This is a genomic window from Pseudoxanthobacter sp. M-2, from assembly GCF_046156265.1.
Taxonomy (GTDB): Bacteria; Pseudomonadota; Alphaproteobacteria; order Rhizobiales; family Segnochrobactraceae; genus CAMDHY01.
Genome location: NZ_JAWDIR010000012.1, coordinates 1 through 43,096 on the forward strand (window position 1 = coordinate 1; position 43,096 = coordinate 43,096).

Below are 43,096 nucleotides of genomic sequence, written 5' to 3' on the forward strand. Positions count from 1 at the left end.
GCCGCGACAGACGTTGGCATTCTGGATGGATCGCCCGGTCAAGCCGGGCGATGACGGAGTGAGGTTTGGCACGGGACCATACTGTCTTGCGATCGTCCGTGACGGAATCCACCACGAACGTCGTCCTTCATAGCGATCTTTAGCCGAATCCGCGACGACCGCAGTGCTATCCTCCCGCCGCACCGGCCGCGACGGGCCGGGCGGGGGAGGAGACCATCCGTGACCGATGCCGACCGCGCCTGCCTCGCCGACCTCACGCGAAAAGTGCTGTGGCTCTCCACCTGGACGATCCACCACGCCAACCACGTCCGTGCCAACGAGGACGGGCTGAAGGTCGGCGGCCACCAGGCCTCGTCAGCCTCGCTCGCCACCATCCTGTCGGCGCTCTATTTCGCCGTGCTGCGGCCGGAGGACCGCGTCGCGGTGAAGCCGCACGCGAGCCCGGCCTTCCACGCCATCCAGTACCTCCTCGGCAACCAGACCAAGGACAAGCTCGAGCGCTTCCGCGCCTACAAGGGCGCGCAGTCCTATCCGTCGCGGACGAAGGACGTCGACGACGTCGACTTCTCCACCGGCTCGGTCGGGCTCGGCGTGGCGCAGACGCTGTTTGCGAGCCTCGTGCAGGACTATGTGCACGCCCACGGCTGGGCCAAGGGCCGCCGCGAGGGCCGCATGGTGGCGCTGATCGGCGACGCCGAGCTCGACGAGGGCAACATCTTCGAGGCGCTCCTGGAGGGCTGGAAGCAGGGCCTGCGCAACACCTGGTGGATCATCGACTACAACCGCCAGAGCCTCGACGCCGTCGTCCGCGAAGGCCTCTACGAGCGCTTCGAGGCGATCTTCACCGCCTTCGGCTGGCAGGTGGTGACGCTGAAATACGGCTCGCTGCAGCAGGCGGCGTTCCGCGAGCCTGGCGGCGAGCGGCTGAAGGCGTGGATCGATGCCTGCCCGAACCCGCTCTATTCGGTGCTGGTCTTCCAGGGCGGTGCCGCCTGGCGCAAGCGCCTCACCGACGAACTCGGCGACCAGGGGCCGGTGTCGGCGCTGCTCGACAGGCGCTCGGACGCCGAGCTCGCCGCGCTGATGGGTAACCTCGCCGGCCACGACCTGCCGTCGCTGGTGGACGCCTTCCAGGCGATCGACCACGACCGGCCGGTGGTGTTCATCACCTACACCATCAAGGGCCACGGCCTGCCGCTCGCCGGCCACAAGGACAACCACGCCGGGCTGATGACGCCCGACCAGCTGGAGACCTTCCGCACCGCCATGGGCGTGCGCCCCGGCCACGAGTGGGACCGCTTCGAGGGCCTGAAAACGCCCGCCAAGGAGCTCGAGCGCTTCCTCGCCCACGTGCCGTTCAATGCGCAGGGCCGGCGGCGGCTCGAGGCCGCCACCGTGCCCGTGCCGGACGCGCTGGAGGCCCCGAAGCAGGCGGAGCTCTCCACCCAGCAGGGCTTCGGGCTGATCCTCAACGAGATCGCCCGCACGGACTCCCCGCTCGCCGCCCGCATCGTCACGACGGCGCCGGACGTAACGGTGTCGACCAACCTTGGCGCCTGGGTGAACCGGCGCGGCCTGTTCGCCCGCGAGGAGATGGCCGACACCTTCCGCCAGGAGCGCATTCCGTCCACCTTCACCTGGGCGTTCTCGCCGAAGGGCCAGCACATGGAGCTCGGCATCGCCGAGATGAACCTGTTCATCCTGCTCTCGGCGCTCGGCCTGTCGCACTCGCTGTTCGGCGAGCGGCTGATCCCGATCGGCACGCTCTACGACCCCTTCATCATGCGCGGCCTCGATGCCCTCAACTACGCCTGCTACCAGGACGCCCGCTTCGTGCTGGTCGCGACCCCCTCGGGGCTTACGCTCGCGCCCGAGGGTGGCGCCCACCAGTCGATCGCGACGCCGCTGATCGGCATGGCGCAGGACGGGCTCGCCGCCTTCGAGCCGGCCTTCGTCGACGAACTCGCCGTGATGCTGCGCTTCGCCTTCGACTATCTGCAGCGCGACGGCGGCGCCGGTGGCGCCGAGCCGAACGAGCGCACCTGGTTGCGCGACGAGACCGGCGGCTCGGTCTACCTCCGCCTTTCCACCCGCGCGCTGGAGCAGCCGCAGCGGCCGATGACGCCGGAATTGGCCGAGGGCATCGTCGACGGCGCCTACTGGCTGCGCGAGCCCGGCCCGAACGCCGAGATCGTCGTCGCCTTCATGGGCGCCATCGCGCCGGAGGCGATCGCGGCCGTCGGGCTGATGGCCGAAGACCGCCGCGATGTCGGGCTGCTCGCCGTGACCTCGGCCGATCGCCTCAACGCCGGCTGGACGGCGGCGAGCCGGGCCCGCGAGCGCGGCCTCGTCCACGCCAAGAGCCACGTCGAGCGCCTGTTCGAGCGGCTGCCGCGCCACTGCGGCGTCGTCACCGTGCTCGACGGCCACCCGGCGACGCTCGCCTGGCTCGGCTCGGTCGCCGGCCACCGGGTCCGCTCGCTCGGCGTCGAGCACTTCGGCCAGACCGGCAACCTCCCCGACCTCTACCGCGCCTACGGCCTCGACGCGGCTGCGATCGTCGCCGCCGCGCAAGCCCTCGCTCCGGGAAGGCCGATCCGCCACCTGAAGGCGCTCTGACGGGCGCATTCAGGCTGACATGGCGTGGGTGCCCCCTTTCTCGTGGGGAAGAAGTGTCTCCACCGCCCGTGTGGCAGACCCTCCGATCGAAATGCGACGCGAACCCTCCCCCCTCGCGGGGGAGGGCAGGGAGGGGGGGCCGCGGGCACCGCCTTCAATCAGGCCGCCACGCAGCCGCAACACCCTGTAGACAACCCGCGCCCCGGGCTGGCAGCCTCCGGCCCGACCACCATCGGAGAGCGGGCATGGCGTCGAAGAGCATCGTCGGGATCAGTGGCAACCTCGCGCGGCCGTCACGCACCCGCGTGCTGGTGGAGGCGGTGCTCAACGAGGCCGCCGCCCGCGGCCTCGGCACCACCACTCTCTACGACCTCGCCGACGCCGGCCCCGAGCTCGGCCGTGCGATGGGTCGCAAGGACGCGCCGGCCGATCTCGACCGGGTGTGGTCGGCGATCGAGGGCTGCGATGCCCTCGTCGTCGGCTCGCCGGTCTACAAGGGCTCGTACGCGGGGCTGCTGAAGCACCTGTTCGACTTCGTCGACATGAAGGCGCTTTCGGGCAAGCCGGTGATCCTGACGGCGACGGCGAAGGCCGACGGTCACGCGCTGATGATCGACCACCAGTTCCGGCCGCTGTTCGCCTTCTTCGGCGCCTTCACGATCCCGCAGGGGATTTACGCCACTGACGCCGACTTCGCCGCGCCGGACAGGCTCGCCGACGGCGCGCAGGCGAAGGTCGCAACCGCCGTCGACCAGCTGCAGCGCCTCATCGGCTGAGCAGTCGCCCGACCGGCGTCTCCTGTCGGAGCTAGCGCTCGTGCAGTTCTTTAATCTTCGCCAGAATCTCCGCCGCGCGGTGATCGAAGCTGTGGTGCTCGACCACGAGCGCCCTGAGCGCTTTGGCGCGGGCGGCGCGGCGGCGGTCGGCCTTGAGCCGGCGGATGGCGGCGTCGGCCTCCTCCGGCGTCGCCGCGGTCGCGACGAGATCGCCGAAGACCTCTTCTAGGCTGAGGGCGGGGTCGGAGAGGATGGTGGCACCGGCGGCGGCAGCGTCGAACAGGCGGTTCGACAGGAAGCCCTCCGCCGCCATGTCCGGCCAGTGATCATTGATCACGATCGCGGCGGAGGCGTAGTGGGCCGACAGCGCGTCGTTCTCGATGTGGGTGCCGGCGATGCGGTCGTCCGGCACGATCCCGGTCCAGCCCTGACCGGTGACGCGGACGGGGTGCCCGGCCGCCTCGACGCGGTCGACCATCGCCCGGCGCTGGCCGCGGGTGTTGCCGACGAAGACGACCGCCCCGGCCGCCGGCCCATTGGGGCGCCGAGCGGCAGGGAGCGGCTGGAACAGCTCGGGGTCCGTCGCCTGCAGCAGCGGGCTGACGTGGTCGCCGAGGCGGGGCTTCAGCTTCTCGGCATAGGGTTTCGAGGCGACGAAGACGTGGTCGTAGCCCTGCAGCTCGGCGAGGCTCACCTCGTCCGGATGGCTGATCAGCCACAGGAGGTTGAGCGCGCCGGCTGACGGCCGGTAGCGCGACAGGCCGCGCAGCACGATCACCACGTCGTCGCCACTGGTCTGCCCGCCGTACCAGTCGGGCAGGTCGTCGATGCGGACGATGGCGCCGGTGCGCTCCAGTGCCCGCTTCAGGGCCAGCGCGAAGTGGTGGTCGCCCCAGGCCGCCCGCTCGGCGGCGCTCGGCACCGGGCTCTTGATGGCGATGCGCAGCGTCGACCGAACCGCCGCCAGCGCCTCCACCAGCGTCGCGGCGCGGTGGCGGTAGTCGTGGCGGGCGAGCACCTCGGCGCGCATCTCGGTGGCGAGCGCCTCGCGGGCCGCGTCGTCGCCGAGATAGCGGTCGACCAGCGCGCGCAGCTCCTCCGGCGTCGAGAAGCTCGGCAGCCGACCGCCGAACTGCTCGGCGACGCCGCCGGTGCAGTTGGTCAGCACCAGCGCGCCGGCGGCCGTGGCGTCGAAGACGCGGGAATTGAGCGAGTCCCAGACGCGCGTCACAGGGTGGGAATCGTCGATGACGAGCTTCGCCGAGCCGTAGACGCGCGGCAGCTCCTGATAGGGCACCGGCCCGCGCCAGTAGGGCGCGAAGGCGGGGTCCTCGTCCCAGCCGTGGCCGTAGATGGCGAAGCGGGCCTTGAGCGTCGCAGGGTCGAGCTGATGCACCGCCTCGCGCGCGTCGCCCCAGAAGTGGCCGGTGAAGGCGATGTCGGCCTCGTGCTCGGCGGCGGGGCCGGTGGGCGCGAAGCGCCGGGTGTTGGCGGCGATCGGCAGCAGCGACACCGGCCGGCCGGTGGCGGCGCGGATCGCGTCGGCGGCCTTGGTGGCGCTGGCGAAGATCACCGCGCAGCGGTCGAGGGCGCCGTTCGCCAGCCACTCGTCGGTGCGGTTGCGCACCCAGGCGACGGTGACGAGGCCCGCCGCGCCGCCGGTCATCGCACCGGCGGGGAAGTCGTGCCGCATGACAACGAACACGTTGGCGCCGGCGAGGTCGCGGCAATTGAGATCGGCGAAGACGACCTCGCAGCCGTGTGCCTCCTTCAGTGCGAGCCCGAGCTCCATCGCGGTGAAATAGTCGCCCGCCGGCGTGCGCGGATCGGCCGAGGTGACGCCGAAGGCGACGCGGAGGCGGCGTGGCGGCGTGGCGGCTGACGGCTCGGCCGCGGAGCCCGCCTCGCCCTCCGCCAGCCAGACGACCGGGAAGGGCACCGGTCCCTCGCTGCCGGGCAGCACCAGCCCGTCGCCGACCACCATCACCGCGACCGTCCGTCCGCGGCCGTTCAGAAGCTGCGGCGGGAAGGCGACGTGGAAGCCGCAATCGGCGCGGCTGCCAGCGGGCGGCGTTGCTTCGATGCCGAGATCGGCGAGCAGCCGGCCGGCGGTGACTGTCGCGACCAGTTCGCCGTCGACGGTGACGGCGACCGTCACCGGCCGGTCGGTGGCGCGGTCGACGGCGAAGCCGGTGACGCCACGGTAGCTCACCGTGGTGACGGCGCCGGCGAAGCGGTGGCCGCCGGTCGGCTGGTCGGCGGGGCTGATCTCCACCGCCACCTCCGGCCGGTCGGCCGGTGTCAGCGTCTCGCCGTCGGCGGTGACGGTGAGAAGGCGCGGGGCGTCGAACAGGTCGATCGGCACGGGCAGGGCGAAGCTGCCGTCGCGGCCGGCGTGGCCCGCTGCCACGCGGCGGGTGCCGTCGAAGACCTCGATCGCGACCGGGCTTTCAGGGCCGGCGGCGTTGCGCGCGACGCCGGTCAGCACGCCGCCGGAGACACCGTCGACGTGGCCATCGATGGGGCGGCGGACCGTCAGCGTGTCATGGCCGCCGGCGCTGCCGATGCGGTAGCCGGCCTCGCCGAAGCGCACCGCGACGTGGTGCCCGGCGCCGTCGCACAGCGACGGCGGCAGCCGCCAGCGGAAGGCGAGCCGGCCGCCCGCAGCCGGCGCGAGCGGCGTTGCAGCGACGACGGCGCCGTCCACCTCGATCAGCACCGCCTCCGGCGCCTCGACACCGGCGGCAGGCCCGACCATGCCGGCGATCCAGCCGGCGCGCTGGCGCAGCACCTCGGTGGCGAGCGGGCGGAAGGCGACGACGCGGCGGCTGCCGGGCAGCTCCGTGCCGGCGACGCGGATGGCGATCTCGCGGGGCACGCCGTCGAGCAGCACCGCTGGCGGCACCAGCGTGAAGCCGGATGACCGGCGGCCGAGGGGGCCAAGCTCCGGGCGGTCGCCGTCGGCCACGGCGGTCGCGACCACCGTCTCACCGGCGACGAGCTCGACCGTCACCGGGTCCCGGCGCAGCAGCGAGTAGGCGAAGCCGGTGACCGTGGCGCCGTCGCTAGCGGGGTCGACACCGCCGCGCAGGAACGGCGCATCGAGGCCGAGGGTGGCAACGAAGGCGGGGTCGAAGCCCAGCGCCAGGTCGAGGTCGACACCGTCGTCGACAGGCAGCGTCGTGCCGTCCTCGGCGACGAAGGCGAGGCCGGCGCCACTGGCGCCGTCGAGCTCCGGCGGCACGACGAAGACGAAGCCGTGGGCGGCGAGCGCCTCCTCGAGGTCCGGGCGCGGGCGGTCAGCGGTGACCGTGTCGATCGGCCGGCCGTCGTGGAGCACGGTGACGGTGACCGGCGCGGTGCCGCGGCGGCGGCGCGCCCACCCGGCGACGGCACCGGCGACGACCGCGTCGACCCTCCCCACGATCCGCTGCCGCATGCGTGCCCGTCCCTGCCGGCGCCAGAGGCCGCGCCGCGCCTCGATCTTCCTTAAGGTCGCGGCCCCGGACGGTCGAGTCCGACCGGGAAACGTCGTGAACGCAAAGCGGTGGTGGCGCGACGGGGCGGGTTGCTGCTAGCAGGGGACGCCGTTCCTTCGCCGGGGCGGGCGAGCGACGAGGTGAAGTCGGGAATGACGGGGGAAACGCCGCACGGCCGCGCCATCGCGGTGATCGGGCTCGGCTATGTCGGGCTGCCGGTCGCCGTCGCGTTCGCCAGGGCCGGCGCCCCCGTCGTCGGCTTCGACGTCGATGCCGGCCGCATCGCCGAGCTCTCCGCCGGCCGCGACCGTACCCGCGAGATCGACCCGGCCGACCTCGCCACGGCACCCGTGCACTACACCGCCGATCCGGCTGCGCTGGCCGCGGCGGACTTCTTCATCGTCACCGTGCCGACGCCAATCGACGACGCCAACCGGCCGGACCTGTCGATGGTGGTCGCCGCCTCGCGCACCGTCGGCGCGGCGCTCAGGCCGGGCGCAATCGTCGTCTACGAATCGACCGTCTACCCAGGCGTCACCGAGGAGATCTGCGTGCCGGTGCTGGAGGCCGCCTCGGGCCTTTCCTGCGGGCGCGAGTTTACCGTCGGCTACTCGCCCGAGCGCATCAATCCGGGCGACCGCACCCGCCGCTTCGAGACGCTCACCAAGGTGGTCGCCGGCCAGGACGAGGCGACCCTCGACGTGGTCGCTGCGGTCTACGGCTCGGTGGTGACGGCGGGCGTCCACCGGGCACCGTCGATCAAGGTGGCGGAGGCGGCGAAGGCGATCGAAAACGCCCAGCGCGACCTCAACATCGCCTTCATGAACGAGCTGTCGCTGATCTGCGCGGCGATCGGCATCGACACCCACGACGTGCTGACGGCAGCGGCGACGAAGTGGAACTTCCTGCGCTTCGAGCCGGGCCTCGTCGGCGGCCACTGCATCGGCGTCGATCCCTACTACCTCACCTACCGGGCCGAGCAGGCGGGCATCCACCCGCAGGTGATCCTCGCCGGCCGCCGCATCAACGACGCCGTTGGCAGCCGCGTCGCCACCGAGTGCGTGCGCCTGCTCCTGAAGCGCGGCGCTAGCGCCCGCCGTGTCGCCGTGCTCGGCCTCACCTTCAAGGAAGACGTCCCGGACATCCGCAATTCGCGCGTCGTCGACGTGGTCAGGACGCTCGAGGGCTTCGGCATGGAAGTCGGCGTGCACGACCCGATCGCTGACGCCGCCGAGGCCGCCCGCGAGACCGGGCTGACACTGTCGCCGCTCGAGGACCTCGCCGGTGCCGACGCGGTGATCGTCGCGGTGGCGCACGGGGCCTACCGCCGCGGCGGCTGGGACCTGGTGCGCGGCCTGCTCGGCCCGGCCGGCGGCCCGGTGCTCGACGTCAAGGCGATCCTGCCGCGCGATGGCCGCCCAGCCGACGTCGATCTGTGGCGGCTCTGAGGGTGCCGTCTCGGCCGGCGCCGGGCCGGTGGACCGAACTGAAAGCGAAAGGCGCCAGCCAGAAGGCGCCAGCCAGATGAAGGAGTTGGAGACATGAAGGTGCTGGTCACCGGCCACGCCGGCTTCATCGGCTTCCATCTCTGCCGCCGGCTGATCGCCGACGGACACCTCGTCTCCGGCATCGACGCGATGGTGCCCTATTACGACGTGCGCCTGAAACAGCGGCGGGTGGAGATCCTCGCCCGCTCGAACGCCTTCCGCGGCCACGAGGTCAACCTCGTCGACATGGAGCGGACGCGCGCGGTGATCCTCGACGAGGAGCCGGACGTGATCATCCACCTCGCCGCCCAGGCCGGCGTGCGCTACGCGCTCGAGAACCCGCGCTCCTACATCGAGTCGAACGTCGTCGGCACCTACAACATCATCGAGATCTGCCGCGAGCGGGCGGTGAAGCACCTGATGCTCGCCTCGACGAGCTCGGTCTACGGCGCCAACCCGGACGTGCCGTTCCGCGAGACGGACATGACCGACCACCCGCTGACGATCTATTCGGCGAGCAAGAAGGCGACCGAACTCGTCGCCCACTCCTACGCGCACCTTTGGAACATCCCGACGACGGCCTTCCGCTTCTTCACGGTCTACGGGCCGTGGGGCCGGCCGGACATGGCGCTGTTCAAGTTCGTCGACGCGATGCTGAAGGGCGAGCCGATCGACGTCTACAACCACGGCAAGATGGAGCGCGACTTCACCTACATCGACGATCTCGTCGAGGGCATCGTGCGGCTGATCCCGGCGGTGCCGGTGCGCGGCGAGCCGGTGGCGGAATTCGACTCCCTGAGCCCGGTCGCACCCTTCCGCGTGGTCAACATCGGCAATGGCCAGCCGGTGACGCTCACGGCCTTCATCGAGGCGATCGAGCGCTCGCTCGGGCGGGAGGCGGTCCGCAACTACATGGACATGCAGCCGGGCGACGTGCCGCGCACCTTCGCCAGCGCCGATCTTCTGGCGGCGCTCACCGGCTTCCGGCCGAACACGCCGGTGGAAGAAGGCGTCGAGGCCTTCGTCGCCTGGTTCCGCGAGTACTACGGGGTCTGACGACGCGAGCCTGCGGCTTGCCCGCGCGGCCGCCGCCGTGGACAGTCGCCGGGGCGGAGGAGCAATGCGGCGCACACGGCAGAGCGGGGCGGTGGGGGCGGCCGCCATCGAGGCGGTGGCGGCCCTTGCGGACGCCGACTACGTGTCGCGCCGCTGGCCGGGCTTCGAGGCGGGCTTCGACGCGCCCCATCTCGCCGAACGGCTCCGGGGCCTCACCGTCGCCGAGGCACCGCCGATCAACCCGCTCCTCGACTGGGGGCACCTCGCACGGCTCGCGGGGGCGGACGGCGCCGAGACGGCGCTCGCCGTTCTCGCCGACTATGCCGGGCGGGGCCTGCCGGCCGGGCTGTCGCCGCATCCGCTTCTCCGCGAGAGGATCGTCCGCCGACGCGCGGCCGGGACGCTCGCGGGCGACGGCGCCTGGGTGCGGGCGGCGTTCGCCGCCGCCGACGAAGAGGGCCGCACCTTTCTGCCGGTGCTCGATCCGGCCTTCGTGCTGACGACGCTGGGCGTCGCACCGGACGCGCTCGCCGGCTGGGGCTTCCGTTCCGTGGGCCGCTTCTATCTGGCAGAGGCCGTCCGCCGCGGCGTGCCGCCCTGCGCCGTCTTCGACCCCGTGTTCGTGCTGGCGGCGACCGGCCGGTCCGTCGAAACTGGCGCCGCACCGCCCGTGGTGCTGGCGGCGGCGCTCGCGGCCTATCTCGATGCGATCGAGCGCGGCGAGGCGCCGTCGCCGTCCGCCGTCTTCGACGAGGCCTTCGTGTGGACGACGCAGCCGGCCGTCGCGGCGGCCCTCGCCAACGGTGCCGGCTCGGCGCTGGAGGCTTGGCTTGCCCTCGGGTCGCCGCCCGTCGCGCGCACGGCGAGCGGCCTCGAGGCCTTCCCCGAGGCGATGCCTCAGCCGTGGTGGGAGCGGGAGCGCCGTGCCGCCACCCTGCGCGGCCGCAAGCGCCTCACGCCTGCGCGGCTGATCGCCGAGGCGGTCGAGCGGGTGCGGACGGCCGATCCGCCGACGCTCGCCGTCCGCGTCACGCCGCAAATGCCCGAGGCGGTGTTCGCCGGGGAAGCCGTCACGCTTTTCGCCGACGGCTTTGCCTGCAGCCCGGGCGGCGTGGTCGCCACCGTCGCGCTCTGCCTCGGCGACGACGAAGTGGCCCGCGAAGTCTTCCAGGCCTTGCCGCGGGCCGAGGCGTTCGCCCGCTCGACCGATGTCGTCGACGCCACGGCGCAGCTCTTCGGTGGCTTCGCCCTCGCCTGGACGGGGCCGGCGCCGACGATTGGGCGCCATGCGGTGACGCTGCGGGTCGGGGTGGCGGGGCCGGGCGGGGGAGAAGCGCTGACGCGGACGGTGGCGCTCGGCACATTCGAGGTGAGGCGGCGACCGGTCGCGAGGCGGGCGCCAGCGACGAAGCCCGCGCCCATCATCGCAATCGCGATGGCGACCTTCGAGCCCAACGGCGAGCTGTTCGCGGCGCAGCTGGAGTCGATCCGCGCCCAGACGATGCGGGACTGGCGCCTCGTCGTCAGCGACGAATCCGAGACTGTGGCTGCGCGGGACCTCGTCGAGCGGCTGACGCGCACGGATCCACGGATCTCCGTCCGGCATGGCCCGCGGCTCGGCGTCGTCGGCAACTTCGAGCGGGCACTCCGGGCAGGCGACCAGCGGGCGTCGTTCGTGGCGCTGGCCGACCAGGACGATCGCTGGCACCCCGACAAGCTCGAACGGATGCTCGCGCGCATGACGGAGGGCGTCGCGCTGGTGCACGGAGCGATGCGCCTCGTCGATGCCGGGGGACGCGCGCTGCCCGGGGTCGCCGAGACCCGCCGTCTGCCGGGCCCGTCGCTGGCCGATCTCCTCGCCGAGAACGAGGTCACCGGCGCCTCGACTCTGATGCGGATGTCCGTGGTGGATGCTGCGCTGCCGCTGCCGCGCCTGCCGGGGCTCTTCCATGACCACTGGCTGGCGCTGGTGGCGCGCGTGCAGGGCCGCGTCGTCTTCGAGCCGTCGGTCGTGCAGGACTACGTGCAGCATGGCGGCAACGTCGTCGGCGAGGACCCGCGCCGCGACCGCACCGCAGCCGCCCGCCTGGGGCGCGAGCGGGAGGCCTTCCGTCGGCTGATGGAGCAGCGGCTGGCCGGGGAGGGCGGCGTGCCGGCTGGGGTAGCGGAGCGGGCGCTGCTGCCGGCGGCCTTTGCGGTCGTTCCAGCCGCGGTGATGCGGCTTGCCGCGTGGGACGCCCTCATGCCGCGCCTGCCGGCCGAGTGGCCGATGGGCCTCGCGCACGGTTTCGGGCTGCCGGGGTTGCGGGCGCCGGCGGCCGGCCGGTCGGCCGAGGTCTCGCCCTCACGCGAAGCCGGCCGCCTGACGAAGACGCGCCTCGCCGCCTTCGCGAAGGCGCTCGCTGCGGCCGCCGACGAAGAGGGTGGCGGCAATGGGAACGTGGGCGCGCCCGCCCGCCTCGGCGTCGCATCGTGGCTCGCTGACGGCCTCGCGGCCCTCGAGGCGATGGCCGGGCGGCCGGCGCTGGTCACCGCGATCGCGGCGATCCATCACCGCCGCGCCGCCGCGAAGACGCGCTGACGGCGATCAGTCCGCCGCGGCTTCCGCGTGCGCGTGTGCTGCGGCGACGGTCGCGAGCGATGGCGGCTTGCGGCTGATCGGGCGCCCCTCGGCGATCGCCCGCACCACTTCGGCATAGCGCGGCAGGGTGACGTCGTGGACGTCGTAGTGGCGGCGGGCGTGGTGGCGGGCGCTCGCGCCGAGGCGTGCCCGCTGCTCGTCGTCGGCGAGCAGCTCCGCCACGGTGGCACGCAGCGCCTCGCGGTCGAAGAAGGGAACCAGCCGGCCGTTGACGCCGTCCTCGATCACCTCTTCCACCGGCCCCGTCTGCGAGCCGACGATGGTGCACCCGCACGCCATCGCCTCGATGAACGACCACGACAGCACGAACGGGAAGGTGAGGTAGGTGTGCACGGCCGAGAGCTGCAGCACCCGCTGGTAGTCAGCATAGGGCAGCTTGCCGGCGAACCAGATGCGGTCGTGGTCGAGGCGGTCGCCGACCTCCGCCAGCATCGCCTCGCGCCAGTTGGCGCCGTTTGGTGGCCGCCGCCCGTAGGAGACGCCGTCGCCTCCGACGATGATGGTGAAGAGGTCGGGGTTGTCGCGCTGCATGTCGGGCAGCGTGCGCATGAAGACGTGGAAGCCGCGATAGGGCTCGAGGTTGCGGGCGCTGTAGGTGAGCACCGGCGTCGCGCGCGTCAGGAGCCGCCCGTCGGGCAGCCGCATCCTGACCGTGTGCTTCGGCTTCAGGGCCCGCGTGTCGACACCCTCGTGCACGACGTGGATCGACCGGCGAACGGCAGGGGGGAAGAGGCCGCGCTGCCAGCGTGTCGGCGAGATGCAGAGGTCGGAGAGGTGATGGGCGTGGATCTGGGCGAGGTTGCGCAGCGTCAGCAGCTGTCGGTCCTGGCCATCCACGGGAAATTCCGGATCGAAACCGTAGTCGGCGCCGACGTCGCGATAGTAGAACTCGAGGTAGGAGATCAGGCGTGCGGCCGGCCAGATCTGCTGCGCGAACATCAGATCCCCCCAGCCGGGGTGGCCGATGATGACGTCGGGCGCGTAGCCCTCTTCCCCGAGGCGGGTCATCAGGGCCGCGGCGGCGCGCCCCTGGCGGATCTGGTTGGCGAAGGCGTCGAGCGGCGGGAAGCGGGGATCGACCCGCATCGGGCTGCCCTTGTAGCGATGCACCGTCACGCCCGGCAGGCTGCTCACCGCGATCGGATGGCGGCCGATGGCGGTGACGTCGAAGCCCGCGGCGGCGAGGCCGGGCGCGATCAGCTTGTACTGGCCGGGCAGGTTCGGGTGAACGAAGAGCAGCTTCAAGGCGCACGCCGTTTCGAGCGGGGCGGGAGCATGGGGGCCGCCCTGGCTGTCGGTGGTTGAGCGGGAACGGGCGGCGGCGCCGCCGACCGCCCGGCGATGGAGCGGCAGGAGATCAGCCGGCAGACGACGCGGCCCGTCTCCGGACCGCGTCCACCACCATCGGCTGCTCGAGAGGACCGGTCGTCAGGCCTTCTTGGGCGCGCGTGCCTTCGGGGTCGGCTCGGCGGGCGCCCGCTTGCCCTGTACCGCGGCGAGGCACTCGGCGTAGGTGTCGAGAAGCCAGTCCTTCTCGAAGACGTGGGGCTCCTGGCGGGACTGCTCGACCTGCACGATGCTCTTCAGCAGCACGAAGGCGATGAGCTCGGGGCTGTCGCCGCTGATGTCGACGCCGCCGCCGCGCGCGGTCGTGTTCGTCGTGGTCGATGCGGCAGCCGAGCTCCCCAACGGAAAATTGGCAGGTTTCTTCAAGTCGTCCTCTCCCCTAACGCTCGTGGATGATCGTCGGTCGAATGGTGGAAGCCGCGTCGTCGCCGATCCGGCAGACCGTCCTAACGACGGATGCTGCGCTCACGCAATATCCGATGTTTCCGATAGGCGGTCGTCGCGGCGCGCGCCAGCCTCTGTCCGTTCCAGAATGGATCAATCTTCCTTCATCGCGAAGTCGTAGACGCGCAGGATCGGGTCGAGGAAGAACTGCAGCACGGTGCGCTCGCCGGTCTTGATCAGCGACGTCGCCGCCATCCCCGGCACTAGGTCCACATTGGCCCGCTTGAGGTCCTCGGGGTTCAGTGTGACGACCGCGTCGAACCAGGCGGCCTCACCGTTCGGCGTCTCGATACGGTCGGGGGAGACGCTGCGGACGGTGCCGTTGAGGATGCCCTGGTAGCGCTGCTTGTAGGCGAGGATATGCACGTCGACCAACTGGCCGGGGTGGACCTGATCGACGTCGTTGGGGTCGAGCTTCGCCTTGACGACGAGGGGCGCGGTGTCGGGCACGATCTCGAGCACCACCTGGCCGGGAAGGATGGTGGCACCTGGCCCGTACACGGCGAGCCCGAGGACGCGCCCGCCCACGGGTGCCGGGAGATCGATCCGCGTCAGGGCATCCTGCGCGGCAACGAGCCGGGGCTCGATCTCGGCGAGCTGCGCGCCGGCCTGCGAAAGGCCGGCTGAGATTTCCTGCCGGCGGTCCTTCTGGATCTGGTCGATCTCGAGTTCGGCGCTGTGGATCTCGTTGCCGGAGGCCGCGATCTGGGCGTGCAGGCCCTCGAGGGTGCTGCTGAGGCTCGCCGACTCGCGCTGCAGGGCGAGCACGCGCGACTTCGGCGTCAGCCCCTTGGCGAGCAACTGGTTGAGGCCGACGAGTTCCTCGGCGATCAGGTCCACCTGTCGCTCGGTCTCGCGCACCTGGCCAGTGAGCCCGCCGATCTGCCGCTGGTAGCCTTCGATCTGCTGGCGCAGCAGGCCGACCCGGCCGGCCACGGCGGCCCGCCCGGCCTGGAAGATGCGCTCTTCCTGATCGAGCACGTTGGCGACGTCGGGGTCGGAGCGGCGCGCCTCCAGATCGGCGGGGAAGCTGATCGTCTCGGCGTCGGCCGCCTCGGCGGCGAAACGGGCGAGCTGCGCCATTACCTGGACGCGCCGCGTCGTCAGCACCTGCACCTCGGCGCGCACGTCGGAGAGGTCGAGCCGGACGAGGACGTCACCGGCCTTGACGAGTTGCCCCTCCTTGACGAGGACCTCGCCCACCGGACCGCCGTCGCGATGCTGGACCGGCCGCCGGCTGCCCTCGACGACGACGACGCCCTCGGCTCGCGAGGCACGGGCGACCGGCGCCAGTGCCGCCCAGGTGCAGATGCCGCCGAGGAAGAACACGGCGATGGCGACACCCGCCAGCACGACCTTGCGGGGGTTGTCGGTCGGACGCTCGAACGTCGGGCCGTGATACTCGATCAACGACATCTCAGGCCTCGTCCTTCACCATCCGCAGCGAGAGTGGCCGCCCGGACCGCTTCATGAACTCTTCCGCGGTGACGACGATCTGCAGCTCGCCGTCGCGCAGCAGCGCGACCCGGTCGAGGTGCTGCACCAGCGTCGGCCGATGCGAAACCATCACCACCGTCGTCTCCAGTTCCTTCAGCGCAGCGAGACAGCTCACCAGCGCCGCTTCGCCCGGCCCGTCGAGGGCGGCGTTCGGCTCGTCGAGCACCACGAAGGCCGGCCGCCCGATCACCGCCCGTGCGAGCCCGATCAGCTGCCGCTGCCCGCCGGACAGCGGATGGCCGCCTTCACCCACCGGCGTGTCGTAGCCTTGCGGGAACTTCAGGATCATTTCATGGCAGCCGGCGCGCACTGCCGCCTCGACGATCTCGCGCTCGCCGAAGGTGCCGAACCGGCCGATGTTCTCCGCCACCGAGCCGGTGAGCAGGCCGATGTCCTGCGGCAGGTAGCCGATGTGGCGGCCGAGATCGGCCCGGTCCCACGACCACAGCTCGACGCCGTCGAGGCGGATCTCGCCGGCCGACGGCCGGATCACGCCCATGATCAGGCGCACGAGCGTCGACTTGCCGGAGCCGATAGGGCCGACGATCGCGAGCGAGGTGCCCGCGAGGGCCCCGAAGGTGATGCCGCGCAGGATCGGCTTCGGGGCGCCCCGCGGCATGTAGCTGACGTTGCGGATGGCGAGTTCGCCCTTCGGACGTGGCAGCGGCATCGCCACCGGGGGCGCCGGGTACTGCTCGTAGAGGGAGGCGAGCCGCTCACCGGCCTCTTTCGCTCCGAGATAGCTCTCCCAGGAATGCACGACCTGCATGACCGGGCCCATCATCATGTTGAAGATGATGATGGCGCTGAACGCCACGCCGACGTTGAGCTGACCGTTCATCGTCCCGATCGCCACCACGGTGATGATGGCGACCTTCTGGAAGAGACTGAAGCTCTCCTCGAAGCTCGAGAACTTGGCTCCGGTAATGCCGCCCTGGGCCTCCGCAGAGACGGCCACGTCGTTGCTGCGCAGCCACCGCTGCACGAGACCGGGCAACAGGCCCATTCCGACCGCCGCATCGGCGCTGCGGATGTTCGCCTCGGCGACCCGCATCGACGCCTGCATCGCCGCCGACGCCGCCTCGATGGTGCCGCGCGTCACCGCCATCTGCACGATCGCCATGATGACGTTGAGGACCAGGAACACCGTCGCGAGCACGCCGACCCAGACGTACATCAGATACAGCAGGCCCAGGAAGACTCCGACCCACGGCACGCTCATCGCCGTAATGGCGCCGCCACCACAGAAGAACTGCCGGAACATCATGAGATCGCGCAGCGGCTGGGCGCCGGTCTCGTCGCGCTGCGACGCGCTCTTCTCCATCAGGGCACGGAAGGTCCGGCCTGCGAGGACCTTGTCGAGGCGCAACGTCGCCTTGATCAGCAGATTGGTGCGGACGTAGCTGAACAGGCCCTTGAAGATCAGGGCGATGAACACCCCGATGAACAACGCGATCAATGTATCGTAGCTTCGGCTCGGAACCGCGCGATCGAAGACGTTGATCAGATACAGGATGTAGGAGAATCCGAGCGCCGTGGCGATCGTGTGGAACCACGTGGCGAAGACGAAGTTGGTGCGGCAGGTGCGCAGGACTTCGCGCAGCTCGCGTGAATCGGTGACGATCGCCATCAGGCGGTTCCTCGGTGCGCGGCGGCTGGCCGCAAATCTGTAACAAGGGCCCGGTCCACCAGGGCGTCGAACGTCGCCTGCCGGAGTGCGTCGGGCTCGACAGCGAATTCGTCCGGGCGGACGACGTCTCCTCCCCCCTCGGCCGCGACGCGCGCGATGTCGGCGAGGGCGGCCGGCAGGGTGGCGAGCCGGTGATCGGTTGCCCCGAGCGAGCGCTGCAGGACCTCCCGCGACACGACCGCTCCCGAGGGCGGGTCTCCACCGGAGGCGAGGAGCAGGGTGTCGTCGTCGGCGGACCCGGCGCGCTCGAAAACTGGATGACGGTCTGACGCGTCCGGCAGGCGCGCTCCCGCGTCGAGCAGCACGAACGCCGCGGCCTGCAGGCGGGTGACCGCCAGCGACAGCGCTGCCGCCGGGCCGCAGGGGCCCGCCAGCACGAGGGTAGCGATCGCGAGGTCCGGAGTGCTGGCGGTCGTGGCGAGGTGCTCCAGGGTGCGGTCGTAGTCGGGATCGGATGATCTTAGCACGATCACGATCGGAATGCTGCGCCGCACGGCCACCGGGACCGACTGCAGGGTCCGCTCGATCGCTGCCGCGTCGGCGTCGAATGCGAACAGGAGGATCACCGTCTCGGCCGTTCCGGCACGGTCCGGGATCTCGTCGCCGACGACCACGACCGGGACGCGCGACGCGCTGGCGCGGACGGAGGCTGCGACGATGCGGACATAGGTCGCGTCGGCGGGCTCGGGGGGCAGCCAGGCGCGCAGGATCGCCTCGGTGCGCGTGGCGCCGGCGTCCATCGTGCGCACCCAGCCGCCGCCGTCGGTCTTGCCGGCGAGCGACAGGTGCAAGGCCCCCGCCCCGAGACGCCTTGGCAGCAGCAGGACCAGGTGCAGGCGACCGGGGTGACGCTCGGCGTCGGGGTGGAACGCCGCGATCGGCCGCGCGGCGTCGAACAGTCGCTCGCCGGCGTTGGACACGTCCCGGACCACGAGAGTGCCGAGCTCGTGCTCCCGGTCGTCGCTCGCGAGAAACAGCACGGTGCCGGCCTCGACCGCGACGGCGCCGACGAGGGCGATGCTGCCGCCGTCGGTCCCGCGCCAGCCGAGGGCGTGGGCTATCGGAAGCCAGTCCGGCACGCGCGGCCCGATTTCGAGGCCGAGCTCGGCGACGAGATCCAGGAGTACTTCCGCCTCGCTGGCGCGCAGCGCCATCGCCGCGGGGGCGCGTGCGATGGCCGAGCGTGTCGCTCCGGGCGGACAGGAGACGTCGACCAGCCCGTCGTCGAGCATGACGAAGTACCGCGCCCCTTGGACAGGCAGGAGGATGATCGACCGGCCCGTCTCGGGATCGAGCGCGAGCCGGGCCTTCGTCGCCGTCAGCTGCCCGCCATCGAGGGCGAACGCCAGCGGCTGCTCCTCCGTCGCCCCGAGGTCCCCGTCGAGGACCAGCGCCAGGCCGGGCCCGACCGGCAGCGACAGGTCGGCGCGCACGCCGAGCTCGCTGGTGGTCGCCAGATGGCGCAGCAGCGGCTGCCAGTTCCGGCGCGTCTCCGTCTGCTCGAGGCGGGCCATCGCCTGCCCGAGCAGGGTCGCGAGCGTCCGGTCGAAGGGGGCCGGTGTCGGGCGAAGCGGACGGTGGCTCGTGCCCCCGTCGCCGGACACCGAGAGGATCAACGCTTCGCCGCCGGCGGCGGGCGTTGTCCCGGCGACGACGACCAGCGTCTTGCTGCCGTCGGTGCGCAAGAGCCGGGTCTGGGCGAGGACCGCGAGGGCGACGCGGCCACGGCTGACGGTGATCGTTCCGGACGGGATCTCCGGCACCAGCAGGGCGAAGGCACCGCCGTGCCAGGGCACCAGGCCGCAAATGATCTCCGGATCGAGATCGATATCCGCAAAGGCGGTGGCTCCGTCCACAAACGGTCCGGAGTTCGGCGCGAAGGCATCGTCGTCACCGCCGAAGAGGGGTGCCGCGCCACCGAATTCCATCGAGCCGAAGAGGGGATCACTCATGACGGGCAGGGTTCGCACCAATCCATGGTGACAGCATGGCCGCGCCTCCGGGAGGCGCCTCGCCGCCAAGTGTCGATGATGCCGCCGCGCTGCGATCCGGCCGGCTGAAAGCCGCCGGCGGCGTTCGGCGCGGCCGCTGGTCCCGAAGCCCGATCCTGCGCGCGACGGGGGGCGTCTTCACGCTGCCGCCCCGGCTTATCCACGGGGGCCGACGCTGCGCCGGAGGGAGGACGGCACGGGCGTGCCCGAATGAACGCATCCTCGAAGTGGACGCATCCTCGACGTCGAATGCAGCAGCGAAAATGCAGCAGCGCAAATGAAGACGGCCGGGGCATGGCTCGCCATACCCCGACCGCCGATCTTGCCGTCGCGCCGACGTGGCGCGGGACCCCGTTCGATCAGAAGTCGAACCAGTCCTTCTTGACGTCGTTCTTGTCGAAGCCCTCGATGAGGATCTTCACCTTGCTGCCCTTGACCTGCACGAGAACGCCGTCGCCGTCGTTCTTCAGCTTGAGGTCGCCGAACTTGGTGTTGAAGTCCTTGAGGTCGATGACGTCCTTGTTCGGCTCAAAGTCAGTGATCGTCTGCTTCGTGCCCTTGCCGGTGTCGTCGATGTCGAAGGTGTCCTTGCCGCCACCGCCGGTGAGCTCGTTCTTGCCCGAACCGCCGTTCAGCGTGTCGTTCTGGCTGCCGCCGAACAAGTCGTCGTTGCCGCCGTCGCCGAACAGCTTGTCGTTGCCGCCGGTGCCGAAGAGCGTGTCGTTATCCGCGCCGCCCTCGATGCTGTCCTTGCCGTCGCCGCCGTTGAGCGAGTCGTCGCCGGAGCCACCCTTGATGGTGTCGTTGCCGTTGCCGCCCTCGATCGTGTCGTCGCCGTTACCACCGTCGAGCGAATCCTTGCCGCTGTCGCCGGAGATGCTGTCGTCGCCGCCGCCGCCCTTGATGGTGTCGTCGCCGGTCTCGCCGCGCAGAAGATCGTCGCCGTTGCCACCGTCGATCGAGTCGCTGCCGTCGCCGCCGAAGATCGAATCGCGACCGCCGCCACCGCTCAGGTTGTCGCTGCCGTCCAGGCCGAAGAGCAGATCGTTGCCCTTGCCGCCGTCGACGGTGTTGTTGCCTTCGTTGCCGAGAACCAGGTTGTCGAGGTCGTTGCCAACGATGTTGGCATTGCCCTTCTCGCCCAGCGTCAGACCAGCGAGATTGTCCCCCATCTCGTAGGTCTTGCCGAAGTTCACCGTGAACATGCCGTAGTTGTAGAGATCCTTGTCGAACTCCGGCGGATCACGAGGATCGAACTTTACGACATTGATGTCCTTGTTCTTCTCCGGCAGGAAGTCAGCGATGATCTGCTTCTGCTCTTTCGTGAATTGTACGTTTTCGCTGCCCGGTACCGTCGCCATAATAATAACCCCATATCAACAAGCGGTCGGAACCCCACCGGTCCCGGAAGCGCGATGAACTTTGAATGCCGCCGACGTCAACCCCGTGACACACCACGCCGTGGCCGGCGTGGGAGGTAGCACGCGGAAAACACCGACACATCTGAACTGATCGTGAGGTTGGGTCGAGGAACCGCCTCACTACGCACATTGCCATAGCATGGCGTTTTGCAGAGCACAAAGAGCCGGTCGATCACGTCCGCTTGATAGAATTCGTGAGCGACCGCAGTGCAGCATCTGCCGGCCCCCGGGGTCAGGACAGACCGACAATCTCGCCGTGTGCATCGAGCCCGATTCGTTCGGCGGCGGGCGTGCGCGGCAGGCCTGGCATCGTCAGGATGTCCCCGCAGATCGCCACCACGAACCCGGCCCCGGCGGACAATCGCACGTCGCGCACCGGCACCACGTGACCAGTGGGCGCGCCGCGGCGACCCGGGTCGGTCGAGAACGAATACTGCGTCTTCGCGACGCAGACCGGCAGACGGCCGAAGCCGTCGGCCTCCCAGCGCGCGAGCTTGTCGGCCACAGCGTCCGGCACGACGATGTCGTCGGCGCGGTAGATTTCGCGGGCGACCGTGCGCAGCTTCTCGGCGAGCGGCAGGTCGTCGGGATAGAGCGGCCGGAATCCGGCCGTCGTGGCCGGACCGTCGAGGGTCTCGGCGACCCGGCGGGCGAGGGCCTCCGCCCCGGCCGAGCCGTCGGCGAAGTGGCTGCAGACGATGGCGGTGACCCCCAGCCGATCACGGCAAAGTGCGACGACGCGATCGAGCTCGGCTCCGGTGTCGCTCGCGAAGCGGTTGAGGGCGACCACCACCGGCACGCCGAACTTGCCGACGTTCTCGACATGGCGGGCGAGGTTGGCGAAGCCGCCCTCGACGGCGGCGACGTCCTCGCGGTCGAGCGCCGACTTCGGCAGGCCGCCGTGCATCTTCAGCGCCCGCACGGTCGCGACGACGACGGCGCAGTCCGGCGCCAGCCCGGCGCTGCGGCACTTGATGTCGAAGAACTTCTCGGCGCCGAGGTCGGCGCCGAAGCCGGCCTCGGTCACGACGATGTCGCCGAGGCGCAGGCCGGCTCGCGTCGCCGCCACCGAGTTGCACCCGTGCGCGATGTTGGCGAACGGGCCGCCGTGCACCAGGGCGGGCGAGCCCTCCAGCGTCTGCACGAGGTTCGGCATCGCCGCCTCGCGGAGCAGTGCGGCCATGGCGCCGGCGCCCTTCAGTTCGCCGGCGGCGACGAGACGGCGCTCGCGCGTCTCGCCGATCACCATGCGCGACAGCCGCGCCTCGAGGTCGGCGAGGCCCTCCGACAGGCAGAGCACCGCCATCACTTCCGAGGCGACGGTGATGTCGAAGCCGTCCTCGCGCGGGAAGCCGTTCGAGGCGCCGCCGAGCGAGGAGACGACCTGGCGCAGCGCCCGATCGTTCATGTCGACCACCCGTCGCCAGCTGATGCGGCGGGTGTCGAGCCCGAGGGCGTTGCCCCAGTAGACGTGGTTGTCGACCAGCGCCGACAGCAGGTTGTGGGCGGAGGAGATGGCGTGGAAGTCGCCGGTGAAGTGCAGGTTGATGCGGTCCATCGGCACGACCTGGGCATAGCCGCCGCCGGCCGCCCCCCCCTTCACGCCGAAACAGGGGCCGAGCGAGGGTTCGCGCAGGCAGATGACGGCGCGCCGGCCGATCCGGTTCAGCGCATCGCCGAGGCCGACGGTGGTCGTCGTCTTGCCCTCGCCGGCGGGGGTCGGGCTGATCGCCGTGACGAGCACCAGCTTGCCCATCGGTCGCTCGGCCAGCGAGGCGAGATAGCCGAGATCGAGCTTGGCGATGGTGTGGCCGTAGAGGTGCAGCGCGTCCTCCGGCACCCCGAGCTTTTCGGCGATCTCGACGATCGGACGAAGCTGTGCCGCGCGGGCGATCTCGCCATCGGATTTCATGTTGTTCTCGTTGGGCGGTGGCCGGACGGCCGGGTCGGTCGGGGCGCGATGGTGATGGTCGTGATACGCCCGTGTCAATCGCCCCCGACGGCGACGATCGCAGGCGATTCTGGCCGGGCCGTGCGGGCCGGTGCGTCAGTCCCAGAAGGGCGGGCTGACCGGCGACAGCGCGCCGCCGAGGCGCAGGGGGGCGATCGCCGTCGCCCGCCCGGTGCGGTCGTCGATCTCGACCGCGACGCCAGACAGCGTCGCCTCGCCGAGGGCCGGCGAGAAGCGCGCGCCGGGGATCTTGCGCAGGAAGCGCGAGATCGGCTCGTCGCGCTCCATGCCGATGATCGATTCATAGTCGCCGCACATGCCGACGTCGCTCATGAAGGCGGTGCCTTCCGGCAGCACGCGGTGGTCGGCGGTGGGCACGTGGGTGTGGGTGCCGACGACGAGGCTCGCCCGCCCGTCGCAGAAATAGGCGATCGCCTGCTTCTCGCTGGTCGCCTCGGCATGGACGTCGACGACCACGGCGTCGACGGCCAGGCCCAGCGGGGCGCCGTCGAGGATGCGGTCGAGCGCCGCGAAGGGGTCGTCCATGGCGTCCATGAAGACGCGCCCCATGACGTTGGCGACGAGTACGCGGGCGCCGTTACGCGCCGTGAAGACGTTCGCCCCTCGCCCCGGTGCGCCGTTTGGGAAGTTCGCCGGGCGCAGCAGCCGCGGCTGGCGCTCGATGAAGACGAGGGCCTCGCGCTGGTCCCAGACATGGTTGCCGGTGGTGATCGCGTCGGCGCCGGCGTCGAGGAGCTCCTGGGCGATCTCCTCGGTGATGCCGAAGCCGCCGGCGGCGTTCTCGCCGTTGACGATGACGAAGTCGATCGCCGCCGCCTCGACGAGCCGCGGCAGATGCTCGGACACGACCTGCCGGCCGGAACGGCCGACGACGTCTCCGAGGAACAACAGGCGCATTGCGGTCCTTTCGACTCCGGGCGAGGGACGCCCGGCCATGGCGACGCCCGGTGGCGCCCGTCTCGTGAAAGTCTAGCCGGACGGCGCGGCCGTTGTCGCGTCCCGAGCGACGCCGATCACGACGTCGGGCGAAGGCCATCGTCGGTCAGGAGGGCGTCGAGGCGGCGGTCGTGCGGCTCGTCCGGCACCGCCGGCACCTCCTGCACGGCGAAGGCGACGCCGATGGCGCGCCGGGGGCCGGCCGCGTCGAGGCGGGCGAGCGCCCGGTCGTAATAGCCGCGGCCGTAGCCGATGCGGTGGCCTCGCCGGTCGAAGGCGGCGAGCGGCACCAGCAGCACGTCGGGATCGATCGGGCCGGCCTCGGCGGGTGGATGAAACAGCCCGAAACCGGCCGCCTGCAGCGCCTCGCCGGGACGCCAGCGCCGGAAGACGAGCTCCGTCGGTCCCATCACCACGGGCAGCGCCAATGGGTGGCCGCGGGCGGAGAGTGCCGCGAGCAGCGGCATCGGGTCGATCTCGCCGCGCACCGGCACGAAGCCGGAGACGACGGCGCCGGGGGCGATCGCCAGGGCATCGATGCTGTTGGCGAGCCGTTCGGCCGCCTGCGTCCGGGCGGGGTCGTCGAGGGCCGCGCGGCGGGCGAGGGCCTCGGTGCGCAGGGCCGCCTTCCGGGAGGCGACGTCGCTCAAGGCTGCCTCGACCACGCGGGCGCCGGGAGCCGGGAAAATCGTGGCGAGCCGCCTCGGCCGTCAGAGGAGATCGATCCCGGGAGACCTACGGAGTAGGTGGGAGCCGTGTGTCCGGGTCCACGGACCCGGCCAGGTACAGCCCCCGTTTGGATCGATAAGGCCCCGGGGATAGTGAGTCTCCGTCGAACCGCGCAGCGTCGCCGTCCCGACATATAGAAGCCTCCGGGGCGCTGCGCCAGAGGCTGGCCCCGGGCTTGCGGCCGTTAGCCATCGCGGGAAATCCCCCTCGCCTCCGAGACGGCAGCGGTGCTACGGCTTCGCTGAAACGGAATACGCGAGAGCGGGGGCTCCGGCGTGCACATCGGACAGGGAATGCGAAACGCACTCACGGGCCTCGCCGCGCCGCGCGGCCGGGCCGTCATCGGCCGCCTCGCCGCCGCCGCCGTGCTGGTCACGCTGGTCGCCGGCTGCGCCGGACGGCCCGGGCTCGACGCCTTGATGCCCGTCGCCGAGGCGGCCGGGGTGGGCGAGCGCGAACACGTCATCCTGGTGGCCTCGACGCGCCAGCGCGACAAGCGGCCGGGCGTCTTCTACAACGGCGAGCGGGAGAGCAGGCTGTCGTTCGCGCGCTTCGACATGACCGTGCCGCCGACCCATCAGCCGGGCCAGATCGAGTATCCGAAGCAGGCCCCGGGCAATCCCGCCACCGACATGGTGGTACGCGAGGCGGTGTTCCGCGAGAGCGAGGCCGAGTTCCTCGCCGACCTGAAGGCGCAGCTGGCGCTCCGCCCCCCCGGCCAGCGCAAGGTCGCGATCTTCGTGCACGGCTACAACACGCAGTTCAACGAGGCGATGTACCGGATCCTGCAGCTCGCGGACGATTCGCACGCCCCGATGGTGCCGGTGCTGTTCACCTGGGCGTCGCGCGGCAAGACCGAGGGCTATCTCTACGACAACAACAGCGCCACGGCGGCGCGCGACGGGCTCGAGGAGACCATCCGCCTCGCCTTCGCCAGCGACGCCGAGGAGGTGTCGATCATCGCCCACTCGATGGGCAACTGGGTGACGGTGGAGGCGCTGCGCCAGATCAAGATCTCCGGCAACCTGCCGCCGATCGAGCGGCTCGGGGCCGTCGTGCTCGCCGCCCCCGACATCGACGTCGACGTCTTCAAGACGCAGCTGAAGCGCTTCGGCAAGCCGGCCAAGCCCTTCATCATCATCGTCTCGCGCGACGACAAGGCGCTCGGCATCTCCGACTTTCTCGCCGGCGACAAGCTCCGGGTCGGCGCCTACACCGACGACGAGGAGCTCGTCGAGCTCGGGGCCGTCGTCATCGACATGACGAAGGTGAAGTCGATCGACGGCCTCAACCACGGCAAGTTCGCCCAGCTCGCCGAGATCGCGCCGCAGATGCGCGCCCTCGTCGCCGGTGCCGCCGGCCGGGCCGGCGCCGCCAAGGTACTGGCGCCGGAGGGTATCGAGATCGTCGGCCTCGACCGCGCCCCGCCGGCTCCTCCGGGCTTTGCAGCCGGGACGAACGTGCCTGGCGCGGCGACCCCGGCGACCCCCGCCGCGGCGACCGTCGCGACCCCGCCGCCGGTAGCGGCCGCGCCCACGCCTCCGCCCGTCCAGTAGACACGCCCACCGCGGGCGCGTCGGCCCCGCGATGGCGGAGGGCCGGCGCGCGAAGGTGCGCCGCCCGACATCGCGTCGGGAGCGGCGACGATCTGCGGCGTTGACGCCGCCCCCTCGCGCATGGTCTGACGGGCGCTCCGGTTTCTCGCGTACGGAGGCTTCGCGACGTGGCGCGCGGCACCGCTCTCAGCCTGCCGAACATCCTCACCTACGCGCGCATTGCCGCCGTACCGGCGGTGGCGGCCTGTCACTTTGTGCCGGGCGACGAGGCGCGGTGGACCGCGGTCGCGATCTTCGTCGCCGCCGCCGTGACGGACTTCTTCGACGGCTACCTCGCCCGCGCCTGGCAGCAGCAATCGGCCCTCGGCCGCATGCTCGACCCGATCGCGGACAAGCTTCTCGTCGCCACCTGCCTCTTGCTGCTCGCCGGCTCCGGCACGATCGGAGGCTGGTCGCTGATCGCCGCCATCATCATCCTCTGCCGCGAGATGCTGGTCTCGGGCCTGCGCGAATACCTCGCCGAGCTGCGCGTCGGCGTACCGGTGACGAAGCTCGCCAAGTACAAGACGACGGCGCAGCTCGTCGCCGTCGGCGTGCTGCTCGCCCATCCCGCCGGCGACCGCGTCATCCCCTATCTCTCCACGATCGGCCTCGGGCTGTTGTGGATCTCGGCGATCCTGACCCTCTACACCGGCTGGGACTATTTCCGCGCCGGCATCGGCCACCTCGTGGAGAGCGAGCCGTGAGGGTGCTCTATTTCGCCTGGGTGCGCGAACGCATCGGCCTCGCCGAGGAAGACCTCGCGCCGCCGGCCGAGGTCGGCACGGCGGGCGAGCTCGTCGCCTGGCTCGCCCGCCGCGGCGAGAACTACGCCCACGCCTTCGAGCGCCCCGAGACGATCCGCGTCGCCGTCGACCGCGTTCATGTCGCCGCTTCGGCGCCGATCGCCGGGGCGCGCGAGATCGCCCTGTTCCCGCCGATGACCGGCGGCTGAGGCCGCCGCCCCGGAGCGATCGGGCTCCCCTGGCCGAGGTATGCGAATGGCGGAGGTTTCCATCGTCGGCACCGCCTTCGACCCCGCCGCCGAGGCCGCTCGGCTGGTGGTGGACGGCGCTGTCGGGGCGACCGTCAGCTTCGTCGGCTACTGCCGCGACGAGGGCGGACGGCTCGCCGCCCTCGAGCTCGAGCACTATCCCGGCATGGCCGAGGAGGAGATCGGCCGCATCGCCGCGGAGGCGAAGCGGCGCTGGCCGATCACCGGCCTGCGCGTCGTCCACCGCCACGGCCTCGTCCGCCCGGGAGAGCCGATCGTGCTGGTGGCGACGGCATCGGCGCACCGTGCGGCGGCCTTCGACGCCGCGGCGTTCCTGATGGATTTCCTAAAGACCAGGGCGCCGTTCTGGAAGCGCGAGCACGGCGCCGACGGCAACATCAGCGGCTGGGTGTCGGCGACGGACGCGGATGACAGCGCCGCGGCTCGGTGGGCGGAGGCGGAGCGGCCTGGTTGAGGGCGGCTTGCCGGGCGGCCCAGGGGCTTTCCGGCGATCGACGGAGGCCGTTGGCAGCGTCTGTGCTCGCGGCCCCCCTCCCTGCCCTCCCCCGCGAGGGGGGAGGGTTTACGACGGCTGTTTCACGTCCCTGACGAGAACAACGACCAACGCTGCCGTCAGCGCAGACATCCCCAAAATCTCGACGCGAACCCTCCCCCCTCGCGGGGGAGGGCAGGGAGGGGGCGGCCGCGGGTTCGGCGATGCAGGGAGCGCCGCCCCCGACAGCGAGCGGCCTCAGCCCGCCGACGCCGCCACGACCTGGTCCCGCCCCGCCGCCTTGGCGCGGTAGAGGGCGGCGTCCGCCGCACGGATCAGCTGGTCGACGCCCGCCGTCTCGGGTCCGGCGGTGGCGATGCCGAGGCTCGCCGTCACCGGGATCGTCAGATCGCCGACGCGGACCGGCGCCCGCGCCAGCGCCGCGCGGATGCGCTCGGCCGCGTCGCGGGCGTCGCCCGGGTGGGCCTCCTGCAGGAGCAGCACGAACTCCTCGCCGCCATAGCGCGCCACCACGTCGCTGTCGCGGCATTCGGCCCGGCAGACCGCCGCCACCGTCTTCAGCACCTCGTCGCCGACCTGATGGCCGTGGCGGTCGTTGATCGCCTTGAAGTGATCGATGTCGAGCATCACCACGGCGAGCCCGCGGACATAGCGCCGGGCCGCCGAGAGCTCCCGCTCGGCCGTCGCATAGAACGAGCGGCGGTTGAGGACGCCGGTGAGGAAGTCGGTCTCCGCCATCTGCTTCAGCTGGCCGATGAGGCCCTCGCGCTCGGCCTCGATGCGGCGCCGCTCGGCGACTTCCTCGGCGAGCGCCTGGTTCGACCGCGTCAGCTCGGCGGTGCGCTCTTCGACGCGGGTCTCCAGCGTGGCGTTCGCCTGCTCGAGCTCGACCTGCTTCTGGCCGAGCCGGGCGAGCATGGCGCGCAGCGCGGCGGCGAGCGCGCGCACCTCGGCGAAGCCGCCGACGGGCGGCACGTCCTGCACCCGGCTGTCGGCCCCGATGGCGGCAGCCGCCGCGCCGAGGCGGGCGAGCGGAGACGCCACCCGGCGGGCGATCAGCAACCCCATGACGCAGAACAGCAGGGCGGTGCCGAGGCCGCCGGCGAGGATCAGGCGCTCGACCGTCTCGACGGGGCGGAGGGCGAGCTCGACCGGCTGGCGGGCCAGCACGATCCAGCCGAGCCCCGGATAGTCGCGGAAGCCGCGGGAGCGGCTGTAGCCGGTGAGATAGTCGATACCGTCCGGCCAGACCTCCTCGGCGACGCCGGTCTCGCCCCGCTGCGCGGCGGCGACGCTCGCAAGCGAGAGCCGCTGGCCCTCGAGCCGTGGGTCGCCGAGCAGCACGTCGCCGTCGGCCGACAGCACCAGGATCTCGACGCCGTCGGCGATGTGGTCGGCCGCCAGCAGCGAGGTCTTGATCTCCGCCGCCCACGACCAGCTGAGGTGGGCGCCGACGGTGCCGGTGACGGTGCCGGCGGCGTCCTTCAGCGGCATCGCCACGTCGACGAAGCGCAGCGGGGCGGTGGGGTCGGGGTTCGACAGCAGCTTCTCGAGCAGAACCGCCTTGTGGACATCGCCGACGAAGGGGCCGGCGACGGCGCCCTTGAACCACGGCCGCTCGGAAACGTCGGCGCCCTCGAGCAGGCCGCCGGTGGCGGCGAGCACCTTGCCGGCGCGGTCGGTGTAGCCGATCCAGGCATAGTCGGGGTAGGTGCGCTGCAGGTTGGCGAGGTGGGCGCGGCGGTTCTTGTCGCGCAGCTCCGGAGCGATCAGCGGATCGAGGGCTGCGACGATCGACAGGTCGCGGTAGCGCTCGAACATCGAGCGGTCGAGCTTGTCGCGCATCTGGGCGGCGAGCTCGCGCATCTCGCGGCCGATCGACAGCGTCAGTTCGCGCGTCGACACGCGGTCGACGACGAGGCCGATCGCGGCGATGGCGCCGAGCGTCAGCAGCGTGAGGATGACGGCGAGCTGTGTCTGCAGGGACCAGGTGCGCATGCGATCGGGCTGAGCGGCAGAGGTGAGAGGGAGCGGCGTCGGCCTTCGCCGTCACCACGAAAACGAGGGTTCCCGAGAGCGGAACCCACCCCGAGCCCAGGACTCGGGACCGGGGTACTCGCGCGCCACCGCTCCGGATGCAGGGGGCGGCAAATTTTTTTCCGCAGGTGTTCAATGGCACGCGGCGCCCGTCGTCAACCTTGCACCGCGGTGCACGGCCCCCGGTGGACGGAGCGGGCGAAGTCGTGAGACTGTCCGGCCGCCGCCGGGCGAGCGCCGGCGCGATCGACGGTGCGAGAACGGGAAGGACCTCATGATCGGGTATCGGCAACACCAGCGCGACGGCGGCCATGCGGGTCCGAGCCCGCGCCTGCGGACGCTGCAGCTGGCGCTCGGCGCCGCAACGGCGGCCTGGCTGTCGCTGGCGCCGCTCGCCGCCATTGCGCAGGACACGACCGCGCAGGACGCGGCCACCTTGGCGAAGGCGAAGGTGGAGGCGCTCCTCCCCGAGTTCGAGGCGATGCTCGAAAAGGGCATGGCCGACTTCGCCGTCCCCGGCGCGTCCGTCGGCATCGTCGTCGGCGACGAGGTCGTCTATGCCAAGGGCTTCGGCGTCCGCGCCGCGGGCGGGGCGGCGGTCGACACCGGCACGCTCTTCCAGATCGGCTCCACCACCAAGGCCTTCCTGGCGACGACGCTCGCCATCCTCGTCGAGGAGAAGAAGCTCGACTGGGCGCAGCGGGTGCTGGCCGTCGACCCGACCTTCACCCTGCACGACCCGTGGGTGACGCGCGAATTCCGGGTCTACGACATGCTCGCCCAGCGCTCCGGCATGCGGCCCTACGTCAACGACGTGATGACCGGCCTCGGCTACGACGCCGACGCCCTCGTCTACTCGCTGCGCTTCGCCGAGCCGATCACGAGCTTCCGCTCGACCTTCGGCTACGTGAACATCCTGCACCTGATCGCCGGCCGCATCGTCGCGCGCCTGGACGACAAGGCGGACTGGTTCGAGGTGGCCGAGGAGCGCATCCTCGGTCCGCTCGGCATGACGCGCACCTCCTCCACCGCCGAGGCGATCGAGGCCGACGGCAACCATGCAGAGGGCCACCGGTTCGACGGCAACGGGGCGGTGGCGATCCCGTTCGATCCGTCCTTCCCCTACATTCTGGGCCCGGCCGGCAACATCAACTCCTCCGTCGACGACATGACGAAGTGGGTGCGCACCCTCGTCGGCCGCGGCACCTTCGAGGGCAAGGCGATCGTCTCGGAAGCCGGGCTTCGCTACACCTGGACGCCGAAGGTGGCGCTCAACGACCAGCAGTCCTACGCGCTCGGCTGGGTGATCCAGGAACTGCCCGAGGGGCGGGTCGTCTGGCACAATGGCGGCACGTCCGGCTTTGGCGCCCACGTTGGCCTCATTCCTGAGGAGAACGTCGGCATCGTCATCCTGTCGAACAGCGAGAACCGCGGCTTCCCGGACGTGTCCGCGATGTGGTTCTACCGGCGCATTCTCGGCGAACCGGACTTCGACCACTTCGCCCAGGCCGCCGCCGCGGCGAAGGCGAAGTTCGACGCCGAGGCGGCGACCTACGTGAAGCCGGCGGATGCCCGCCCGCCGCGCCCGCTCGCCGATCTCGCCGGCGCTTACGGCACCCAGGAATTCGGCCCGGCGGCGATCACCGTCGATGGCGAGCGGCTCGTCATGGCGCTGGAGAAGACCGGCGCCAAGCTGGCGCTCGAGCCCTTCGACGGCGACGTCTTCACCGTGCGCTTGCTGCCGGAGGGCCGGTTCGCGCCGATCGTCGCCACGTCCGGCGAGCAGCCGGCCGGCTTCGCGCAGTTCCAGATGGACGCGAAGGGCCGGCTCGACTCGCTGCGCCTGATCCTCGACGAGCAGCCCTACCTGTTCGACAGAACCGAGGACTGACCTCCCGCTCGCCCGCCGCGGGCGCCCAGCGTCTAGGTGTACACGGCCCCATGGCCGTGTACACTCGCATCCGTGCGTCGACCGAGAGCGCACCGGTGACGGCGCGCCGTGGCGGGTTTTCCGCTCCCGCGCCCGTCGGTGGAACGGGGCAGGGAAGGGAAGCCGGTGGCCGGACGGTCGGGCGGCGCTGACGCAAGCGGCACCGAGGTCTCGGTGCTGGCGCCGCTGCGCCACCGCGCCTTCGCGCTGCTCTGGCTCGCGGCCACCGCCGGCAACATCGGCATGTGGGTGCGCGACGCCACCTCCGGCTGGGTGATGACCGGCCTCGCGCCGGGTCCGGTCTATGTGGCGCTGGTGCAGGCGGCGGCGATGCTGCCGGTGTTCCTGCTGTCGCTGCCGGCCGGCGCCATCGGCGACATCGTCGACCGCCGCAAGATGATGATCGCGGTGCAACTGTGGCTCGCGGCCGTCGGCCTCGCCTTCTCCGGCCTGACGGCGGCCGGGCTGATGACGGCGCCGCTCCTCCTGGCGCTGACCTTCTGCGCCGGAATCGGCACGGCGATGACCTTCCCGGTCTGGCAGGCGGTGATCTCCGAGCTGGTGCCGCGCTCGGAACTGCGGCTCGCCATCGCGCTGAACGGCGTCGGCATCAACGTCTCGCGCGCCGTCGGCCCGGCGATCGCCGGCGCGGTGGTGGCGACGGCGGGGGCGGCATCGGCCTATCTGATCGACGTCTCCGCCTATGTGTTCGGCCTCGCGGTGCTGTTCTGGTGGCCGCGGCAGCCGACGGTGCGCAAGCATCCCGAGCGCTTCGGCAGCGCCATCCGCGCGGGGCTGCGCTATGCGCGCCGCCATCCGCCGCTGCAGCGCACGATCGTGCGCTCGATGCTGTTCCTGGCGTTTGCGAGCGTGCTGTGGGCGCTGCTGCCGGCCGTCGCGCGGGACCAGCTCGGCACCGGGCCGGCCGGCTACGGCATCCTGCTCGGTGCGCTCGGGGCGGGGGCGGTGTGCGGGGCGATGGTGATGCAGCGCGTTCGCCGCCGCTTCGGCACCGAGCCGATGGTGCTCGCCGGCTCGCTCGTCTACGCCGCCGGCGTCGGCGTGCTGGCGCTGACCGACGTGTTCGCGGTCGCGTTCGCCTCCGTCGCGGTCGCCGGCGCCGCCTGGGTCGCGGTGCTGACGGCGATGATGTCCGGCGCCCAGGCCGTGCTGCCCGACTGGGTGCGCGCCCGCGGCCTCGCCGTCTACCGCACCGCCTATTTCGGCGCGATGACCGGCGGCAGCATCCTGTGGGGCGTCATCGCCCAGCACTGGTCGCTTCAGATCGCGCTCCTCGTCGTCGCCGGCGCCGGCACGGTGGCGGCGCTGATCGGCTGGCTGATGCCGCTGCCGGCCGGCGACCAGCACCTCGACGCCGCCCCCGCCTGGGAGCCACCGCCGGAGTTGCCGCCCGGCCTTCCGGCAGGCCGGCGCCGGGCGCTGGTGACGGTCGAGTACCGCGTGCCGGTCGAGCGTCACGCTGAGTTCCTCGCCCTTCTGGAGAAGCTCGCGGTGGTGCGCCGGCGCGACGGCGCTGTGCGCTGGGGCGCCTATGTCGACGTCGCCGAACCGGAGTGGATCGTCGAGTGGTTCGAGACGCCGACCTGGGAGGAGCACCTCCGCCAGCACCAGCGCGGCACCGTGGCGGATGCCCGCCTGCAGGCGGAGGTACAGGCCTTCCACATCGGCGGCCGGCCACTGGTGTCGCATCTCGTCAAGGTGGCGTGAGAGGTCGTTCTAGACGTCACCCAAAAGAGCGAACCGAAACCCTCCCCCCTCGCGGGGGAGGTCGGCGCGCCAAAGGCGCGACGGGAGGGGGGGCCGCGCCGCGGCAGCGGCGAGGGAAGACTCTCTCCGCTTGCCGCGAAGGGTCCATTGCTGCAGCGACCCGTGCTTCCTTCGGACGCCTCATTTGCGGCCGCCCCCCCTCCCTACCCTCCCCCGCGAGGGGGGAGGGTTTGCCCCGAGGACGGGGTCACCGGATCAAACCGATACGAAGACCCGGGGTGACCGTCCATTTCCGCGGTCCATCCCGTCCATCGGCGCGGCGGATCGCATCCATCTGCTCTTTTGATTGGCACTGGCGCGCCGGATCGGCTTCAAGGGTCGGCTCGCCCGCCGCCATTCCGCGACGGCGCCTGCCACCACCGGTCGTCCGATGTCTCCGCCGCCCTCCGCCTTCGCCCGCCGTCTGCCCCGTCTCGCCACCGAGGCGCGGGCGACGCTGATGCTGGCGCTGCCGCTGGCGGCGACGCAGCTCGCCCAGATCGCCATCAACACGACCGACGTGGTGATGGTCGGCTGGCTCGGCGCCGAGGCGCTCGCCGCGGTGGCGCTCGGCTCCGGCGTGAACTTCGTGCCGCTGATGTTCCTGATCGGCGTGGCGGTGGCGGTGTCGCCGCTCGTCTCGCAGGCGCGCGGCGCCCGCAGTCACTTCCTGCGCGACGCCCGCCGCTCGGTGCGGCAGGGGCTTTGGGCGGTGACGCTCCTCGGCCTGCCGTGCTGCCTCGCGCTCTGGCAGACCGAGGCGATCCTCCTCGTCGCCGGCCAGGAACCGGCGGTCTCGGCCGAGGCTGCGGCCTATGTGCGGGCGCTTGTGCCGGGGTTGATCCCGGCCGGCTGGTTCGTCGTGCTGCGCTCGTTCGTCTCGGCGATGGAGCGGCCGCGCTCGGCCCTCGTCGTCATGGTCGCCGCCTTCTTCCTCAACGTCCTGATCAACTGGCTGCTGATCTTCGGCAACCTCGGCTTCCCGCGGCTCGGCGTCGTCGGCGCCGGCGTCGCCTCGTCGATCTCCAACGTCGCCTGTTTCCTGGCGCTGCTCGGCTTCATCCTCATCGACCGCCGGCTGAAGCGCTTCTCCATCCTCGGCCGGCTGTGGCGGCCGGACGGGCCACGGTTGTGGCGGCTGCTCGTCGTCGGTGTGCCGATCGGCGCCTCGCTCTTGCTCGAGCTCGGCCTGTTCGTCGGCGCGACGCTGCTGATGGGGGCCTACGGCACCACGGCGCTCGCCGCCCACCAGATCGCCATCCAGATCGCCGCCGTCACCTTCATGGTACCGCTCGGCGTCGGGCAGGCGGCGACCGTGCGGGTCGGGCTCGCGGCCGGGCGCGGCGACAGCGTCGGCGTCGGCGACGCCGGTCTCGTCGCGGTTGTCATCGGCGTCGGCTTCATGGCGGCGATGGGGCTCGTGATGATCGCCGTGCCCGAGCCGCTGATCGCCGCCTTCATCGGTGTCGCCGATCCGGCGAACGATCCGTCGGTGGCGCCGCTCCACGCGATGGCGGTGACGTTCCTGTTCTATGCGGCGTTGTTCCAGGTCGCCGACGGCATGCAGGTGGTCGGCCAGGGCATCCTGCGCGGCCTCTCCGACACCCGCGCGCCGGTGATCTTCGGCTTCATCGGCTTCTGGCTGGTCGGCTTCGTCGCCGCCGCCGGCCTCGGGCGCCTCTATGGCCCGACCGGCATCTGGATCGGCCTCGTCGCCGGCCTGTTCGTCGTCGGCGGCCTCTGCCTCGCCCGTTTCCTGCGGCGTGACAGGCTCGGCCTCGTCGCGCGGGCGACGAGGCAAGAAGTCAGTGCTGAGCTCAGAACCGAGTCGTGAGCCGCGTCAGCCAGTCGGGCGAGGCTTCCACCAGCCACGCCTCGACGGCCTTGTCGGTCCCGGCGAGCACGGCCAAGCCTACGACCACCAGCACCACGCCGATCACGAGCTTGCCGACGCTGCCGGCCGACAGCAGCTTTCCGCGTGCCTTGAGCAGCCAGGTGCGCCCGACGGTTCCGAGCACCGCTAGGGGCAGGCCGGCGCCGAGGCCGAAGGCGAGCATGACGGCGGCCACCGACCACAGGTCCTCGCCGCGCGCGGCGAGGACCGAGGCGGCGCCGAGCGTCGGCCCGACGCACGGGCTCCACACCGCCCCGAGCAGCAGCCCGACGCCGAACTGGCCGCCGACGCCCTGACCGGAAACGCCGCCGAAGCGGGTCTCGGTCCAGGCGCCGATCGGGGCGGCGGCGAGCGCGAGCCGCGCCTGCGCCGCCGGCACCATCAGCACGACGCCGAGGGCGATCAGGATCACCGCCGCCAGCCCCCGGAAGACGTCGCCGTCGAGCCCGATGGCGAAGCCGATGGTGGCGACGAACATGCCCACCACCGTGAACGACAAGGCGAGCCCGGCGGCGAGCGCCACCGGCGCCAGCCGGTGCTCGCCCGCCGCCGCGCCGAGCACGATCGGCAGGATCGGCAGCACGCACGGCGACAGGATCGACAGGCCGCCGGCCAGGAAGGCGAGGACGAGGCTGGAGGCGCCCATCGGTCCGAGGCTCCCGTCAGCCGGCGAAGGCGGTGGCGACGAGCTTGCGGATGGAGGCCGGGTCGGTGTCGCCGACGGTGCGACCGGTCTCCTTGGCGCCGGCGAAGACGATCAGCGTGCTCTGCTTCTGCACGCCGAGCGACCGCAGCACGTCCTTCTGGGTGTCGAAGTCGACGCTGAAAACGGTGAGGCCCTTGAACTCCGGCACCGCCGGCAGGGCGGCGAGGGTCGGGGCCTGGGCCTTGCAGACCGGGCACCATGGGGCGTTGACGTCGATCAGGATCGGCTTGCCGGCCTTCTGCGCCGCCTCGAAGGCGGCCGGGGTGAACGGCGTGCCGACTTCGGCGCGGGCCGTCGCGGCAAAGAGCGTGGCAACGAGCGCCAGCAGCAGCGCTGCGGCGGTGACGGCAATGCGGGTGGCAAGGCGCGCTCGGTGGTCGAGGGCGGTGGCTGCGGTTGCGATCATGGTCATCTCCCAGGGAACTGTCCGGCGGGCTTCGACGAGGCCCGGTCACGCCCCTTCTTTCGGTGCTGGCCGCAGCGGCGTTACGGTGCTCACCGGCTCGTGATCGAAAAATCCCGAATGATCCGCCCCCCGGTGGCTCCGCGCGCCGTAACGAAGGGCGCCCGTGCGGCGAAGAGGATGCAGTGGCGGACCCGGCGGAACGTGAGTGGGACGAGCTGATGCGGGCGTCGCTGGCCGGCGACGACGCCGCCTATTGTCGGCTGCTCGCTCGCCTGACGCCGTCGATCCGCGCCTCCGTGCGCCGGGGGCTGGCCCGAGCCGGCGCGCCCGCCGCAGAAGTCGAGGACATCGTGCAGGAGACGCTGTTGGCGATCCATCTCAGGCGGGCGAGCTGGGACCCGGGGCTGCCGCTGGCGCCCTGGGTCGCCGCCATCACCCGCTACAAGCTCGTCGACAGCCTGCGCCGGCGGGGCCGCCGCGGCGAGGTGTCGATCGAGCCGCTGGTGGAAACGCTGAGCGCGCCGGCCGAGGAGCGCGCCGCCGCCCGTGACGTCGCCCGGGCGCTGGCCACGCTGCCGCGCGGCCAGCGCAGCGTCGTCGAGGCGCTGGCGGTGACCGGCGAGACGATCGCCGAGGCGGCGCGGCGGCTGTCGATGTCGGAGGGCGCCGTGCGCGTCGCCCTGCACCGGGGGCTCGCGGCGCTCGCCGCGCGCTTCTCGAAGGAGGAGAGATGAGGACCGACGACCTGCTGCGTGCGCTCGCCGCCGACGGTGGCCGGGTGCGCGTGCCGCTGGGGAGGCTGCTCACCTTCGCGGTGGCCGGCACGACCCTGCTCGTCGCGGCGGTCTACCTGCCGCTGCACGGCCTGCGCACCGACATCGTGACGCTCGACTGGTCGCTGCAGGTCATCTTCAAGCTCGCCGTGCCGCTCGCCGCGGCGCTGGCCGCCGGCGCACTGGCGCTCGATCTCGTCCGGCCCGGCGTTCCGCCCCGGCGGCGTCTCGCCTGGCTCGCCGTCGTGGCCACCGTGCTCGCCCTCGGTGTCGCGACCGAGCTCGCGGTGCTGCCGGCGAGCGAGTGGTGGCCGCGGATGGTCGGCCGCAACGCCGTGCGCTGCCTCGCCACCGTGCCCGTCCTCTCGGCGCTGCCGCTCGCCGCGGCTCTCGCGGTCTTGTCGCGCGGTGCGCCGATGTCGCCCGCGGCGGCGGGCGCCAGCGCGGGACTGGCGGCCGGCGCCGCCGGCGCGCTCGTCTACGCTCTCGTCTGCCCGGACGACTCGCCGCTGTTTGTTGCCGTCTGGTACGGCATCGCCGTCGCCGCTGTCACCGCCCTTGGCGCCCTCGCCGGCCGCCGCTTCCTGCGCTGGTAGCGGCCCCCGGGACAGCGGCCCGGTGGCCGGCGGAGGGCCGGGGAGACCGTGGGCACCTTGTGGCCTCCCGGCCTCATCACGACGACGCTCGCTCGCCTTGATCCAGATCAATGCTCGCCGCCCCGTCCCATGAAGAATGGGTGATCACACCAAAAGGCGGGAGGAACATATCATGGACAAGGATCGCGTGATCGGTTCGGCCAAGGTCGTGAAGGGCAAGATCAAGGAAGCCATCGGCAAGGCCGTCGGCGATGTGAAGCTCGAGTCCGAGGGGACCGCCGACCGGGTCGAGGGCGAGATCCAGAACGCCGTCGGCGGCATCAAGGATACCCTCAAGGGCAACTAGCCGCGGACAAGGAAAAGCAGCCGCGGGAGGACGAGGCTTCGTCGGGGCCCCGTCGTCCAATCCGAAGCGAACAGCGATCAGGTGCGACGCCCGCCCGGCGCGGCGGACGCGCGCGCCTTCCAGTACCCGGCCGCACCGGCCGTGTGCCCTCCGACACACGTTGGACCGCAGGCCATGAGCCGCAATGTCTTGTATTTCGTCATCGGTGTTCTGGTCATCGTCGCCGGCGTCGCGGGCTATCTCCTCTACCAGGAGCAGCAGAAGCCCGGCGTCAGCATCGAGATCGGCGAGGGTGGCGTGTCGATCGAGGGCAAGTAGCCTTTTCGATCGGAGACGGCGCGGCCGCGGCCGTGCCGGACGATGCGTGCAGCGAGGGACCGAGGCCCGCCAGTGGTGGCCCGGCCCGGCTCTCTCAGGGAGATCGATCCATGTCGCTCGGCCTCATCCTCGTCATCCTGCTCGTCATCTTCCTGCTCGGCGGCTTCAGCGGCCGCTTCGGCGGTTATGGCTACGGTTTCGGCCACGGCGGCATCGGCGTGATCGGGGTGGTCCTGATCATCCTTCTCGTCCTCGTCCTGATGGGCCGCATCTGAGCCCACGGGGCCGAAGCCAGGCCGGGACAGCGCGGCCCGCTCAGTCCGGGAAGTGGCAGGCCACCGCGTGTCCGCCGGCATTCGCCGTCAGTACCGGCTCGACCTCGGCGCAGAGCCCCTGCGCCCTCGGGCAGCGGGTGCGGAAGCGGCAGCCGGACGGCGGGCTAGCCGGGTTCGGCACGTCGCCCGTCAGCACGATGCGCCGCCGCGCCCGTTCGCGGTCGGGGTCCGGCACCGGTGCCGCCGACAGCAGCGCCTGCGTATAGGGGTGGCGCGGGTGCGCGTAGAGGTCGTCGTTCCCGGCGATCTCGACGATGCGGCCGAGATACATCACCGCCACCCGGTCGGCGAGATGGCGCACGACCGCGAGGTCGTGGGCGATGAACAGGTAGGCGAGGCCGAGCCTGTCCTGCAGGTCCTTCAGCAGGTTGAGCACGCCCGCCTGGATCGACACGTCGAGCGCCGACACCGGCTCGTCGAGGACGACGAGTTCGGGCTCGAGCGCGAGCGCGCGGGCGATGCCGATGCGCTGGCGCTGGCCGCCGGAGAACTGGTGCGGGTAGCGCTTGGCGTGCTCCGGGTCGAGCTTGACCAGCGCCATCACCGCGGCGACGCGCTCGGGGATCTCCGCCTTCGGCACGCCGAGATTGCGCATCGGCTCGGCGATGATGTCGCCGGTGGTCAGCCGCGGGTGCAGCGAGGCGTAGGGATCCTGGAAGACGATCTGCAGGTTGCGTCGCACCGGCTGCAGTTCGGAGTGGCGCAGCCTCGCGATGTCCTGGCCCTTGAACAGGATGTGGCCGTCGGACGGGTCGAGCAGCCGCACGACGCAGCGCGCCAGCGTGGACTTGCCGCAGCCGGATTCGCCGACGAGGCCGAGCGTCTCGCCGGCGGCGACCGTGAACGACACCCCCGCCACCGCCTGGACGTGGCCGACGGTGCGGTCGAACAGGATGCCGCGCTTGATCGGGTAGGCCTTGACGAGGTCGTCGACGACGAGGAGCGGCGCCGCCGGGGCGCCGCCACCGCCACCGCCGCCGGTGGTGTCGAGCGCGGGCCTCATCGGGCGCCTCCAGCCGCCGGCATCGGCAGCGGCGTGCGCGCCGAGAGATCGGCGAGGTGGCAGGCGGCGGCGTGGTCGCCGACGGCGATCAGCGCCGGCCGCTCGACGGTGCAGCGCGGCACGGCGATCGGGCAGCGCGGGTGGAAGGAGCAGCCCGGCGGCCGCGCCGCGAGCCCCGGCGGGCTGCCCTCGATCGGCACGAGGCGGCCGCGGTCGCCCTCGAGCGAGGGCAGGGCCTTCAAGAGGCTCGCGGTGTAGGGATGGGCTGGCCGGTAGTAGGCCTCGCGCACTGGCGCCCGCTCGACGACGCGGCCGGCGTAGAGGATGGCGACGCGGTCGGCGAGACCGGCGACGATGCCGAGGTCGTGGGTGATCAGCACCAGCGCGAGGCCGCGCTCGCGCCGGAGCCCGTCGAGCAACTCGATGATCTGCGCCTGGATGGTGACGTCGAGGGCCGTCGTCGGCTCGTCGGCGATCAGCACTTCGGGATCGTTCGCCATCGCCATGGCGATCATCGCCCGCTGCCGCATGCCGCCGGAGAACTCGTGCGGATACTGCGCCGCCCGCCGCTCGGGGAAGGGCACGGCAACCAGGGCGAGGAGGTCCACCGCCTTCCTCATCGCCTGGCGCTGCGACACCGAGCGGTCGTGGATGCGGATCATCTCGGTGATCTGGGCGCCGACCGTCATCACCGGGTTCAGCGCCGTCATCGGGTCCTGGAAGATCATCGCCATGCGCTTGCCGCGCAGCCGCCTGAGCGCCTCCGGCCGGCCGAGATACTCCTCGCCGTCGAGCCTGACCGAGCCGGTAACGGTGACGCCGGGCCCGGTCAGCCCCATGGCGGCGAGCATCGTCACACTCTTGCCGGAGCCGGATTCGCCGACCACCGCCAGCACCTCGCCGCGGTCGACGGAAAGATCGACGCCGCTCACGGCCTCGAGGCCGCCGGCGGGGCCGGGGAAGACGACGCGCAGGTCGCGCACTTCGAACAGCGGCGGCCGGGTGCCGGCGGCAGATGCTGGGGCGACGGCGCTCACGTGCCGCTCCTCGGGTCGAAGAGGTCGCGCAGGCCGTCGCCGACGAAGGAGAAGCCGAGCACCATCGACAGGATCGCCATGCCGGGGCCGAAGGCGATCCACCACGAATAGAAGTGGACGGCGCCCTCGGAGATCATCTGGCCCCACTCCGGCGTCGGCGGCAGCGCGCCGAGGCCGATGAAGGAGAGGCTGGCGGCCAAAAGCACGATCTGGCCGAGGTCCATCGTGGCATTGACCAGCGTCGGGCTCCAGGCGAGCGGCAGGATGTGGCGGATCAGCACGCGCGGGCGCGAGGCGCCGGCGGCGATCGCCGCCTCGACGTGCTCGCGGCCGCGCAGCGACAAGACCTGCGCCCGCATCAGCCGCGCATAGACCGGCCAGGACACCGCCACCATCGCGATCGCCGCGTTGTCGAGGCCGGGCCCGAGCGCCGCCGTGACGGCCATGGCGAGCAGGATCGGCGGGAAGGCGAGCGTCACGTCGACGAAGCGCATGATGACGCTGTCGACGAGGCCGCCGAGATAGCCGGCGATCGCGCCCAGCGCAGAGCCGATCCCGACCGCCACGGCGACGACGATGACGGCGATCGGCAGCGAGTAGCGGGCGCCGTAGAGGGTGCGCACCAGCACGTCGCGGCCGAGCGCGTCGGTGCCGAGCCAGTGCGCCATGCTCGGCGGCTGCAGGCGGCGGCCGGCGATCATCAGGGGGTCGTAGGGCGCCCACAGCGGCACCGTGACGGCCACGATCACCCAGAAGGCGATGATGGCGATGCCGATGATCACCGGCAGCGTCAGCCACTGCGGCCGCGTGCGGCGGCGCCGGACGGCGGGGGTGGTGGCGGGGAGGGCGGCGTCGGTCATCAGCCGAGCTTCACGCGGGGATCGGCGAGCGCATAGGCGATGTCCGTCACGAGGTTGGTGAGGAGGAAGGCGGCGCCGCCGACGATGGTGACGCCGATGATCGCCGGATAGTCGAGCGCGCGGGCCGCATCGACCGCGTAGGTTCCGATGCCGGGCCACGAGAACACCGCCTCCGTCAGCACCGCGCCGGTGATCAGGTAGGCGAAGGAGAAGCCGATGATGGTGAGCGTCGGGATCATGGCGTTGCGGAGCGCATGGTTGAACAGCACCCGCCGCTCGGTGGCGCCCTTGGAGCGGGCGGCGAGGATGTAGTCCTGGCCGAGCACGTCGAGCATGCTCGCCCGCACCAGCCGTGTGATGATGCCGAGCACCGCCCAGCCGAGCACGATCGCCGGCAGGATCAGGCGCCGCAGCGCGTCGACGAAGGCCGGCCAGTCACCGGCGATCAGCGCGTCGATCGTATAGAAGCCCGTCACCCCCGGTGGCGCCGCCATGCGCGGGTCGAGCCGCCCCGGCCCCGGCAGCCAGCCGAGGACGACGGAGAAGACGTAGAGCATCAGCAGGCCGGACCAGAACACGGGCACGGACGAGCCGAGCAGCGCCAGCACGCGCGCGGCGTGGTCCATCCCCTTGTCGCGGAAATGCGCCGCCGCGACGCCGAGCGAGACGCCGCCGACGATGCCGACGATCATCGCCGCGATGACGAGCTCGAGCGTCGCCGGCAGGCGCGCCATCAGGTCCTGCGCCACCGGCCGCTTGGTGCGGAAGGAGGTGCCGAGGTCACCGGTCAGGAGGTTGCCGACATAGACGAGGTAGCGCTCCGGCAGCGGCCGATCGAGCCCCCAGCGCGCCTTCGCGGCGGCGACGACCTCCGGATTGGTCATCTGCCGCTCGCCGACGATCGCCACCAGCGGATCGCCCTTCGTCATGTTCGACAGCAGAAACGCGATGGTGACGACGCCGAGCAGAAGCAGCGGCACCGCGATCAGCCGTCGGACGATGGTGCGCAGCATCAGTACGGAAGTCCCAGCTTCGAAGGGGCACGGTCGTCATGCAATCCGCACGCCGCCACTGTGCCGGCCGAGAGGGGCGAGGCGACGATGCTCACGCCGCGATCGATTCGATCGTCAGCCGGCGGCCCAGAACGCGGGCGACGGCGTCGAGGCGGTCGAGCTTGGTGCGTTTGGCGGGGTCGAGGATGCGGCGCACCTCCGCTTCCGCGAGGCCGAGCTGTTCGGCGAGCGCGACCTTGGTGAGGCCGCTCCGGCGCCACAGACGCCAGACGGCGAGCTTCGCGGCGAAGGCCGCCGGCAACACGACCACGGTATCGCCACGGGCGGCGGCGCGGGGAGACGGCACGTCGGTCTCGTCCTTCATGCGGCCGGCGATGGCGACGACGACGGCGTCCTCGGCGTTGACCAGCGCCTCGGCGGTGCTCCTTCCTGCCGAGAGGACCTCCGGCAGGTCAGGGCAGCGCACGAACACCTCGTTGTCCTCCTCGGAGGCTTCGAGCACGACGACCCATTCGGATTCCTGCATGACCGTCTGCCCTCCGTCTGCTCGGCCGGTCGTGTGGAACGCGGCGCATGTCACAAATCGCCCGGGTCGATCCCGAGCTGTTCGCAGATCCGCCGGACGTGCCCGGGGCTGAGCTCGCCGCTTTGCACGGTCGTGAGCCGCCCGGCCAGCCGGACCCGGTAGTGGCTGCCCTTCCCGAGGGTCTTGTCGACCTCGAAGGCGAGCGAGCGCTTGCGGGCGAACCGACGGAGCCTGCGCAGGAACTGTTCGCGCTGCATGCAGCCACCCGGATCGTGGTGGACGGCGACACTCTAGCATGCCGCCGGGTCACTCGTACATTTTTGTACGATTGGCCCGGCGGGGTCTCAGATCGACGCGTCGA

The 43,096-nt window shown here is 71.6% G+C and carries 36 protein-coding genes and 1 other RNA gene; 17 read left to right on the forward strand and 20 right to left on the reverse strand.

Annotated elements, in window-relative coordinates; genetic code table 11:
* Positions 1 to 219: 219 nt before the first annotated feature.
* On the forward strand, positions 220 to 2,619 hold the full coding sequence (locus tag RUR49_RS10655; RefSeq protein WP_409146382.1) for a transketolase: 2,400 nt from the start codon (positions 220 to 222) through the stop codon (positions 2,617 to 2,619).
* A 245-nt stretch (positions 2,620 to 2,864) separates the two neighbouring features.
* Entirely contained in the window at positions 2,865 to 3,395 is a 531-nt protein-coding gene (locus RUR49_RS10660) for an NAD(P)H-dependent oxidoreductase (protein WP_409146383.1), read from the forward strand.
* A gap of 31 nt (positions 3,396 to 3,426) precedes the next feature.
* Here RUR49_RS10660 and RUR49_RS10665 read toward each other — a convergent pair whose 3' ends face one another.
* Positions 3,427 to 6,834: a glycosyltransferase gene (locus RUR49_RS10665; RefSeq protein WP_409146384.1), complete on the reverse strand. Its 3,408-nt coding sequence runs from the start codon at positions 6,832 to 6,834 to the stop codon at positions 3,427 to 3,429.
* A gap of 192 nt (positions 6,835 to 7,026) precedes the next feature.
* Here RUR49_RS10665 and RUR49_RS10670 point away from each other — a divergent pair, with 192 nt between their 5' ends.
* From RUR49_RS10670 to RUR49_RS10680, 3 genes are all read left to right on the forward strand, one after another.
* Complete coding sequence (locus RUR49_RS10670) at positions 7,027 to 8,322, forward strand: nucleotide sugar dehydrogenase (protein ID WP_409146385.1); 1,296 nt, start codon at positions 7,027 to 7,029, stop codon at positions 8,320 to 8,322.
* A 93-nt stretch (positions 8,323 to 8,415) separates the two neighbouring features.
* A complete protein-coding gene (locus tag RUR49_RS10675; protein WP_409146386.1) occupies positions 8,416 to 9,417 on the forward strand; it encodes an NAD-dependent epimerase in 1,002 nt (333 codons plus the stop codon).
* 64 nt (positions 9,418 to 9,481) lie between these two features.
* Positions 9,482 to 11,998: a glycosyltransferase gene (locus RUR49_RS10680; protein ID WP_409146387.1), complete on the forward strand. Its 2,517-nt coding sequence runs from the start codon at positions 9,482 to 9,484 to the stop codon at positions 11,996 to 11,998.
* A gap of 6 nt (positions 11,999 to 12,004) precedes the next feature.
* Here RUR49_RS10680 and RUR49_RS10685 read toward each other — a convergent pair whose 3' ends face one another.
* The 10 genes from RUR49_RS10685 to ssrS all read right to left on the reverse strand — a co-directional run bounded on the left by RUR49_RS10685 (position 12,005) and on the right by ssrS (position 24,207).
* Entirely contained in the window at positions 12,005 to 13,303 is a 1,299-nt protein-coding gene (locus tag RUR49_RS10685; RefSeq protein WP_409146388.1) for a glycosyltransferase, read from the reverse strand.
* 183 nt (positions 13,304 to 13,486) lie between these two features.
* Entirely contained in the window at positions 13,487 to 13,771 is a 285-nt protein-coding gene (locus RUR49_RS10690; protein ID WP_409146389.1) for a hypothetical protein, read from the reverse strand.
* Positions 13,772 to 13,942: 171 nt separating this feature from the next.
* Complete coding sequence (locus tag RUR49_RS10695) at positions 13,943 to 15,265, reverse strand: HlyD family type I secretion periplasmic adaptor subunit (RefSeq protein ID WP_409146390.1); 1,323 nt, start codon at positions 15,263 to 15,265, stop codon at positions 13,943 to 13,945.
* 1 nt (position 15,266) lies between these two features.
* Entirely contained in the window at positions 15,267 to 16,976 is a 1,710-nt protein-coding gene (locus RUR49_RS10700; protein WP_409146391.1) for a type I secretion system permease/ATPase, read from the reverse strand.
* A complete protein-coding gene (locus RUR49_RS10705; protein WP_409146392.1) occupies positions 16,976 to 18,988 on the reverse strand; it encodes a hypothetical protein in 2,013 nt (670 codons plus the stop codon). The genes RUR49_RS10700 and RUR49_RS10705 overlap by 1 nt, the downstream gene beginning before the upstream one ends.
* Positions 18,989 to 19,386: 398 nt before the next feature.
* A complete protein-coding gene (locus RUR49_RS10710) occupies positions 19,387 to 20,388 on the reverse strand; it encodes a calcium-binding protein (RefSeq protein ID WP_409146393.1) in 1,002 nt (333 codons plus the stop codon).
* Positions 20,389 to 20,680: 292 nt separating this feature from the next.
* Positions 20,681 to 22,360, reverse strand: a complete 1,680-nt coding sequence (locus RUR49_RS10715; RefSeq protein ID WP_409146394.1) for a formate--tetrahydrofolate ligase — start codon at positions 22,358 to 22,360, stop codon at positions 20,681 to 20,683.
* A 135-nt stretch (positions 22,361 to 22,495) separates the two neighbouring features.
* Positions 22,496 to 23,317 carry a TIGR00282 family metallophosphoesterase gene (locus tag RUR49_RS10720; protein WP_409146395.1) on the reverse strand — a complete coding sequence of 274 codons (822 nt, stop codon included), beginning with the start codon at positions 23,315 to 23,317 and terminating at the stop codon, positions 22,496 to 22,498.
* A gap of 116 nt (positions 23,318 to 23,433) precedes the next feature.
* Positions 23,434 to 24,006, reverse strand: a complete 573-nt coding sequence (locus tag RUR49_RS10725; protein WP_409146396.1) for a 5-formyltetrahydrofolate cyclo-ligase — start codon at positions 24,004 to 24,006, stop codon at positions 23,434 to 23,436.
* Positions 24,007 to 24,048: 42 nt separating this feature from the next.
* A non-coding RNA gene (gene ssrS / locus RUR49_RS10730) (6S RNA) lies at positions 24,049 to 24,207 on the reverse strand.
* A gap of 171 nt (positions 24,208 to 24,378) precedes the next feature.
* Here ssrS and RUR49_RS10735 point away from each other — a divergent pair.
* The 4 genes from RUR49_RS10735 to RUR49_RS10750 all read left to right on the forward strand — a co-directional run bounded on the left by RUR49_RS10735 (position 24,379) and on the right by RUR49_RS10750 (position 27,149).
* Positions 24,379 to 25,641 carry an alpha/beta hydrolase gene (locus RUR49_RS10735; protein ID WP_409146397.1) on the forward strand — a complete coding sequence of 421 codons (1,263 nt, stop codon included), beginning with the start codon at positions 24,379 to 24,381 and terminating at the stop codon, positions 25,639 to 25,641.
* A gap of 167 nt (positions 25,642 to 25,808) precedes the next feature.
* Positions 25,809 to 26,387, forward strand: coding sequence for a CDP-diacylglycerol--glycerol-3-phosphate 3-phosphatidyltransferase (gene pgsA, locus RUR49_RS10740; protein WP_409146398.1), 579 nt, complete (start codon positions 25,809 to 25,811; stop codon positions 26,385 to 26,387).
* On the forward strand, positions 26,384 to 26,635 hold the full coding sequence (gene moaD / locus RUR49_RS10745; protein WP_409146399.1) for a molybdopterin converting factor subunit 1: 252 nt from the start codon (positions 26,384 to 26,386) through the stop codon (positions 26,633 to 26,635). Before pgsA ends, moaD begins: the two co-directional genes overlap by 4 nt.
* Before the next feature lie 40 nt (positions 26,636 to 26,675).
* Positions 26,676 to 27,149: a molybdenum cofactor biosynthesis protein MoaE gene (locus RUR49_RS10750; RefSeq protein WP_409146400.1), complete on the forward strand. Its 474-nt coding sequence runs from the start codon at positions 26,676 to 26,678 to the stop codon at positions 27,147 to 27,149.
* Between the two features lie 276 nt (positions 27,150 to 27,425).
* On the opposite strand, the gene RUR49_RS10755 is transcribed toward RUR49_RS10750, so the two are convergent.
* Positions 27,426 to 29,186 carry a diguanylate cyclase gene (locus RUR49_RS10755; protein WP_409146401.1) on the reverse strand — a complete coding sequence of 587 codons (1,761 nt, stop codon included), beginning with the start codon at positions 29,184 to 29,186 and terminating at the stop codon, positions 27,426 to 27,428.
* A 313-nt stretch (positions 29,187 to 29,499) separates the two neighbouring features.
* Between RUR49_RS10755 and RUR49_RS10760 the strand changes: the two genes are divergently transcribed.
* From RUR49_RS10760 to RUR49_RS10770, 3 genes are all read left to right on the forward strand, one after another.
* The gene (locus RUR49_RS10760) at positions 29,500 to 31,116 is read left to right on the forward strand and encodes a serine hydrolase (protein WP_409146402.1); all 1,617 of its coding nucleotides are present in this window, start codon (positions 29,500 to 29,502) and stop codon (positions 31,114 to 31,116) included.
* Between the two features lie 165 nt (positions 31,117 to 31,281).
* Positions 31,282 to 32,883, forward strand: a complete 1,602-nt coding sequence (locus tag RUR49_RS10765) for an MFS transporter (RefSeq protein WP_409146403.1) — start codon at positions 31,282 to 31,284, stop codon at positions 32,881 to 32,883.
* A gap of 430 nt (positions 32,884 to 33,313) precedes the next feature.
* Entirely contained in the window at positions 33,314 to 34,756 is a 1,443-nt protein-coding gene (locus RUR49_RS10770; RefSeq protein ID WP_409146404.1) for an MATE family efflux transporter, read from the forward strand.
* Here RUR49_RS10770 and RUR49_RS10775 read toward each other — a convergent pair.
* A complete protein-coding gene (locus RUR49_RS10775) occupies positions 34,740 to 35,462 on the reverse strand; it encodes a cytochrome c biogenesis CcdA family protein (protein WP_409146405.1) in 723 nt (240 codons plus the stop codon). The genes RUR49_RS10770 and RUR49_RS10775 overlap by 17 nt on opposite strands.
* Before the next feature lie 16 nt (positions 35,463 to 35,478).
* Positions 35,479 to 35,928: a thioredoxin family protein gene (locus tag RUR49_RS10780; RefSeq protein ID WP_409146406.1), complete on the reverse strand. Its 450-nt coding sequence runs from the start codon at positions 35,926 to 35,928 to the stop codon at positions 35,479 to 35,481.
* A gap of 182 nt (positions 35,929 to 36,110) precedes the next feature.
* Here RUR49_RS10780 and RUR49_RS10785 point away from each other — a divergent pair, with 182 nt between their 5' ends.
* The 5 genes from RUR49_RS10785 to RUR49_RS10805 all read left to right on the forward strand — a co-directional run bounded on the left by RUR49_RS10785 (position 36,111) and on the right by RUR49_RS10805 (position 38,236).
* Complete coding sequence (locus RUR49_RS10785) at positions 36,111 to 36,662, forward strand: sigma-70 family RNA polymerase sigma factor (protein ID WP_409146407.1); 552 nt, start codon at positions 36,111 to 36,113, stop codon at positions 36,660 to 36,662.
* Positions 36,659 to 37,297: an NrsF family protein gene (locus RUR49_RS10790; RefSeq protein WP_409146408.1), complete on the forward strand. Its 639-nt coding sequence runs from the start codon at positions 36,659 to 36,661 to the stop codon at positions 37,295 to 37,297. The genes RUR49_RS10785 and RUR49_RS10790 overlap by 4 nt, the downstream gene beginning before the upstream one ends.
* A gap of 172 nt (positions 37,298 to 37,469) precedes the next feature.
* A complete protein-coding gene (locus RUR49_RS10795; protein ID WP_409146409.1) occupies positions 37,470 to 37,643 on the forward strand; it encodes a CsbD family protein in 174 nt (57 codons plus the stop codon).
* Positions 37,644 to 37,817: 174 nt separating this feature from the next.
* A complete protein-coding gene (locus tag RUR49_RS10800; RefSeq protein WP_409146410.1) occupies positions 37,818 to 37,961 on the forward strand; it encodes a hypothetical protein in 144 nt (47 codons plus the stop codon).
* Between the two features lie 110 nt (positions 37,962 to 38,071).
* Positions 38,072 to 38,236 carry a DUF3309 family protein gene (locus tag RUR49_RS10805; protein ID WP_409146411.1) on the forward strand — a complete coding sequence of 55 codons (165 nt, stop codon included), beginning with the start codon at positions 38,072 to 38,074 and terminating at the stop codon, positions 38,234 to 38,236.
* Between the two features lie 40 nt (positions 38,237 to 38,276).
* Here RUR49_RS10805 and RUR49_RS10810 read toward each other — a convergent pair whose 3' ends face one another.
* From RUR49_RS10810 to RUR49_RS10835, 6 genes are all read right to left on the reverse strand, one after another.
* The gene (locus RUR49_RS10810) at positions 38,277 to 39,299 is read right to left on the reverse strand and encodes an ABC transporter ATP-binding protein (protein ID WP_409146412.1); all 1,023 of its coding nucleotides are present in this window, start codon (positions 39,297 to 39,299) and stop codon (positions 38,277 to 38,279) included.
* Positions 39,296 to 40,336: an ABC transporter ATP-binding protein gene (locus tag RUR49_RS10815; RefSeq protein ID WP_409146413.1), complete on the reverse strand. Its 1,041-nt coding sequence runs from the start codon at positions 40,334 to 40,336 to the stop codon at positions 39,296 to 39,298. Before RUR49_RS10815 ends, RUR49_RS10810 begins: the two co-directional genes overlap by 4 nt.
* Entirely contained in the window at positions 40,333 to 41,196 is an 864-nt protein-coding gene (locus tag RUR49_RS10820) for an ABC transporter permease (protein ID WP_409146414.1), read from the reverse strand. The genes RUR49_RS10815 and RUR49_RS10820 overlap by 4 nt, the downstream gene beginning before the upstream one ends.
* Positions 41,196 to 42,209 (reverse strand): ABC transporter permease, encoded by a 1,014-nt coding sequence (locus RUR49_RS10825; RefSeq protein WP_409146415.1) that lies wholly within the window; start codon positions 42,207 to 42,209, stop codon positions 41,196 to 41,198. Before RUR49_RS10825 ends, RUR49_RS10820 begins: the two co-directional genes overlap by 1 nt.
* Before the next feature lie 91 nt (positions 42,210 to 42,300).
* Positions 42,301 to 42,735, reverse strand: a complete 435-nt coding sequence (locus tag RUR49_RS10830) for a type II toxin-antitoxin system HicB family antitoxin (protein WP_409146416.1) — start codon at positions 42,733 to 42,735, stop codon at positions 42,301 to 42,303.
* A 50-nt stretch (positions 42,736 to 42,785) separates the two neighbouring features.
* Complete coding sequence (locus RUR49_RS10835; RefSeq protein ID WP_409146417.1) at positions 42,786 to 42,992, reverse strand: type II toxin-antitoxin system HicA family toxin; 207 nt, start codon at positions 42,990 to 42,992, stop codon at positions 42,786 to 42,788.
* Between the last annotated feature and the right edge of the window lie 104 nt (positions 42,993 to 43,096).

Coding starts and splice junctions, on each gene's coding strand:
- RUR49_RS10710 (WP_409146393.1), bottom strand. CDS start 20,388: ATGGCGACGGTACCGGGCAGCGAAAACGTACAATTCACGAAAGAGCAG.
- RUR49_RS10660 (WP_409146383.1), top strand. CDS start 2,865: ATGGCGTCGAAGAGCATCGTCGGGATCAGTGGCAACCTCGCGCGGCCG.
- RUR49_RS10715 (WP_409146394.1), bottom strand. CDS start 22,360: ATGAAATCCGATGGCGAGATCGCCCGCGCGGCACAGCTTCGTCCGATC.
- RUR49_RS10705 (WP_409146392.1), bottom strand. CDS start 18,988: ATGAGTGATCCCCTCTTCGGCTCGATGGAATTCGGTGGCGCGGCACCC.
- RUR49_RS10825 (WP_409146415.1), bottom strand. CDS start 42,209: ATGCTGCGCACCATCGTCCGACGGCTGATCGCGGTGCCGCTGCTTCTG.
- RUR49_RS10700 (WP_409146391.1), bottom strand. CDS start 16,976: ATGGCGATCGTCACCGATTCACGCGAGCTGCGCGAAGTCCTGCGCACC.
- RUR49_RS10675 (WP_409146386.1), top strand. CDS start 8,416: ATGAAGGTGCTGGTCACCGGCCACGCCGGCTTCATCGGCTTCCATCTC.
- RUR49_RS10755 (WP_409146401.1), bottom strand. CDS start 29,186: ATGCGCACCTGGTCCCTGCAGACACAGCTCGCCGTCATCCTCACGCTG.
- RUR49_RS10695 (WP_409146390.1), bottom strand. CDS start 15,265: ATGTCGTTGATCGAGTATCACGGCCCGACGTTCGAGCGTCCGACCGAC.
- RUR49_RS10810 (WP_409146412.1), bottom strand. CDS start 39,299: ATGAGGCCCGCGCTCGACACCACCGGCGGCGGTGGCGGTGGCGGCGCC.
- RUR49_RS10770 (WP_409146404.1), top strand. CDS start 33,314: ATGTCTCCGCCGCCCTCCGCCTTCGCCCGCCGTCTGCCCCGTCTCGCC.
- RUR49_RS10780 (WP_409146406.1), bottom strand. CDS start 35,928: ATGATCGCAACCGCAGCCACCGCCCTCGACCACCGAGCGCGCCTTGCC.
- RUR49_RS10720 (WP_409146395.1), bottom strand. CDS start 23,317: ATGCGCCTGTTGTTCCTCGGAGACGTCGTCGGCCGTTCCGGCCGGCAG.
- RUR49_RS10790 (WP_409146408.1), top strand. CDS start 36,659: ATGAGGACCGACGACCTGCTGCGTGCGCTCGCCGCCGACGGTGGCCGG.
- RUR49_RS10805 (WP_409146411.1), top strand. CDS start 38,072: ATGTCGCTCGGCCTCATCCTCGTCATCCTGCTCGTCATCTTCCTGCTC.
- RUR49_RS10670 (WP_409146385.1), top strand. CDS start 7,027: ATGACGGGGGAAACGCCGCACGGCCGCGCCATCGCGGTGATCGGGCTC.
- RUR49_RS10735 (WP_409146397.1), top strand. CDS start 24,379: ATGCGAAACGCACTCACGGGCCTCGCCGCGCCGCGCGGCCGGGCCGTC.
- RUR49_RS10750 (WP_409146400.1), top strand. CDS start 26,676: ATGCGAATGGCGGAGGTTTCCATCGTCGGCACCGCCTTCGACCCCGCC.
- RUR49_RS10795 (WP_409146409.1), top strand. CDS start 37,470: ATGGACAAGGATCGCGTGATCGGTTCGGCCAAGGTCGTGAAGGGCAAG.
- RUR49_RS10760 (WP_409146402.1), top strand. CDS start 29,500: ATGATCGGGTATCGGCAACACCAGCGCGACGGCGGCCATGCGGGTCCG.
- RUR49_RS10800 (WP_409146410.1), top strand. CDS start 37,818: ATGAGCCGCAATGTCTTGTATTTCGTCATCGGTGTTCTGGTCATCGTC.
- RUR49_RS10665 (WP_409146384.1), bottom strand. CDS start 6,834: ATGCGGCAGCGGATCGTGGGGAGGGTCGACGCGGTCGTCGCCGGTGCC.
- RUR49_RS10775 (WP_409146405.1), bottom strand. CDS start 35,462: ATGGGCGCCTCCAGCCTCGTCCTCGCCTTCCTGGCCGGCGGCCTGTCG.
- RUR49_RS10830 (WP_409146416.1), bottom strand. CDS start 42,735: ATGCAGGAATCCGAATGGGTCGTCGTGCTCGAAGCCTCCGAGGAGGAC.
- RUR49_RS10680 (WP_409146387.1), top strand. CDS start 9,482: ATGCGGCGCACACGGCAGAGCGGGGCGGTGGGGGCGGCCGCCATCGAG.
- RUR49_RS10835 (WP_409146417.1), bottom strand. CDS start 42,992: ATGCAGCGCGAACAGTTCCTGCGCAGGCTCCGTCGGTTCGCCCGCAAG.
- RUR49_RS10820 (WP_409146414.1), bottom strand. CDS start 41,196: ATGACCGACGCCGCCCTCCCCGCCACCACCCCCGCCGTCCGGCGCCGC.